40 protein-coding genes and 3 pseudogenes are annotated in these 47,340 nt (G+C 73.2%); 15 read left to right on the top strand and 28 right to left on the bottom strand.

What is annotated here, in order from left to right; all coding sequences use genetic code 11:
• The 3 genes and pseudogenes from ABZZ74_RS40930 to ABZZ74_RS40920 all read right to left on the bottom strand — a co-directional run.
• Positions 1-95: pseudogene (locus ABZZ74_RS40930) on the bottom strand (4Fe-4S ferredoxin); the annotation flags it as partial.
• On the bottom strand, positions 68-1,672 hold the full coding sequence (locus ABZZ74_RS40925; protein WP_356949225.1) for an AMP-binding protein: 1,605 nt from the start codon (positions 1,670-1,672) through the stop codon (positions 68-70). The pseudogene ABZZ74_RS40930 and the gene ABZZ74_RS40925, both read right to left, overlap by 28 nt.
• Positions 1,669-3,342, bottom strand: a complete 1,674-nt coding sequence (locus tag ABZZ74_RS40920) for an AMP-binding protein (RefSeq protein ID WP_356949224.1) — start codon at positions 3,340-3,342, stop codon at positions 1,669-1,671. Before ABZZ74_RS40920 ends, ABZZ74_RS40925 begins: the two co-directional genes overlap by 4 nt.
• A gap of 180 nt (positions 3,343-3,522) precedes the next feature.
• Between ABZZ74_RS40920 and ABZZ74_RS40915 the strand changes: the two genes are divergently transcribed.
• The 3 genes from ABZZ74_RS40915 (at position 3,523) to ABZZ74_RS40905 (ending at position 8,319) form a co-directional block, all read left to right on the top strand.
• On the top strand, positions 3,523-4,359 hold the full coding sequence (locus ABZZ74_RS40915; RefSeq protein WP_356949223.1) for a helix-turn-helix transcriptional regulator: 837 nt from the start codon (positions 3,523-3,525) through the stop codon (positions 4,357-4,359).
• A gap of 162 nt (positions 4,360-4,521) precedes the next feature.
• Positions 4,522-7,323 carry an AAA family ATPase gene (locus ABZZ74_RS40910; RefSeq protein ID WP_356949222.1) on the top strand — a complete coding sequence of 934 codons (2,802 nt, stop codon included), beginning with the start codon at positions 4,522-4,524 and terminating at the stop codon, positions 7,321-7,323.
• Between the two features lie 204 nt (positions 7,324-7,527).
• On the top strand, positions 7,528-8,319 hold the full coding sequence (locus tag ABZZ74_RS40905) for a serine protease (protein WP_208784515.1): 792 nt from the start codon (positions 7,528-7,530) through the stop codon (positions 8,317-8,319).
• A gap of 94 nt (positions 8,320-8,413) precedes the next feature.
• On the opposite strand, the gene dmpI is transcribed toward ABZZ74_RS40905, so the two are convergent.
• Together dmpI and ABZZ74_RS40895 are read right to left on the bottom strand one after the other, a co-directional pair.
• The gene (gene dmpI / locus ABZZ74_RS40900) at positions 8,414-8,644 is read right to left on the bottom strand and encodes a 4-oxalocrotonate tautomerase DmpI (protein ID WP_356949221.1); all 231 of its coding nucleotides are present in this window, start codon (positions 8,642-8,644) and stop codon (positions 8,414-8,416) included.
• Between the two features lie 45 nt (positions 8,645-8,689).
• On the bottom strand, positions 8,690-9,556 hold the full coding sequence (locus ABZZ74_RS40895) for a LysR family transcriptional regulator (RefSeq protein WP_356949220.1): 867 nt from the start codon (positions 9,554-9,556) through the stop codon (positions 8,690-8,692).
• A gap of 65 nt (positions 9,557-9,621) precedes the next feature.
• Here ABZZ74_RS40895 and ABZZ74_RS40890 point away from each other — a divergent pair, with 65 nt between their 5' ends.
• The gene (locus tag ABZZ74_RS40890; protein WP_356949219.1) at positions 9,622-10,269 is read left to right on the top strand and encodes a LysE family translocator; all 648 of its coding nucleotides are present in this window, start codon (positions 9,622-9,624) and stop codon (positions 10,267-10,269) included.
• A 3-nt stretch (positions 10,270-10,272) separates the two neighbouring features.
• On the opposite strand, the gene ABZZ74_RS40885 is transcribed toward ABZZ74_RS40890, so the two are convergent.
• On the bottom strand, positions 10,273-11,376 hold the full coding sequence (locus ABZZ74_RS40885; protein WP_356949218.1) for a winged helix DNA-binding domain-containing protein: 1,104 nt from the start codon (positions 11,374-11,376) through the stop codon (positions 10,273-10,275).
• Positions 11,377-11,520: 144 nt separating this feature from the next.
• Here ABZZ74_RS40885 and ABZZ74_RS40880 point away from each other — a divergent pair, with 144 nt between their 5' ends.
• Positions 11,521-12,690, top strand: a complete 1,170-nt coding sequence (locus ABZZ74_RS40880) for a magnesium and cobalt transport protein CorA (RefSeq protein WP_356949217.1) — start codon at positions 11,521-11,523, stop codon at positions 12,688-12,690.
• 4 nt (positions 12,691-12,694) lie between these two features.
• On the opposite strand, the gene ABZZ74_RS40875 is transcribed toward ABZZ74_RS40880, so the two are convergent.
• Complete coding sequence (locus tag ABZZ74_RS40875; protein ID WP_356949216.1) at positions 12,695-14,302, bottom strand: metallophosphoesterase family protein; 1,608 nt, start codon at positions 14,300-14,302, stop codon at positions 12,695-12,697.
• Positions 14,303-14,544: 242 nt separating this feature from the next.
• On the opposite strand from ABZZ74_RS40875, the gene ABZZ74_RS40870 reads away from it, so the two are divergent.
• A complete protein-coding gene (locus ABZZ74_RS40870) occupies positions 14,545-15,012 on the top strand; it encodes a MarR family winged helix-turn-helix transcriptional regulator (RefSeq protein ID WP_356949215.1) in 468 nt (155 codons plus the stop codon).
• Here ABZZ74_RS40870 and ABZZ74_RS40865 read toward each other — a convergent pair.
• A pseudogene (locus ABZZ74_RS40865) lies at positions 14,969-16,077 on the bottom strand (substrate-binding domain-containing protein). The gene ABZZ74_RS40870 and the pseudogene ABZZ74_RS40865 overlap by 44 nt on opposite strands.
• Before the next feature lie 169 nt (positions 16,078-16,246).
• On the opposite strand from ABZZ74_RS40865, the gene ABZZ74_RS40860 reads away from it, so the two are divergent.
• Complete coding sequence (locus tag ABZZ74_RS40860) at positions 16,247-16,555, top strand: DUF3040 domain-containing protein (RefSeq protein WP_356949214.1); 309 nt, start codon at positions 16,247-16,249, stop codon at positions 16,553-16,555.
• Between the two features lie 19 nt (positions 16,556-16,574).
• On the opposite strand, the pseudogene ABZZ74_RS40855 reads toward ABZZ74_RS40860, so the two are convergent.
• The 12 genes and pseudogenes from ABZZ74_RS40855 to ABZZ74_RS40800 all read right to left on the bottom strand — a co-directional run bounded on the left by ABZZ74_RS40855 (position 16,575) and on the right by ABZZ74_RS40800 (position 29,118).
• Positions 16,575-17,267 (bottom strand): annotated as a pseudogene (locus tag ABZZ74_RS40855) (glycosyltransferase family 2 protein).
• Positions 17,268-17,295: 28 nt separating this feature from the next.
• Positions 17,296-18,303 (bottom strand): glycosyltransferase family 9 protein, encoded by a 1,008-nt coding sequence (locus tag ABZZ74_RS40850; RefSeq protein WP_356949213.1) that lies wholly within the window; start codon positions 18,301-18,303, stop codon positions 17,296-17,298.
• On the bottom strand, positions 18,300-19,664 hold the full coding sequence (gene rfaE2, locus ABZZ74_RS40845; RefSeq protein WP_356949212.1) for a D-glycero-beta-D-manno-heptose 1-phosphate adenylyltransferase: 1,365 nt from the start codon (positions 19,662-19,664) through the stop codon (positions 18,300-18,302). The genes ABZZ74_RS40850 and rfaE2 overlap by 4 nt, the downstream gene beginning before the upstream one ends.
• The gene (locus ABZZ74_RS40840) at positions 19,661-20,242 is read right to left on the bottom strand and encodes an SIS domain-containing protein (RefSeq protein ID WP_356949211.1); all 582 of its coding nucleotides are present in this window, start codon (positions 20,240-20,242) and stop codon (positions 19,661-19,663) included. The genes rfaE2 and ABZZ74_RS40840 overlap by 4 nt, the downstream gene beginning before the upstream one ends.
• On the bottom strand, positions 20,242-21,459 hold the full coding sequence (locus ABZZ74_RS40835; RefSeq protein ID WP_356949210.1) for a glycosyltransferase: 1,218 nt from the start codon (positions 21,457-21,459) through the stop codon (positions 20,242-20,244). The genes ABZZ74_RS40840 and ABZZ74_RS40835 overlap by 1 nt, the downstream gene beginning before the upstream one ends.
• Positions 21,456-22,388, bottom strand: coding sequence for a glycosyltransferase (locus ABZZ74_RS40830; protein ID WP_356949209.1), 933 nt, complete (start codon positions 22,386-22,388; stop codon positions 21,456-21,458). Before ABZZ74_RS40830 ends, ABZZ74_RS40835 begins: the two co-directional genes overlap by 4 nt.
• Positions 22,385-23,374, bottom strand: a complete 990-nt coding sequence (locus tag ABZZ74_RS40825; protein ID WP_356949208.1) for a glycosyltransferase family 9 protein — start codon at positions 23,372-23,374, stop codon at positions 22,385-22,387. Before ABZZ74_RS40825 ends, ABZZ74_RS40830 begins: the two co-directional genes overlap by 4 nt.
• Positions 23,371-24,021 carry an HAD family hydrolase gene (locus ABZZ74_RS40820; RefSeq protein WP_356949207.1) on the bottom strand — a complete coding sequence of 217 codons (651 nt, stop codon included), beginning with the start codon at positions 24,019-24,021 and terminating at the stop codon, positions 23,371-23,373. The genes ABZZ74_RS40825 and ABZZ74_RS40820 overlap by 4 nt, the downstream gene beginning before the upstream one ends.
• Positions 24,018-25,016 (bottom strand): glycosyltransferase, encoded by a 999-nt coding sequence (locus tag ABZZ74_RS40815; RefSeq protein ID WP_356949206.1) that lies wholly within the window; start codon positions 25,014-25,016, stop codon positions 24,018-24,020. Before ABZZ74_RS40815 ends, ABZZ74_RS40820 begins: the two co-directional genes overlap by 4 nt.
• Positions 25,013-26,647 carry a carbamoyltransferase C-terminal domain-containing protein gene (locus ABZZ74_RS40810; RefSeq protein WP_356949205.1) on the bottom strand — a complete coding sequence of 545 codons (1,635 nt, stop codon included), beginning with the start codon at positions 26,645-26,647 and terminating at the stop codon, positions 25,013-25,015. Before ABZZ74_RS40810 ends, ABZZ74_RS40815 begins: the two co-directional genes overlap by 4 nt.
• Before the next feature lie 147 nt (positions 26,648-26,794).
• Positions 26,795-27,757 carry an NAD-dependent epimerase/dehydratase family protein gene (locus ABZZ74_RS40805; protein WP_356949204.1) on the bottom strand — a complete coding sequence of 321 codons (963 nt, stop codon included), beginning with the start codon at positions 27,755-27,757 and terminating at the stop codon, positions 26,795-26,797.
• Between the two features lie 146 nt (positions 27,758-27,903).
• Entirely contained in the window at positions 27,904-29,118 is a 1,215-nt protein-coding gene (locus ABZZ74_RS40800; protein WP_356949203.1) for a cytochrome P450, read from the bottom strand.
• A gap of 196 nt (positions 29,119-29,314) precedes the next feature.
• Here ABZZ74_RS40800 and ABZZ74_RS40795 point away from each other — a divergent pair, with 196 nt between their 5' ends.
• The 3 genes from ABZZ74_RS40795 to ABZZ74_RS40785 all read left to right on the top strand — a co-directional run bounded on the left by ABZZ74_RS40795 (position 29,315) and on the right by ABZZ74_RS40785 (position 32,592).
• Entirely contained in the window at positions 29,315-29,755 is a 441-nt protein-coding gene (locus ABZZ74_RS40795) for an SRPBCC family protein (RefSeq protein WP_356949202.1), read from the top strand.
• Positions 29,752-30,126 (top strand): methyltransferase domain-containing protein, encoded by a 375-nt coding sequence (locus ABZZ74_RS40790; protein WP_356949201.1) that lies wholly within the window; start codon positions 29,752-29,754, stop codon positions 30,124-30,126. The genes ABZZ74_RS40795 and ABZZ74_RS40790 overlap by 4 nt, the downstream gene beginning before the upstream one ends.
• Before the next feature lie 147 nt (positions 30,127-30,273).
• Complete coding sequence (locus tag ABZZ74_RS40785; protein ID WP_356949200.1) at positions 30,274-32,592, top strand: serine/threonine-protein kinase; 2,319 nt, start codon at positions 30,274-30,276, stop codon at positions 32,590-32,592.
• A 12-nt stretch (positions 32,593-32,604) separates the two neighbouring features.
• On the opposite strand, the gene ABZZ74_RS40780 is transcribed toward ABZZ74_RS40785, so the two are convergent.
• The 5 genes from ABZZ74_RS40780 to ABZZ74_RS40760 all read right to left on the bottom strand — a co-directional run bounded on the left by ABZZ74_RS40780 (position 32,605) and on the right by ABZZ74_RS40760 (position 39,280).
• The gene (locus ABZZ74_RS40780; protein ID WP_356949199.1) at positions 32,605-33,756 is read right to left on the bottom strand and encodes an XdhC/CoxI family protein; all 1,152 of its coding nucleotides are present in this window, start codon (positions 33,754-33,756) and stop codon (positions 32,605-32,607) included.
• A 44-nt stretch (positions 33,757-33,800) separates the two neighbouring features.
• Entirely contained in the window at positions 33,801-35,258 is a 1,458-nt protein-coding gene (locus tag ABZZ74_RS40775; RefSeq protein ID WP_356949198.1) for an NCS2 family permease, read from the bottom strand.
• Positions 35,259-35,433: 175 nt separating this feature from the next.
• A complete protein-coding gene (locus ABZZ74_RS40770; protein WP_356949197.1) occupies positions 35,434-37,818 on the bottom strand; it encodes a molybdopterin cofactor-binding domain-containing protein in 2,385 nt (794 codons plus the stop codon).
• Between the two features lie 2 nt (positions 37,819-37,820).
• Positions 37,821-38,390 (bottom strand): (2Fe-2S)-binding protein, encoded by a 570-nt coding sequence (locus ABZZ74_RS40765; RefSeq protein WP_356949196.1) that lies wholly within the window; start codon positions 38,388-38,390, stop codon positions 37,821-37,823.
• Entirely contained in the window at positions 38,390-39,280 is an 891-nt protein-coding gene (locus tag ABZZ74_RS40760) for an FAD binding domain-containing protein (RefSeq protein WP_356949195.1), read from the bottom strand. Before ABZZ74_RS40760 ends, ABZZ74_RS40765 begins: the two co-directional genes overlap by 1 nt.
• Before the next feature lie 344 nt (positions 39,281-39,624).
• Between ABZZ74_RS40760 and ABZZ74_RS40755 the strand changes: the two genes are divergently transcribed.
• The 3 genes from ABZZ74_RS40755 to ABZZ74_RS40745 all read left to right on the top strand — a co-directional run bounded on the left by ABZZ74_RS40755 (position 39,625) and on the right by ABZZ74_RS40745 (position 42,844).
• Positions 39,625-41,325 (top strand): PucR family transcriptional regulator ligand-binding domain-containing protein, encoded by a 1,701-nt coding sequence (locus ABZZ74_RS40755; protein ID WP_356949194.1) that lies wholly within the window; start codon positions 39,625-39,627, stop codon positions 41,323-41,325.
• A 152-nt stretch (positions 41,326-41,477) separates the two neighbouring features.
• Entirely contained in the window at positions 41,478-42,251 is a 774-nt protein-coding gene (locus ABZZ74_RS40750; RefSeq protein ID WP_356949193.1) for a hypothetical protein, read from the top strand.
• Between the two features lie 92 nt (positions 42,252-42,343).
• Positions 42,344-42,844, top strand: a complete 501-nt coding sequence (locus ABZZ74_RS40745; protein WP_356949192.1) for a DUF2231 domain-containing protein — start codon at positions 42,344-42,346, stop codon at positions 42,842-42,844.
• Between the two features lie 84 nt (positions 42,845-42,928).
• On the opposite strand, the gene ABZZ74_RS40740 is transcribed toward ABZZ74_RS40745, so the two are convergent.
• Complete coding sequence (locus ABZZ74_RS40740; RefSeq protein WP_356949191.1) at positions 42,929-43,120, bottom strand: hypothetical protein; 192 nt, start codon at positions 43,118-43,120, stop codon at positions 42,929-42,931.
• A gap of 7 nt (positions 43,121-43,127) precedes the next feature.
• Complete coding sequence (locus ABZZ74_RS40735) at positions 43,128-43,931, bottom strand: GntR family transcriptional regulator (protein WP_356949190.1); 804 nt, start codon at positions 43,929-43,931, stop codon at positions 43,128-43,130.
• Between the two features lie 156 nt (positions 43,932-44,087).
• Between ABZZ74_RS40735 and ABZZ74_RS40730 the strand changes: the two genes are divergently transcribed.
• On the top strand, positions 44,088-44,936 hold the full coding sequence (locus tag ABZZ74_RS40730; RefSeq protein ID WP_356949189.1) for a (2Fe-2S)-binding protein: 849 nt from the start codon (positions 44,088-44,090) through the stop codon (positions 44,934-44,936).
• A gap of 304 nt (positions 44,937-45,240) precedes the next feature.
• Positions 45,241-46,278: a DUF2637 domain-containing protein gene (locus tag ABZZ74_RS40725; protein ID WP_133041700.1), complete on the top strand. Its 1,038-nt coding sequence runs from the start codon at positions 45,241-45,243 to the stop codon at positions 46,276-46,278.
• 70 nt (positions 46,279-46,348) lie between these two features.
• Here the strand turns inward: ABZZ74_RS40725 and ABZZ74_RS40720 are convergent, their stop codons facing one another.
• Positions 46,349-46,801, bottom strand: coding sequence for an ATP-binding protein (locus ABZZ74_RS40720; protein WP_356949188.1), 453 nt, complete (start codon positions 46,799-46,801; stop codon positions 46,349-46,351).
• Between the last annotated feature and the right edge of the window lie 539 nt (positions 46,802-47,340).

Below are 47,340 nucleotides of genomic sequence, written 5' to 3'. Positions count from 1 at the left end.
TCGATGAAGGCCACGTGCCGCCAGGTGGAGGCGCCGAGCGCCTGGGTGTTGTCGTAGGACATGCCGGTCAGGGACAGGCCGTCCTCGGGGATGGCTCCCGCAGCTCCACCTTCCGCACCTTCCCCGACACCGTCATCGGGAAGGAGTCCAGGATCTGCAGCCTGCTGGGCACCTTGTAGTGCGCCAGCCGGCCCTCGCAGAAGGCGCGCACCTCCTCGAGCGTCGGCGGGTCGGCGGGGTCGCGGGGGATGACGCAGGCCAGGACCTCCTCGCCGTACGTCTCGTGCGGCACGCCGACGACCTGGACGTCCTGGATCTTCGGATGGCCGTAGAGGAACTCCTCGATCTCGCGCGGGTAGATGTTCTCGCCGCCCCGGATGACCATGTCCTTGATGCGGCCGACGATCTCGACGTAGCCGTCCTCGCGCATCGTCGCCAGGTCGCCGGTGTGCATCCAGCGGCCGGGGTCGACGGCCTCGGCGGTCTTCTCGGGCTCGTTCCAGTAGCCGAGCATCACGCTGTAGCCGCGGGTGCACAACTCGCCCGCGGTGCCCCGGGGCTGGGTCACGCCCGTCGCCGGGTCGACGATCTTCACCTCGATGTGCGGCAGGACACGGCCGACCGTGCCCGTGCGGTGTTCCAGGTCGTCGTCCATCCTGGTCTGCAGCGAGACCGGCGATGTCTCCGTCATGCCGTAGCAGATGGAGACCTGCTCCATGTGCATCTCGGCGACCACCCGCTTCATCACCTCCACCGGACAGGGCGAGCCCGCCATGATGCCGGTGCGCAGGGAGGTGAGGTCGTAGCCCGCGAAATCGGGGAGGTTCAGCTCCGCGATGAACATGGTCGGGACGCCGTAGAGGGAGGTGCAGCGCTCCTGCTGGACCGCCTCCAGGGTCGCCCTCGGGTCGAAGGACGGGGCGGGGATGACCATGCAGGCGCCGTGCGAGGTGGCGGCCAGGTTGCCCATCACCATGCCGAAGCAGTGGTAGAAGGGCACCGGGATGCAGATCCGGTCCTGTTCGGTGTAGGCGATCAACTCGCCCACGAAATAACCGTTGTTGAGGATGTTGTGGTGGGAGAGGGTGGCCCCCTTCGGGAAGCCGGTCGTGCCCGAGGTGTACTGGATGTTGATGGGGTCGTCGCAGGACAGTTCCGCGTACGCGGCCTCGCCGGTCGCCCGCCGCCGGAACGCGTCCCAGCTCGGGTCGCCGATGTAGACCGTCTCCCGCAACTGCGGGCATCTGCCCCGCACTTCCTCGACCATCGCCCGGTAGTCGCTGCTCTTGTGGCTGATCGAGGCGAACAACAGGGAGACACCTGACTGGTTGAGGACGAACTCCACCTCGTGCGTCCGGTAGGCGGGGTTGATGTTCACCATGATCGCGCCGAGGCGGGCGGTGGCGTACTGGACCAGCACCCACTCGGGGCAGTTGATCGCCCAGATGCCCACCCGGTCGCCCTTGACGACCCCGCTCGTCACCAGGGCCCGCGCCAACTCGTCCACGTCGGCAGCGAATTCGGCGTAGGTCCAGCGCCGTCCGGAGGGCACGTCGACGAGCGCCTCGCGGTCCGGCCAGCTCGCCACCGCCCGGTCCAGGTTGGCGCCGATGGTGTCGCCGAGCAGGGCGGTGGTTCCCGTCCCGTGCGTGTACGACAGGTGCGTGGTCACCGGAAGTCCTCCTCGCGGTACTCGGCGTCGGACCCGGCCGCCGTGGCCTCGCGCAGTTCGATGCGGCGGATCTTGCCGGAGACGGTCTTGGGCAGGGGCGCGAACTCCAGACGGCGGATGCGCTTGTAGGGGGCGAGGACCTCGCGGGAGTGCTCGAAGAGCACCTTCGCGGTGTCGGGGCCCGGCTGCCAGCCCTCGGCGAGCACGACATAGGCCTTGGGCACGGCCAGGCGCAGCTCGTCGGGGGCGGGCACGACGGCCGCCTCGGCCACCGCCTCGTGCTCCAGCAGCGCGCTCTCCAGCTCGAAGGGGCTGATCTTGTAGTCGGAGGCCTTGAAGACGTCGTCGCTGCGGCCGATGTAGGTGAGGTATCCGTCCTCGTCGCGCGAGGCGACGTCACCGGTCCGGTAGTAGCCGCCGGCCATCGCCTCGGCCGTGCGGTCCGGGTCGCCGTGGTAGCCGGTCATCAGGCCGACGGGCCGGGCGGACAGGTCCAGGGCGATCTCGCCCTCCGTGGCACCGGGCGCGCCGGTCACCGGGTCCAGCAGTTCGACCTTGTAGCCCGGGCTCGGCCGGCCCATCGAGCCGGTCTTCAGCCGCTGGCCGGGGCTGTTGGCGACCTGCACGGCCGTCTCGGTCTGCCCGAAGCCGTCCCGGACGGTGACGCCCCAGGAGCGCCGGACCTGCTCGATGACCTCGGGGTTCAGCGGCTCCCCCGCGGCCACGACCTCGCGCGGCCGGGTGCGCAGCTGGGTGAGGTCGGCCTGGATGAGCATGCGCCACACGGTCGGCGGGGCGCAGAAGGTGGTGACGCCCGCGCGGTCCATCTCGGCCATCAGCCGGGCCGGGTCGAAGCGCGTGTAGTTGTGGATGAAGACGGTCGCCTCCGCGTCCCACGGGGCGAACAGGTTGGACCAGGCGTGCTTGGCCCAGCCGGGCGAGGAGATGTTGAGATGCACGTCCCCGGGCCTGAGGCCGATCCAGTACATGGTGGCCAGGTGCCCGATCGGGTACGAGGTGTGGGTGTGCTCGACCAGCTTGGGGCGGGCGGTGGTGCCCGAGGTGAAGTACAGCATCAGCGGGTCGTCGGCGAGGGTGGGCCCGTCGGGCAGGAACTCGGCGGGGGCGGCGTACGCGTCCTCGTACGGCTCCCAGCCCTCCTCGGGCAGTCCGCCGACGGAGATACGGGTGTAGGCGCCGGGCACGTCGTCGAACTTGGCGGTGTCCTCCGCCCGTACGATCACGTGCTTGACCCGGCCCCGGTCCACCCGGTCGCGCAGGTCGGCGGGGCCGAGCAGCGGGGTGGCCGGGATGACCACGGCCCGCAGCTTCATAGCGGCGAGGGCCGTCTCCCACAGCTCGACCTGGTTGCCGAGCATGACGAGGACGCGGTCCTCGGCGGCGACTCCGCGGTCGCGCAGCCAGTTGGCCACCCGGTCCGAGCGGTCGGACATCTCCGCGAAGGAGAGCCGGACCTCGGTGCCGTCCTCCTCGACGATGTGCAGGGCGGGCCGGTCGTTGCCGTCGGCGATGACGTCGAACCAGTCGAGCGCCCAGTTGAAGCGCTCGGGCCGGGGCCAGCCGAACCCCTCGTATGCCTTCGCATAGTCCTCACGGTGCGCGAGCAGGAAGTCCCGCGCGCTCCGGAACTCCTCCGTGGCCGTCGTCATCGTGTTCCTCGCTTTCTCTGGTCGTTCCCCTTCGGGGCGCTCTCTGCCGATGTCGAGGCCCCTACGGCTCACTCCCTCCGACCGGGCCATTGCCGGGCGGCTCTCTGCCATCGTGTAATCCGTGATGCAGGTCTCACTACCCCCGTACGGGGGTGTGCGCCGCACAGAAAGGGCGAGCGGGTGACGGCGGACGCGGGCGGGGCGGTCGAGATACGGAACGCGCTGGTGCGGCTGCGGCGCACGACCGGGCTCCCGGTCGCCTTCGGCGGGCTGGTGGAGCCCGGGCGCCGGCACGTGCGCATCAGCGAACTCAGCGGCGCCGCCACGAGCGCGCTGAGCGGCCTGCCGGTGAGTTCCGGCAACGGCCTCGGTGGCCGGGCGGTCGCCCTCGCCCGCCCCTGCGCCGTGACGGACTACTCCTCGTCGCGGCAGATCAGCCATGAGTACGACGTCCCCGTCGCCGCCGAGGGCCTGCGCTCGGTGCTGGCGGTCCCGGTGGTGGTGCGGCGCCGGGTGCGCGGTGTGCTGTACGGCGCCCTGCGCACGGCCCAGCCGCTCGGCGACCGCACGCTGGACGCGGCGATGGGGGCGGCCCGGGACGTGGAGCAGACGCTGGTCGTGCGGGAGGAGGTGCGCGAGCTCGTCGCGGCGGCCGCCGGGGCGCCGCCCGCCGCCGACCCGCCCCCGAGTGCGGCCTGGGAGCAGGTCCGGGAGGCGCACGCGGCGCTGCGCGCCCTGGCCCCGCGGATCGCGGACCCGGTGCTGCGGGAGGAGCTGCTGGACGCGTGCGCGCTGCTGACGCCGGAGACGTCCCGGCCGGAGGTCCGGCTCGCCCCCCGTGAGCTGGACGTCCTCGCCTGTCTCGCGGCCGGGGTGACGAACGCCGTCGCGTCCGAGCGGCTGGGACTGCGGCCGGAGACGGTGAAGAGCTATCTGCGCTCGGCGATGCGCAAGCTGGGGGCACACACCCGGGGGGAGGCGGTCGCGGCGGCCCGCCGGGCGGGGCTGCTGCCGTAGCCCGCGGCAACCGTCTCGACAAGCGGCTATTCATTACGCGATGCTTTGAATTTCCGTATGCTGCACCCTTGTTATGTCCCTCACCACCAGGTCCGTCCGAATTTCAAAGAGACGTTGCCTAGAATTTGGTCCGGACACGACACCCGGAGGGGAGCGGTAACCGTGCGACGGGACTTCAAGGAGCCTGCCAGAAGCCGCCCCGACCTGGTCATCGGCAGGGAGGAGCCGTTCGGCGCGGCGCGCGAGCAGCTGGCCCGCGGCGGCAGTGTGCTGCTTCACGGCCCCGCCGGAATAGGAAAGTCGACCGTCCTGCGGGCATTGGCATCCGAATATGGGACAGCTGCCACGACCGTGTTGCGCTGCTCGGCGACCGAGTCCGAATCCCATCTCCCCTTCCTGGCCCTCGCGGACCTGCTCGGCCTGGTCCTCGACAAGGTCTCCGACGCGCTGCCGCCCGCCCAGCGCACGGCGCTGGAGTCGGCGCTCACCGGCCGTGGCGAGTCCACCCTCCAGCGCGACGGCCTCGCCCTGCGCCTGGCCGTGCTCTCCGCCCTGCGCACCCTGGCCGCCGAGGGACCCGTCCTGATCGTCGCCGACGACCTGCAGTGGCTGGACTCCGCCAGCGCCGAACTCCTCGGCTTCGCCGCCCGCCGCCTCGGCGACACCCCGGTGCGGATGCTGTGCGCGGTGCGCACCGAGGGCCAGGAGTACGACCGCTTCCTGCGCGCCTCGCCGCCGGACACCCTCGCCGTGCGGCTCGGCGCCCTCTCCCGCACCCAGGTCTCCGCCCTGCTCGACCACCGCGGCTACACCGGCCTGCCCCGCTCCACGGTCCGCGACATCCACCGCACCAGCGGTGGCAACCCGCTCTTCGCGCTCGAACTGGGCCGCGCCCTGGCGGAGAACCCGACCCCGCCCCGGCCGGGCGAGCCGCTGCCGGTGCCCACCTCGCTGCGCGCGCTGGTCCTCAGCCGTCTGGAGATGCTCTCCGACGAGGCCCGCCGCACCCTCCTGGTGGCCAGCGCCGGCGCCCGCCCCACCCTGGCCCTGCTGCACGCGGCCGGCCGGGAGAACGCCGAGGCCGAGACCGCCCAGGCGGCCGAACTGGGGCTGCTGGCGACAGAACCCGAAGGTCCCGCCGTACGGTTCGCGCACCCGCTGATCTCCGCCGCGCTGTACGCGGAGGCGCCCGCCCAGGAGCGGCGGGCCGCGCACGCCGCGCTGTCGACGGCGGCCTCGGACCCGATCGAACGGGCCCGGCATCTCGCCCTCGCGACCACCGGCGCCGACCCCGAGGCGGCGGCCCGGCTCGCCGAGGCCGCCGCACTGGCCCGGGACCGCGGCGCCCCCTCCGCGGCCGCCTCACTGGGCCTGCTGGCCGCCCGGCACACCCCGGCCGACGGCGATCCCGGCCCGGACGAGCGCAGGCTGCAGGCCGCCGAGGACGCGATCATCGCCGGCGAGGTGGATCTCGCCCGGGACATCGCGCGGGACGTGCTGACCCGGGCCACCGCGCCCGCCGACCGGGTACGGGCCTGGATGGTGGTGATCGAGTCGGCCGGGCAGGCACTGGGCGACGTCGACACCGTCTACCCGCAGGCGCTCGCCGACGCCGGCTCCGACCCCGGGCTCCTCGCCCTGGTCCACTACCAGCTGGCCTGGCGGGGGCTGGTCGTGGAGGGCGACTTCGCCACCGGCCGGGAGGAGGCGGCGCACGCGGCGCAGCTGGCCGCGCGGGCCGGGGACCGGCGCACCGAACTGCTCGCGCTCGCCTTCCAGGGCGAGACCGAGACCCTGATGGGCCATCCGGACGCGCCCGACACCATCAAGCGCGCCATGAAGGAACCCCAGGACCCACAGGTCGCCTGCCACCACAACGGCGCGGGCTCGGCCCGCTTCCGCTGGCTGGTCATGAGCGACCAGGTGCCCGAGGCCCGCTCCACCGTCACCGCGCTGCTGCGCCGGGCACGGCAGCGCGGCATGGTCGAGAGCGAAGTGCATTTCGTCCGTATGCTCGCCGAGACCGAGCTGCGCTCCGGGCACTGCGGACGCGCCCTGGACCTGGCCCGGGAGAGCATGCGGCTGGCCCGCGACTCCGGCATCGGCGAGATCCCCTCCGCGGTGCTCAACTCCCTCGCCGAGGCCTCCGGCGGCGACGCCGAGCGGGCGCTGGCCCTGGCCCGCGAGGCGCTGGAGCAGGCCGATCAGGCCGGTGACCAGATGTACGTCTCCCGGGCCCTGACCGCGCTCGGGCACGCCCAGCTGGTCGACCAGGACGCCGAGGGCGCGGTGCGTTCGCTGCGCCGGGTGCGGGAGCTGGAGCACGGGCTCGGCATCACCGACCCGGCCCGCGGCCGCTGGCACGGCGACCTCGCCGAGGCCCTGGTGCGCATCGGCGAGGTCGACGAGGCGCGCGAACTGGTCGCCGGGGCGCGCGAGCACGCGCTGCGGCTCGGCCGGGAGAGCGTCCTGGCGGTCCTGGACCGGGCCGAGGCCCTGGTGCGGGCCGCGCGCGGTGAACACGAGGCCGCGGTCGCCCAGCTGACCCAGGCTCAGGACCGGCTCGCCAAGCTGGGATACGGACTGGAGGAGGCACGGGCCGCCTTCGCGCTGGCCTCCCTGCGCACCCGCCGCGCGGGACCCACGTCGTACGACGAGGCGGCCCGGCTCTTCCGCCGGTGCCGGGCGCTGCCGTGGCTGCGGCAGGTGGAGGCCGCGGCCGCGGCGAACCCGGTGGAACCGAATCCGCCCGTCGCCGCGTCAGAGGGCCTGGAGGGCCTCGCCTCGATGGAGCGTCAGGTCGCCGCGCTCGTCATGGAAGGCGCGACCAACCGCGAGATCGCCGCGCGTCTGTTCATCAGCGTCAAGACGGTCGAGGCGACCCTCACCCGGGTCTACCGCAAGCTCGGCATCCGCTCTCGGGTGGATATCGTCCGACTGGCGGCGGGGCGCCGTACGAAGTGAGGTTTGTCCCGGTTTACTAGGGGTCGACCGAGGGTTTTCCCTGCCCAACTCCCCTAGGGGGTTCCCTCATTGGGGTGAGGGTGCGCCCGGTTCTAGCGTAAGGGCATGCCGCTCGCCCGGGCATACGGGGGTCGGTCCCGCGACCCCCGTGCACCAACCCCCACACCCGCGCGATCCCCCACCGGCAACCCCCACAGGAGACTCATGTTCGGGCTCACCCGTGCCAGAAAGACCGCCGCGGTCCTCGCGGCGGGCGCCGCGGCGGTCACCACCGCAGCTCTCGGCGCGCCTTCGGCGGCAGCCGCGCCCCAGCCGATCGTCGGGGGCACGACGACCACCACCACGGCCTACCCGTTCGTCATGCAGATCACGGACGCCTCGCAGAACCAGTTCTGCGGCGGCACCCTCGTCTCGGCCACCAAGGTCGTGACGGCCGCCCACTGCATGGTGGGCGAGACCACGAGCAGCGTCCGCGTGGTCGGCGGCCGCACCTACCTCAACGGCACCAACGGCACCGTCAGCAAGGTCAGCAAGATCTGGATCAACCCGTCCTACACCGACGCCACCAACGGCGACGACGTGGCCGTACTGACCCTGTCGACGTCGATGCCGTACACCACGGCGAAGTACGTCTCCTCCTCGGACACGGGCGTGTACGCGGCCGGCACCACCGCGCGCATCCTGGGCTGGGGTACCACCTCGGAGAACGGCAGCTCCTCCAACCAGCTGCGGACCGCGACCGTCCCGATCGTGTCCGACTCGAGCTGCCGGAGCTCCTACGGTTCGGACTACGTCCAGTCCGACATGGTTTGCGCCGGATACACCTCCGGCGGCACAGACACCTGCCAGGGCGACAGCGGCGGTCCCCTGCTCATCGGGGGCGTCCTGGCAGGGATCACTTCTTGGGGCGAGGGCTGCGCGGAAGCGGGGTACCCGGGTGTGTACACCCGGCTGACCACCTTCTCCAGCCTGGTGACCGCGCAGGTCAACTCATAGCCCCGAGAGCTTCCTGAGCACCCCTCAGGAGTAAGACCAGGGGGCGTTGCGAGCTACCACGAGCAGCTCGCAGCGCCCCCTATCCACGTGTGCGCTACTTGTCGGCGGTGAGCTTCCCGGCCGCGCCCCAGCTGTCCGCGGGGACCTCGTGGATCCACACCTGCACGGTCTCGGCCGGGATCCGGTAGGCGTCCACGAAGGCGTCGGTGACGCGCTTGACGAGGTCCCGCTTGAGCTCGGTGTCGCGCGGGCCCTGCTGGATGGTGACGATCGGCATGGCAGAACTCCCTTGTCCCTGTGTCGTTCTCGGGTGGGTCCAGTTCATCGCCTCCGGCCTGCGCGACCAAGGAGCAGACCGCGACCGCAACGATCAGTTCTCGTGATCGCCGCAGGCCAGGAGCAGGGTGTCCAGGTGCGGGGGGCCGGCGGCGGCCCGTACGGCGAGTCCCGTCGACAGGGCGAGGCCGGGCGGGCGGAACGGTACGAAGGCCACGCGCGGGCTGTGCAGCACGCGCGCGTGGGAGGCGTACACGACCGTCCACAACGGGCGGGTGCCGATGGTGGCGAGGGTGTCCTGGAGGGAGCCGCTCGCCGGCCCGGGCACCGGTGTGAAGCCGGCCTCGTGGCAGGCGCCGACGACCAGGTCGACCAGGGCGGGGTTGTTGCGCCGCTCGGTCAGGCTCAGGGGCAGCTCCGCCAGTTCCTCGACGCCGATCTCCTCGCGCCCGGCGAGCGGATGCGCGGCGGGGAGGGCGGCGACCAGGGGGTCGGGCCACAGCGGCAGCACGTGGACGCCCTGCCGGGGCTCGGCGGCCCGTACGAACGCGGCGTCCAGCCGGCCGCGCGCGACCCGCTCCAGGCGTTCGGCGGCCGGGAGCGAGAAGAGCTCGACGGGGACGTCCGGCGCCCGGCGGGCGAAGGCGGCGAGCACGCGATCGAGGTGCGCGCCCAGGCCGGTGCTGGTGCCGATCCGCAGGCCGGGCGGCGGGGCGACGGCGGCGCGGGCCCTCTCGGCGGCGGCCAGCACCGTGCGCGCCTCGGGCAGCAGCCGCTCCCCCGCCGGGGTGAGCCGCACGCGGCGCGGGGTCCGGTCGAACAGCTCGGCGCCCAGTTCCCGCTCCAGGCGCTGTATCTGCATGCTCACCGCCGACTGCACGATGTGCAGCCGCTCGGCCGCCCGCCCGAAGTGCAGCTCCTCGGCGACGGTGACGAAGTAGGTGAGCTGCCGCAGTTCCATGGATCCGACTCTAGAGCGGAGGCCGTGGGGCTTGTTTCAATGTGCGGCGGATGGGAGTGATCTGCATGGTGTCCACGGACCGTTTCCTCGCCTTCGCGGCGATGTCCCTGCTGGTGATCGTGATCCCGGGGCCCAGCGTGCTGTTCGTCATCGGGCGGGCGCTCGCCCACGGCCGCCGTACCGCCGTGGCCACCGCCATCGGCAATGTCTTCGGCTCCTACCTGCTGGTGGCGGCGGTGGCGGTCGGGATCGGCTCGCTGGTGGAGCGGTCGGTGACGATCTATCTGACGGTCAAGCTGGCGGGTGCCGCCTACCTGGTGTTCCTGGGCGTCCAGGCGTTCCGGCACCGGGGGGAGCTCAAGGCCGCGGCGATCCGGACGCGGCCCGCCGGACCCGCGCGGGGCGACCTGCGCACGGTGCTGGACGGCGCGCTGGTCGGGGTGACCAACCCGAAGGGCGTGGTCTTCTTCGCCGCCGTGCTGCCCCAGTTCGTGGACCACACCGCGGGCCGGGTTCCGCTCCAGATGCTGCTGCTCGGCCTGATCCCCATCTCCATCGGGCTGATCACGGACACCTTGTGGGGGCTGACCGCCTCGGCGGCCCGCACCTGGTTCGCGCGCTCCGACCGCCGTCTGTCACTGATCGGCGGCGCGGGCGGCTTCGCGATGATCGGCCTGGGTGTGACGGTGGCCGTGACCGGGCGGGCCGACTGAGACTCACGCGATCACGGTCCCGAACCGGATGTCGTGCGGCGTGGCCGGGGCCAGGACGCCGAGTATGCGCTCCCCCTCCGCCGTGAGCTCCGCCCGCTGCGCCCTGGTGAGGCTGCCGAAGGGTTCGATGACGAGGGCGTCCCGCTCCAGCTTCCACACGCCGGCCAGGAAGCCGTCGACGAGGAACGTGCAGTGCACCAGGTTCCCCACCCAGCTGCGGCCCCAGTACTCGGGCGGCACCACCCGGGTGCGGTCGGCGTGGGAGAGGAGCAGGTTGTCGAACTCGGGGAGGAAGCGGGGCGGGGCAGGGGTGTCCTCGTCGGGGCGCGGGGCGTCGGGGAGGTCGAAGAGTTCGACGCCGTTGGCGTCGCGGAAGGTGAGCAGCCGCGGGCGCAGCCGCTCGAAGGGCTCGCGCAGGCGGGTCAGGCCGGCCCAGGTCTGCATGTCCTTCACCGAGGCGGGACCGAAGGCGGCGAGGTAGCGCAGGACGACGTCCTCCGGCGCGGGTGCGGGTTCGGCGGCGCGGCCGAGCCAGTGCTCGGCGGTGGTGAGGGCGACCTGGCCGCTCTGTCCCCACAGTCCGCGCGGGGTGACCTGGACCAGCGGCAGCCGGCACCGGGCGGCGATGCCGAGGGCCTGCGGGTCGGCGTCCGGCCACTCGGCGTGCAGGGCCTCGCGCAGCTGCTTCATGGTGCGCGGTCCCTCCTCGACGAGCTCCCGGGCCAGGACCGCGAGGCGGTCGAGGTCGACGCCCCGCAGCCCCTTGCGGAAGGTGGTCAGCTCGCGGTCGCGGGCGGGCTGGACCAGGGGGCGCAGGGTGAGACAGTCGTCGGCGGTGTGGGTGTGGATGGTCGAACGCAGGGTGACGATGCGGACGACCTCGCGCTCCGCCATCAGCCGCGACAGCTCCTCGGGCACGAAGCCTTCCAGGCGGGCGGCGAGGGCGAGGTAGGGCGGCTTGACGTTCTGCGCCTGGAGGCCGACGAGATGCTCGACGGCGGCCCGCGCGGACAGCGGTGAGCGGCGCAGCAGGAGCTGCCGGTCGAGGGTCGCGCGGTTCAGGGCGCGGGTGCCGAGCACGGGAGCGGCGGCTGTCGTCTTCGTCATGTACGGCACGCTAACGGCGCTCGCGGACACCTTCTGTCCGCAACTCTCACCGAATCCCGGTCGCACGGGTCACCCCGGCGTCGTTTGCCCCGTATATCCTGCTCCGGATCACGCAGCCGCAGGTTCGACCCCGGAGGCAGCCGCATGTCCGAGCGACGCGCCCGTCCGGCCGCCAGGAACACCAGGAACTCCATGAGGTCCGTGTGGCGGCGCGCGCTGACGCCTCCGCAGCCGCCCGCGGCCGACACCACCGCCCCGCCGCCCGAGGAGGGGCCCGCCGAGCAGGCCGAGGTGGCCAGCGTCGTCCAGGCCGCCCTGTACCGCGACGGGGTGCGCATCTCCTCCCCCGCCACGCTCGCCGAGACCTTTCGCGAGCTGCGTGAGGAGCCGTCCGGGATGGCCTGGATCGGCCTCGCCCGCCCCACGGACGCCGAGCTGCTCTCCCTGGCCGCCGAGTTCGACCTCCACCCGCTGTCGGTGGAGGACGCGATGGAGGCCCATCAGCGGCCCAAGCTGGAGCGCTACGGCGACACGCTGTTCGTCGTGCTGCGCGCCGCCCGCTATCTGGACGCCCCGGAGGAGGTCGACTTCGGCGAGCTGCACGTCTTCGTCGGCCCCGACTTCGTCATCACCGTCCGGCACGGCGCCGCCCCCGACCTCTCGGCGGTCCGGCGTCGCATGGAGGAGACACCGGAGCTGCTGAAGCTGGGCCCGGAGGCGGTCCTGTACGCCATTCTCGACGCGGTGGTCGACGGGTACGCGCCGGTCGTCGCCGGCGTGCAGAACGACATCGACGAGATCGAGACGGAGGTCTTCCGCGGCGACCCGGAGGTCTCCCGCCGTATCTACGAACTCTCCCGGGAGATGGTCGAGTTCCAGCGCGCCACCCGCCCGCTGGTCGGCATGCTGCACGGGCTGATCGCCGGCTTCTCCAAGTACGAGACCGACGAGGAGCTCCAGCGCTACCTCCGTGACGTCGCCGACCACGTCACCCACACGAGCGAGCGGGTGGACAGCTTCCGCCAGGCCCTCACCGAGATCCTCACGGTGAACGCGACCCTGGTCACCCAGCAGCAGAACGCGGAAATGCGGGCGCTGGCGGAAGCGGGCTTCGAGCAGAACGAGGAGATCAAGAAGATCTCGTCATGGGCGGCCATTCTGTTCGCCCCGACGCTGGTCGGGACGATCTACGGGATGAACTTCACGCACATGCCGGAGCTGCGCTGGCTGCTCGGCTATCCCTTCGCGATCGGGCTGATGGGCGTGGTCTGCGTCAGCCTGTACGTGATCTTCAAGCACCGCGACTGGCTCTAGCGGGTCACTTGGGGCCGTCGGAGCGGCGGCGGTGGAGGGTGAAGGTCTCGAAGACCGACAGCTCCCCGTGCGGCTTGTTGACGTTGTAGTACGTCACGTGCATGCGCGTGGTGTCACCGGGGTGCCGGCCGGGGTCCACGGTGAACGCGGCGAAGCCGTAGGGGTGGTCGAGGTCGCGGACGCCGGTCCAGACGGCCTGCTCCTTGGTGTACGTGGCGGTGCGCTTGCCGTTGGGGCCGGGGCTCGCGGACACCGCGGTGATGACCTTGGCGGTGCCGTCCTTGAAGAAGTTCTGGTTGGTGGTGCCGGAGACGCCTCCGCCGCCCAGGATCATGTGCACGGTGCCCAGGCCCGCGTCGATGTCGTCGGTGGCCTGGGAGACCGGGTTGGGGGTGAGCGTCTCGCTGCCGGAGACGACTCCGCGCACGGCCAGGGAGCGCTCGTAGTTGTGCTCGTGGCCGCACAGCACGAGGTCCACGCCGTACTTGTCGAACAGCGGGCCGTACTTCTGCCGGAGGCCGAGGTCGGCGCCGTTGGCGTCGGAGGAGCTGATCATGACCTGGTGCATGGCGACGACGACCCAGTCGATGTCCCGGGAGGACCGGGCCGCCTTCAACTCCTTCTCCAGGAAGGCGAGCTGGCGGCCGCCGGAGTAGCCGCTGATGTAGACGTCGCCGCCGTCCTGCAGGCAGTTGTCGTCGTTCTGCAGCACGATGACCCGCACCGAGCCGGCCGTGAAGGCGTACCACAGGCCCGCGAGTTCGGGGTCGGTCTCGGTGGACGGCAGGTCGAAGTAGGTCTGGTAGGCGCCGAGTCCGATCGGGCCGTTGGCCTTCTCGATCTCGTGGTTGCCGGCCGCCGGCATCCAGGGGCGGAAGCGCGCCGAACGGGTGTTGTTGGTGAAGAAGTTGTTCCAGGTCCGCACCCGGTCGACGTCCAGGTTGGCGTAGCACAGGTCGCCGTTGAGGAGGTGGAAGAGCGGGGCGACCTGCTCGACGCCGGTGACGATGTCCTTGGTGGCGGGAGTGGAGTTGGCGTCCAGCGCCACCGTGCCGCCCGCGGCCCAGGTGACCTGCGGCGCGGACTGGTCGCCGAAACTGGTGAAGGTGAGGGGGCGGCGTCCGCCGGGGGCGGTGCGGAAGGTGCCGCTGTCGGGCGTGGTGCCCTCGTGGGTGGCGAGGTAGAGGTAGTCGGTGTCCGGGCGCAGCTCGGTCAGCGAGGCGTGGTGGACGTAGACGGTGCGGCTGGAGGTGCCGTCGACGTAGGTGACCGTGCGGGCCTTGGCCCTGGAGCCGAAGCCGTGCTCCAGCGTGCCGTAGTGGACCACGGGTCTGGTGACCGGTCTGTCGGTGATCCACGACACCGTCATCTGGGTGCGCGGGTCCGCTCCGAACGTCAGGTGCAGCCCCTGGACCGGAGGCGCCCCGGCGGAGTCGGCGGTGAGGTGGAGGGCCGGGGCGGCGAGCGGCGCGGCCTGCGCCGTACCGGCCCCCAGCAACGGGGCGGCGGCCGCTCCGGCCCCCGCCGTGCCGAGCAGGCCCAGCGCGTGACGCCGGCTGACCCCCTCGGAAGACTGCGCCGACCCGTCCGGCGTGTTGGCCTCTGTGGTCATGGTCCCCTCCCTGGCGAGCGGTTGAGCTGACAACGACCGCACCCTGGCGCGCTCCGGCGGCACTTGAGTGAACGCCGTGTGGCCAGTGGGTCGTCGTGCGCCGCGTGTCGCGCCGCGGGGCGCGTTTCTTGCCGCCGTCTTTGCCGGTGCCCGCCCCGCCGTTGACCCGCACGCCCCCGCGGTCTCTGCGAAAGCCGCCCGGTACGCCGGCGCGCGTCCCTCGCGGACCCCTGACTCGAGGAGTGCGATGGCGGTGGGCGGCCCCAGGACTGCTCCAGCTGCTGACCAGGGCCGAGCGGCTGTCCGCTCGCCGGACGCAGCGCGTGCGGGAGGAGTTCGGCTGCTCGGTGGAGGGGTGGCGGGTGCTGGCGCTGCTGTCCGACGGGCAGGGGCACAACATGACGGTCATCGCCGACTGCGCCTTCCTGCCGCCGCCGGGCCTGACCAAGCTGATGGACCAGCTCGTCGACCGCAACCTCGTCCACCGGCGCACCGACCCGGTCGACCGGCGCCGGATCCTGGCCCGGCTGACCGAGCGCGGGCAGCGGTTCTGGCAGGAGGTCGGCGAACGGGTCCGGGCGGAGTGGGCGACGCTGCCGGTTCAGGAGGACGCCGAGCAGTTGCACACGCTGCTGGCCCGGCTGTCCCAGGCGCTGGCGGACGGGGTCACGCCCGGTCGTGCGGCGCCGGGAGCCGGGCGAGGACGGTGAAGTCCAGCCCCTCGGCCTGTGCGAGGTAGACGCGCTGGCGCACGTGCCGGCCGTCGAGTCCGACCAGGCCGCGCGGGCCCTCGTAGGAGACGTTCCGGGCGGCCGCCCCGATCGCTGTGACGTCGAGGGCGCAGGCCCGTTCGACGAGGGCGGCCAGCAGCAGAACGCCCTCGTAGCAGGACTCGCCGAGGCTGCCGGGCACGGGTGCGTCGGGGCCGTGGCGGGCGGCGTGGGCGCCGTGGAAGTCCATGCTGTTGCGGTCGGCGAGCGAGGTGAAGAAGCCGGCCGTGCTGAACAGGTCGGCGGTGGCGTCGGGGCCGCTGCCCAGCAGCATGTTCTCGTCCATGAGGGTGCTGAGCCTCAGGCACCGCTGGTCCAGTCCGGCCGCGGCGAAGGCCCGGTTGAAGCGGACCGCGTCGCTGCCCACCAGCAGCATCAGCACGGCGTCGGCGTCCGCGCGCTCGATCCGCCGCAGTACGGCGGTGAAGTCGTCGGTGCCGAGCGGGAGATACGCCTCGCCGCAGACCCGGCCCCGGCACGCGCGCGCATACCGGTGGGCCGTGCGGCGCGGCCACACGTAGTCGTTGCCGACGACGAACCACCGGCGCACGCGACGGGCGTCCGCCAACAGGCGCATGGCGGGGAGCAGTTGCGAGGCCGGGGTCTCGCTGGTGAGGTAGACGCCCTCGGTGCGTTCCCCGCCCTCGTACAGGGCGGTGTAGACGTAGGGCACCCGGTGCGCGATCCGCGGCGCGAGGGCCTGCCGTACTGACGAGATGTGCCAGCCGGTGACGCCCTGCACCAGGCCGGCCGCCACCAGCGGATCCACCTGCTCGGCGACCTGCCCCGGCGGCGCGCCCCCGTCCACCTCCAGCAGCCGCAGCTCCCGGCCCAGCACCCGCCCGCCCTGTTGATCTCCTCCGCGGCGAGCCGCGCACAGGCCTCGCAGGCCGGCCCGAAGATCCCGGCGGGCCCCTGCAGCGGATACACGAGCGCGACGTTCAGCGAGGAGTCGTCGGCCGTGAACCAGTCGGGGACGCGTGGGCGGGGCGGCGGCCGATGCATGGGCCCGATGACAGGTCGGTGTGTGCGGGCCGTGGTGCCGGCGTGAGCAGGACTGTCGACGGCCGATACGGAGGCCTGTTCAGGGTGTTGGAGGGGCGCGGCGGTTAGATCTCGGAAGGCTGGGGGCACTCGACGTGCAGCCCCCGCCGCCGCCGAGGAGGGACGACCCATGTCCACCAGCCGACTCCCCGAACACGAACAGCGCGCCCTCGACGAGATGGAGCGCGCGCTCAGCCGCGACCGCCGTCTGGAGCGGCGGCTGCGCACCTTCCGTCCGAGCCGCCGCCCCGACCTCGCACGGCTCGCCGCCTACCGCCCGCGGCTGTTGACGGTCGCCTTCCTCCTGCTGGTCTCGATCGGTCTGATGGTCGCCGGGATCGTCACCTCCGAGCCTGCTGTGATCTGGGCCTTCGCCGGTGTCTGGCCGGCGGCCCTGTTCGCGTCGTTCCGGCTGCTGTGCCGGCTGACGGGAGGCTGAGCGGCGGGGGCGGGGCGGCTCAGCCGGTGGAGCGGCGCGCGGTCGAGCGGCGCTGGGCGTGTTCCAGGGCCCGCAGCCGTGACTCGACCGCCGCCGGTACCACCCGGCGTTCCCGCAGCAACCCACGGCAGCGCGGCGGCCGCCTCGGCGAAGGCGTGCAGGGACGCGGTGTTCCGCGGAACCGTACGGGCCAGGTGCAGGGTGCGGCACAGCGCGGATCCGACGGGCCGGCACAGTCGGCTGAACCGCAGCGTGTTGCGGATGCCGTGCCGCCGCCGCAGTGTGGGGTCCCGTATCAGCGACAGCTGGTGATGAACCGTCAGTTTGTCCGCGTACGTCAGCCACCAGCCGTCCGTCGCGAGGTCCACGGCCAGCAACTCCTCCTCCCCGCCGAGCCACAGCCGCGGATGGAAGCCGCCCGCCGCCCGGAAGGCGTCGGCGCGCAGGACGGTCGCGGCGGCCAGGAAGGATCCGAGCGCGGGGCCGGGCAGCCAACCAGGGCCTGGGACGCGTGCGTCCCCGCTCAGCGCGCCGGGCTCCCACCAGGAGTCGTCGTCGCTGAAGGCCACGTACGGGGTGTCGAGGGCGCGGACTGCGTGGTTGCGGGCGAGCGCTCCCCGGTTGCGCGGACGGGGGGTCGCTCGGGCAGGGCGAGGAGGTGGTGCAGGGTGCGGGCGAGGGAGGTGCAGCGGTCGCGGGTGGCGATGACGATGCCGACCGGGAGTCGGTCGTGGGTGGGGTCACTCGTGGGCCTGTTCCAACTGCCCGGCGGGCGCGGCCGGTTGCGTGGCGGGCAGGGCGTGCAGGACGTCGTCGGGGTGGACGCGCAGCAGCGACGGGTCCGGGCGCGGGCCGTGCGGGTCGCCGTCCGGGCCGGGATGCCACAGCGCGCGGTGGCACGGATCCGGGGGCGGACCCCAGCGGCTCGGCGGTACTGGGCCGAACAGGGTGACGGAGGGGGTGGCGAGGGCGACGGCGAGATGCGCGATGCCGGTGTCGCCGCTGACCACCGCACGGGCGTCGGCGACCAGCGCACACAGGCGGCCGAAGGGAAGGCCGCCGGGGAAGAGACCGGTGCCGGGAAGGCCTGCCCGGTCGGCGAGTTCGGCGACCAGGTCCTCCTCGCCGGCTCCCCCGGTGACGGCGACCCGCACGCCCTGCCGGCGCAGGGTGCGCGCGACCGTGGCGTAGCGCTCCACGGGCCAGCAGCGGGACGGGGCTCCCGCACCGGGGTGGAGGACGACGGCGCCGGGGGCCGGGGAGGCTTCCGGCGGTCGGGGCAGCCGGAGATCGGTGGGGTCGGCGTCGATGCCGTAGGACTGGAGCAGCCTGCACCAGCGGGCCCGTTCGTGTTCCTCCGCGGACCAGACCGGCCCGGGGATCTCGGGCGTCCCTGGGTGGGCGAAGGCCAGCAGCCTGAGGGGGCGCAACTGTTGCAGGAGACGGTGGCTGGGCGGACCGTTGCCGTGCAGGTCGACGGCGATCTCCGGGGACGGGCCGGTCCAGTCCAGGGCGCGGGGTACGGCGCGGCCGGGGGCAGAGGCGGGCAGCAGCCGGTCGACGGCGCCCGTCGCGGCCGCGACCGGCGCCAGCTCGGCGGGCGCGGCCAGCACCAGTTCGTGCGCCGGGAACGCCCGGCGCAGCGCGCGCAGCGCGGGGACACCGGCGAGCAGATCCCCGAGGCCCAGGGCACGCAGGACGAGGAGGCGGGGCGGCGCGGTCATGAGGTGCCTGGCAGGCGTCGTCATACGGCACCTGCCGCGCGGGTCATCAGCCGGGTCGAGGAGCGGCCGTCCAGGTACGGCAGGAGGACCGCCTGACCGCCCCACTCCTGAAGCAGCGCGGCCTCGGGGAGGTCGGCGCCGCTGTAGTCGCCGCCCTTGACCCAGATGTCGGGCCGCAGTTCGGCGAGCAGACGTTCGGGGGTGTCCTCGTCGAAGACGGCGACGGCGTCCACGCAGCCCAGGGCGAGCAGGACCCGTACCCGGTCGTCCAGCGGGGTGACCGGCCGTCCGGCACCCTTGCGGCGCCGCACGGACGCGTCCGAGTTCACGCACACGAGGAGGCAGTCGCCGAGCCGCCGGGCCGCCTCCAGGAGGCCCACGTGCCCGGCGTGCAGCAGATCGAAGCAGCCACCGGCGGCCACGACGGTGCCGTGCGCGGCGCGGACACGGGCGAGGACGGCCCGTACGTCGTCCCCTGGTTCCGCGGCCTCGGTGGAATCGTCCGAAAGCCCCATGAGTGCTCCCGCCCCGCCCTCGCCGACGAACGCCGTCGCCGCCGTGACGGCGCCCTCGACGGCCTCGCCGACCAGCGCGCCGTCGGCGAGCAGCCCGGCCGCGGTGGCGGCGAACCGGTCGCCCGCCCCGCACGGGTCCGCGCCGTGGACCTCGGGTGCGGGACACAGCAGCGGCTGATCGCCGTACGACAGCAGGGCGCCCCGGGCGCCGAGCGTGACCGCGACGGCACCGGCCCGCCAGTGAGCCACCAGCGCGGCCGCGGCGCGCGCGGCGGTACGCAACTCCCGTACGGCGGCGGGGCCCTGGCCCGCGAAGCGGTGGGCCTCCTGCTCCGCCGGCGTGACCAGGCGCGTCCCCGGCACCGGCGGTCCGCCGCGCGGGTGCGGGTCCCAGACGAGAGGCGGGTGGTCGGAGAGGACGTCGCGGAGGGCGTCGGCGGTGCCGCGGCCGTAGTCGGAGACCAGGACGGCCTGCGCGGAGCGGATCGCCGCGCGGGCGGCGTCCGTCGCCTCGCCGGTGGTGCCGCTGCCGCGGTCCAGGCGGGTCACGGGACGGCCCTGCGCCAGCACCCGGGTCTTCTCCGAGAGCGGGCCGGTCAGCGGGAGCGGGATCAGCTTCAACCAGGGTTCGAGAAGTCGCGTCAGCTCGCGGCTCGCGGGGTCGTCGCCGACGCCCGCCACCAGCGTCACCTCCCGGCCGTCCCGCGCCGCGAGGTAGGCGGCGAGAGCCGCGCCGCCCGGGCGGAGGCGTTCCGCGCAGTCGGCGACCACGGGGACGGGCGCGTCGGGCGCGAGCCGGTCGGCGTGGCCGTCGAGATCGCGGTCGAGCAGGGCGTCGCCGACGACGAGCAGCGGGGCTCGGCCCGTCATGCCGCCCTCCTCTCCACTTCCACGTCGAAGGCCGCGCAGACCATGTGCACGGCCACCAGGTGCAGTTCCTGCACGGTGGCGGCCGAGGTCGCCTCGACGCACAGCGCCTCGTCGCTGCCCGCGGTCAGCGGGTTGGGGGCCGGGCCGGTCAGCGCCCACACGCGCAGGCCGCTCGCGCGGGCCGCGTCGGCGGCGGACAGCAGGTTGGCGCTGGCGCCGCTGGTGGACAGCAGCATCAGGACGTCGCCGGGGCGGCCGTGCGCGCGGACCTGGCGGGCGAACACCTCGTCGACGCCGTAGTCGTTGGCGATGGCGGTGGTGGAGGAGGTGTCGGCGTGCAGGGCGATCGCGGAGAAGGGCGGCCGGTCGTCGCGGTAGCGTCCGACGAGCTCGGCGGTCAGATGCTGGGCCTGGGCCGCGCTGCCGCCGTTGCCCGCGGCCAGCAGCCGTCCGCCGGCCGAGAGCACGTCGGCCAGCCGGCTCCCCCACCGTTCGGTGATGTGCGCGGAGGCGCGGAACTGGCCCAGCGCGTCCAGGAGTTCGTCGCAGTGCCCGACGGCGGGCGGGTGGACCGTCATCACGCCACCTCCTCGGACACCCGATGTCCGGTCAGAACCTGCTGGTAGACCTGTTCGACACCGTCGGCGACGCGCTGCCAGGTGTAACGGGCTAGGGCGCGCTCCCGGCCGGCCGCGCCCATGCGGCGGCGCAGCGGCTCGTCGGCGAGGAGTTCGCGCACGGCCGCGGCGATCGCCCACGGATCGCCGGCCGGCACCCGGCGTCCGGTGTGCCCGTCCGCGACGGTGTCGCGGTGGCCGCCGACGTCGGTGGCGACGACGGGCACACCGCAGGCCATCGCCTCCAGCGGCACGATGCCGAACGGCTCGTAGACGGGGGTGCACAGGACGAGATCGCAGCCGCGCATCAGCCCCGGCATGTGGTCCGGGTCGACGGCACCGAGCAGCCGTACCCGGTCCCCGAGTCCCGCGCGCTCGGCGAGCCGGCGCAGTCGTGCCGCCTCGGGGTCGGCGTCCAGCTGCCCGGGTTCGGGGCCGCCGGCGATGAGAAGTTCGGTGTCGGGGACGCGGGTCAGGGCGCGGATCGCCTTGTCGTAGCCCTTGCGCGGGACGAGCCGACCGCAGGCGAGCAGGCGGTGGCGCTCCCGGCGTTCGGGGACGCCGGCGCTGTGCGCGCCGGGGTGGAAACGTTCGGCGTCCACCCCGCACGGCACCACCGACACCCGCCCCGGCGGCACGCCCATCTCGGCGAGTTCGTGGACCTCATCGCCGCAGGTGGCCAGGACGCGGGCGCAGCTGCGCCCGATCTGCCGCTCGATGCCGACGCGGTCGTGCGGGCTGGTGTCCCGGCGGCCCTGGTGGCGGCGCTTGACGGTGCCGAGCGCGTGGAAGGTCTGCACGACCGGGACGCCTTGTTCGTGTGCGCCGATCTGCGCGGCCATGCCGGACATCCAGAAGTGCGCGTGGACGACGTCGGGCCGCTCCCGTTCCCAGGCGCGCGCGAGGACGGTGCCGAAGCCGGGCATGTAGGGGAGCAGTTCGTCCTTGGGCACGGGCTTCGCCGGTCCGGCCGAGACGTGTTCGACGACGCCGCCGCCCTGCAGCGGCACCCGGTCGGGCAGCCGGGCGGAGTCCCGGCGGGTGTACACGGTCACGTCGTGGCCGCGACGCGCCAGTTCCTCGGTGAGGCGGGCGACGTACACGTTCTGCCCGCCGGCGTCCGGTCCCCCGAGAGCGGCGAGCGGGCTCGCGTGCTCGGACACCATGGCGATCCTCATCGGGTGACCTCCTTCAGCAGCCGCTCCCAGTCGTCCAGGAAACGGGACAGCCCGTAGCGGGCGAGAGCCGCCGCGCGGGCCCCCTCGCCGATCAGCCGCGCGTGCACCGGATCGGCGACGAAGTCCCGTACGGCGTCGGTCAGTACGTCGATCCGGTTGGAGATCACTCCGGCGCCCGGCGGCACGGCCTCGGTGACCTCGGTGGTGGCGAGGGCGACCACGGGCATGCCCAGGTGCATCGCCTCCAGCAGGGACAGCCCGAGGGAGGTCCAGCGGATCGGGTGGACGTAGACGCGCCGCCTGGCCATCGCCGCGTGCAGATCACGCTGGGCGAGGTCGAAGGTGCGCGTGTTCGGCACCCGGAGCCGGTCGGTGGCCATGCCGAAGACGTCCAGCGGGGCGGCCTCGGCGAAGACGGGCAGCAGGTCGGTGCCGGTGGTACGGCCGCGCCGTACGGGCTCGTTGACGACGACGGCGGCCCGGTCCAGTTCGCCGGTCCACCGCTGGCCCGGGTCGACGACGCCGTGTTCGATCACGGCGGTCGGGGCGCGTCCGCAGTCCCACATCAGGCGGTTGAAGTGCGTGACGTGGACGAGGGTGATGTCCGGCTGGTCGGCGACGGGGTGCCGGGTGTCCGGGACGTCGCCGTGCGGGGCGTTGTGCTCGACGTACACCAGCGGCGGACGGCGGCCCAGGCAGGCGTCGACGAGGGCGAGTTCGTGCGGGCGCTGCAGCACGACGACGTCGATCTCCTCGTCGCGCAGCCGCTCCAGCGGTACCTCGATCACCGAGTCCGGCCAGTCCCAGGTCTGCGCGCGGCCCCGTCCGTCGGGGCCCCGGTCGGGCGTGACGGGGACGACGTAGGTGTGCGGGCCCTGCACGAAGGCGGTGGTCCACGACCCGTGCACATGCCAGAGCAGGATCCTCATGTCTCCCCCAGGAGTTTCTCCACGGCGGCGGCCACGTCGTGGGCGGTGACGGTGTCCAGGCAGGGATGGCCTGGGACGGGGCACTGCCGGGCCCGGGTGCCGGCGCAGGGCGCCTGCTGGTCGCCGAGCAGCACGTACGGGACGCCGTACGGCCGCCAGCGCTCGGCCGGGACGACCGGTGCGAACAGGGAGACGACCGGGGTGCCGACGGCGGCGGCGAGATGGGCGGGGCCGGTGTTGCCGGTGACGACGGCGTCGGCGCGGGCCAGGACGCCGGCGAGTTCGGGGGCGCCGGTCCGGCCGGCGAGGTCGAGGGCGTACTCCCCGGCGACGTACGCGGTCAGCTCGCGTTCGCCGCTGCCGCCGGTGGCGATCACCCGGTGCCCGGCCTCGGCCAGTTCGCGCACCGCCTCGGCGGCCCGCTCGGGGCTCCAGGTCCGGGCGGGGACGGCGGCTCCCGGGTGCATGACGACGTACGGGCCCGGACCGGTCAGCGCGGTCGTGGCGGGCGGCTCCAGCACGCGCAGCCGGCCGTCGTCGGGGCAGGGGAAGCCGGCCGCCTCGGCGAGGTCGAGCATGGCCTCGGCCTCGTGGGCGTGCGGGGCGCGCCGGTGGCGTACGTCGAGCAGCGAGCAGGGGTAGTCCTCGCTGTCCGCGGCGATGTGGCCGACGCCGGCCAGGCGCAGCAACAGGGCGGCGGGGAGCGGGGACTGGTGGAAGGAGGTCAGGATCAGCGCCGTGTCGGCGTCGACGGTGTGGATGAGCTGGTCGACCTCGCCGCGCCCCACCGGCGGGGGGTCGAAGCCGACCCAGGGCGCGTCCCAGACCAGCACCTCGTCCACGCCGGGCAGCAGGGGGGCGGCGGGCGCGCCGCGCGGTCCGCACAGCAGGGTGACGTGGTCGGCGCCGGCGGCGACGGCCCGGATCGCGGGTCCGGCGAGCAGCACGTCCCCGAAGCTGTCGAGACGCACGACGAGGGCCTTCATCGGCGCCACCGGCGGGTGTCGTGGGCGGAGTCGGCGCCCGGGCTTCGGTGGCGGCCGGAGTCGGTGGTCCCGTCGGTGTCGTAGGCCGCCTCGATGGGGCGCTCGTCGACCAGGACCCGGCCCCGTGGGGGTCCCGTCAGCAGCGCGCGCACCGCTGTCAGCAGGTCCGGTGCCACGTGGTCGGCGTGGGCCGTCTCCTCGGGGCGGGTCCGCTGGTTGGGGACGAGGATGCCGTGGGCGCCGGCCCGGCGGGCGGCCTCGACGTCCGCGCCGATGTCGCCGATCACCACGCAGCGCTCGGGCGCCGCGCACAGGCGTCCGGCGGCCCACAGGACCAGGCCGGGTTCGGGTTTGCGGCAGCGGCAGCCGTCGTGGGGGCCGTGCGGGCAGACGCCGAACACGTCGAAGGGGCCGAGGAGTTCGTCGACACGCTGGTTGACGTGGCGGACCTCGGTGTCGGTGAGCAGGCCGCGAGCGATGCCGGACTGGTTGGTGACGACACCGGTGCGCACACCGTGGGCGCGCAGCAGGGCGACGGCCTCACGGGCCCCGTCGACCGGGCGGACCTTGTCGGGGTCGCCGTTGTAGGGGACGTCGTGGACGAGGGTGCCGTCGCGGTCGAACAGCACCGCCTTGACCCGGGTCACGAGGCGACCTCCTGCCAGGCGGGGGCGTCGCGGTACCGCCACAGCCCGGACAGCCAGTGCCAGGTGGCGGCGGGCGGGATCAGCACACTCGTGGCGAGCATGGTGGTCACCTCGTCCCGGGTGCGCGGCCCGGGCGCGATCCGGGCCCAGGCGAACTCGCCGGTGCCGAGCGCCCATCCGGCGCCGACGGCCGCGGCGGCCCGGGGCCGTCCGGCGGCGGCGAGGGCGAGCGCGGCGGCGCCGGACGCGGTGATCGCGAGGTGGGAGCGGAGCCGGCCGCGCGGGGCGACCGCCTTCTCCCGCCAGTCGGGTCCGTGCAGCCGCCGCATCAGCGCGTCGTCGGCGTTGCCGCGCTGGGCGCGCAGCGACACCCAGCGGGAGGCGGGGCGCACGGGGTGGCGGGTGGTGCGGCGGCCCTGGTGGATGCGCCAGCCCGCGTCGAGGACGCGCAGGGCGAGGTCGGCGTCCTCGCGGAAGGCGCGCCGGAAGCGTTCGTCGAAGCCGCCGACCTGCTTGAGGACGTCGGTGCGGTAGGCCATGTCGGCGGTGATCCAGCGGGCGCGGGCCAGCCCCGCCGTGCCGCGTTCCCAGTCGGTCGGCCGCCGCTCGCCGGGCAGCGGTACGGCGATGACGCCCTGGACGCCCGCCGTGTCCGGGGGCGCGTCGGCGAGGTCCTGGGCGAGCTGCTCGCACCAGTGCGGGCCGACCTGGACGTCGTCGTCGAGGAAGGCGATCCACGGTGAGGCGACCGCGCGCAGTCCGGTGTTGCGGGCGGCGGCGGGCCCCCGGCCCCGGCTGCGCAGCACGGTCGTACGGCCGCGCAGGTCGCCCAGGACGGCGAGCGGGTGTTCCAGGGGTTCGGAGGTGGCGTCGGGGCGGTCGTCGACCAGGACGATCTCGGCGGGGCGCGGGCCGGTGGCGGCGGCGAGGGCCGCGAGGCAGTCGGCGAGGGTGTCCCGCACGAGGGTGGGGATCACGACGGCATACTCGGTCATCCGAAGGCCCTCCCGCGGCGGATCGCGAACGGCCCGAGCGCCAGCAGGTCCACGGGCGCCGAGCCGAAGCACTCCAGCGCGTCGCGCGGGTCGTCGACCATGGGCCGGCCGGCGGTGTTGAGGCTGGTGTTGACGACGACGGGCAGCCCGGTGCGCCGTTCGAAGGCGGCCAGCATCCGCGCGACGAGGGGGTCGTCGCGCTCGTCGACGGTCTGGATGCGCGCGGTGCCGTCGACGTGCACGACGGCCGGGATCCGCTCGCGCCACTCGGCCGCGACCTCGTGGACGAAGAGCATGTACGGGCTCGGCAGCGGCCCGGCGAACAGCTCGTGGGCGCGGTCGGCGGCGACCATGGGGGCGACCGGGCGGAACTCCTCGCGGCCCTTGACGTGGTTGAGGCGCTCGAGGTTCTCGGCGCGGCCCGGGTGGGCCAGCAGGGAGCGGTGTCCGAGGGCGCGCGGCCCGTACTCGCTGCGGCCCTGGAACCAGGCGACGACGCCGTCCCGGGCGAGTTCCCCGGCGACCGCCTCGGCGATGTCATCGGGTCGCTCGTGGGGTACGGCGGCCTGCTCCAGCCAGGCGCACAGTTCCTCGTCGCTCCAGCCGCGGCCGAGGGCGGGGCCGGGCATGGGCTGCGGGGCGCCCTCGTTCGCCGCGAGGTGCAGGGCGCCGCCGAGGGCGGTCCCGGCGTCGCCGGCGGCGGGCTGCACCCAGACGTTCCGGTACGGGCCGCGCGCGGCGATCTTGGAGTTGGCGACGCAGTTCAGGGCGACCCCGCCCGCCATGGTGAGCGTCTCGCCGCCGGCCTCGCCGTGCAGCCAGTGCACGAGTTCCAGCAGGACCTCCTCCAGCACCGCCTGCGCGCTGGCGGCGAGGTCGGCGTGGTCGCGGGTCCAGGGCTCGTCCTTGGCGCGGGGCGGGGCGAGCGAGCCCCAGTCGACGCCGTGGGCGCGGAAGCCGCCGTGGCCGGTGGGGTGGACAGACTGCCTGAGCTGGGGCAGGAAGCGTGGGGTGCCGTAGGAGGCGAGGGCCATCACCTTGTACTCGTCGCTGCTGCGCAGGAAGCCGAGGTGTGCGGTGAGTTCCTCGTAGACCAGGCCGAGGGAGTCGGGCAGGACCTGGGTGGCGAGGGTGTCGAGCTTGCCGTCGCGGTAGCGGCCGGCCAGGTGGGAGGCGCACTCGCCGCGGCCGTCGAGGACCAGCACGTCGTTGTCCGGGTGCGGGGAGGCGGGCCCGGCGGAGGCGGCGTGCGCGACGTGGTGAGGGACGAAGACGACCCGGTCGGGATCGAGTCCGGGCAGGGCCTCGGCGAGGAAACCGGGGGCGCGGCGGGCGTACTCCAGCCGGAGCGGGTCCCAGGGGTCGTCGAGGCCCATCTGAGCGGCGGGGCGCGCCAGTTTCGGGTCGAAGGAGTAGGCGACGGCGTCGAGGTCCTCGGGCCCGAGGCCCGCCTGCTCCAGGCACCAGCGGGCGGACTGCTCGGGCAGTTCCCACGCGGAGAAGGGCAGTGGCCGCTTGCCGTGCTTGCGGCGGCTGAATCGCTCCTCCTCGGCGGCGGCGACCGTGCGGCCGTCGACGACGAGGGCTGCTGCCGGGTCGTGGAACAAAGCGTTGATGCCGAGGATGCGCATGGGGAGTGCTCCGTCACGGGGGCCGGGTGGCGTCAGAGGGAGCGGGTGCCGTAGGACAGTTGACTCAAACACTTGGAGCCAACTTGTCCTGCAAAAGGCGGATTTTTCACTATTAGTACGAGGGCGGTTGACGCTCCGTCGCCCCGGTCAGGCCGCCACGGCCCGGGTGAACCAGCCGATGGTGCGCTCCAGCCCCTCGGCCCAACCGACCCTCGGCTGCCAGCCGAGGCGTTCCCGGGCCAGCCGGGTGTCGGGGTGGCGCCGGGCGGGGTCGTCGGCGGGGCGCTCGACGAACCGGACGCGGGAGGCGGAACGGGTGAGGTCGATGATCCGGCGGGCGAGGTCGAGCATGGTGATCTCCTCGCCGCCGCCGATGTTGACGGGCCCCCGCTCACCGGAGGCGGCCAGCGCGAGCACGCCGTCGACCGTGTCGTCGACGTAGCACAGGGAGCGGGTCTGGCTGCCGTCCCCGGCGACGGTGAGCGGAGCTCCGTCCAGCGCCTGGGAGACGAAGGCCGGGACGGCGCGGCCGTCGCCGGTGCGCATCCGGGGGCCGTAGGTGTTGAAGATCCGCACGATGGCGGTGTCGGTGCCGTGCACCTTGCGGTGGGCGGTGACCAGGGCCTCGGCGAACCGCTTGGACTCGTCGTAGACGCTGCGCGGGCCGACGGGGTTGACGTTGCCCCAGTACCCCTCGTGCTGCGGATGCTCCAGCGGGTCGCCGTACACCTCGGAGGTGGAGGCGAGGACGAACCGGGCCCCGTCGGCGCGGGCGCGCTCCAGTGCGTTGCGGGTGCCGCCGCTGCCGACGTCGAGGGTCTCCAGCGGCAGCCGCAGGTAGTCGGCCGGCGAGGCGGGGCAGGCGAAGTGCAGGACGAGGTCGAAGCGGCCGGGCAGGGCGCGTACGGCGGCGGGGTCGGTGGCGTCGGCGCGCACGAAGCGGAAGCCGGGCCGCTGTTCGAGTTCGGCCACGTTGGAGCGTGATCCGGTGCAGAGGTTGTCCAGGCACACGACGTCGCCGCCGGCCTCCACCAGCCTGCCGCACAGGTGGGAGCCGACGAACCCGGCTCCACCGGTGACCAGGGCCCGGCGCCACGGGTTTCCGCTCATGGGTCGCTCCTCACTCGCGCAGCCACTTGCGTGTCGGCGCGAGTAACCCTGTGGCGGGCTCGCATACCTGGATCCGGCTTACGATCACCCACTATGCACGACGTCTATACGCGCCGTGTAGAGCCCCGGCGGCGGCGCTCCCCCGCTCACCAGGTCAGGTGCAGGGCCTGGGGTGAGCGGTGGATCATCGTGGGCCGCATGACGACCGGACGGTCCCGCGCGAGCCGCAGGCCCGGCAGCCGGCGGGTCAACTCCTCCAGGGTGAGCCTGAGTTGCTCGCGGGCCAACTGGGCGCCGGGGCAGCCGTGCACGCCGAGCCCGAAGGCGAGGTGGCGCACCGGAGGGCGGGTGATGTCGAACGTGTCCGGGTCCGGATGGCGGGCGGCGTCCCGGTTGGCGGCGCCGAAGGCGACGAACAGGGCGGCCCCGGCCGGGAGTTCGGTGCCGGCGAGGGTGAGCGGGCGGGTGGTGATCCGGCGGAAGCCCTGCAGGGCGCTGTCGTGGCGGGCGGCCTCCTCGACGGCGGCGGGGATCCTCTCGGGCTCGGCGCACAGCAGTTCCCACTGACCCGGGTGGCGGAGCAGGTGGAGGACGGTCGTGCCGATGAGCGCGGTCGTGGTCAGATGACCGGCGAGCAGCAGGTTCTGCAGATGGGCGACGAGTTCGTGCCGGTGCTCCAGGGTCGGTTCGCCTTCCGGGACGACGGACCTGACGAGTTCTGTGCACAGGTCGTCGCGGGGCTCGGTGTGCCGGGCCCGGACGTACCGCTCCAGGGTGCGCTGCATCGCGACCACGTCCTCGGCGGCCGCGATCTGCTCGTCCTCGGCCAGCGGGCGGAACAGCAGTTCCTCGGCGCGGTGTCCGCCGTGCACGACGCCGGGGACGTCGGCGGGGTCGAGACCGACGACCCGGCCGATGACCTCGCCGGGAAGCCTCTGCGCGTACGCCGACATCAGCTCGACGTGCCCGTCCTTCACGAACCCGTCGACCAGGGCGGCGGCGCGCTCGGCGGCGTACGGCAGGACGGCGGCCACCCGGGCCGGCGACAGGCCGCGCACGATCGGGGCACGCAGATCCTGGTGCCGGGGGCCGTCGGTGCCGACGACCACGGGCCGGCCGCCGAAGCCGCCGGCGAGGACGGCGAACGCGGCGGGCGAGGGCATCACGTCGGGGGTGAGGGCGTTGGCCGAGGAGAAGTCCTCCGGTCTGCGCAGGACTTCGCGGACGTCGGCGTCCCGGGCGACCAGCCAGGCGTCGAGTTCGGCGAGGTGGGTCAGGCCGTCGGCGCGCCGGGCCCGCTCGTAGTGCGGATATGGATCGCGTTGCAACTCGTCTAGTCCTGGGCGTAGTTGACGGTCCATGAGGCGCCTTCCGGGCGGCGGCGGGACTGCTCTCAGGGTGCCGTACGGGTGTGCGGATGCGGTAGGGGTCGTCCTGCCGGCGCCGCCGGCGGTGTCCCGCGCTCCAGCCACGTGGTGCCGCTCCTTCACTGCGCCATGTGTGTGACGCGCCACGGAAGAGCCCGCTGAGCAGCCCGGATTCCCTACGATGCGTCACGTGGTCAACATCCTCCTCGAACGCACCGCGCCGCTCCCCCTCCCCGAGGCCTGGCGCCGCCTCACGGAGTGGCCCCGGCACGGCGAGGTGGTCCCCCTGACCCGCGTCATCGTGCTCACCGCGCCGCCGACCCGTGAGGGCACGGTGATCGTCGCCCGTACCGGCCTCGGTCCCCTCGCCTTCGAGGACCGCATGGAGGTCACGGTCTGGCAGCCGCCGACGGACGAGGAACCCGGCCTGGTCCGCCTGGAGAAACGCGGCCGGGTGGTGAAGGGCTGGGCGGAGATCGAGGTGCGCCCGGGCCCGGGCGGCCGCAGCCACGTCATCTGGCGCGAGGAACTCACGGTCCCCCTGCTCCCCGGCCCCGTGGACCCCCTCCTCCACCGCGCGTCCCACACCATGTTCGGCCGCGCGGCCAACCGCCTCCTGCGCATGCCGTGATCTCACCGCAACAGCCCGACCGGGAACGCCACTTCGCCCCCGGCAACGGCTTCCACCGCGAAACCGCCCATGAGCTAGACCTCTTGGTCAGAGCAGCGCTCCCGCACGCCGGTTCAAGTGCCCTGGACATCGGCTGCGGCCGCGGCACCTACGCGGCCACCTTGGCCCGCCTCGGCCACGACACCCTCGCCGTCGACCGGGCCGACTCGGCCGTGGCGGCGACACGGGACCGGCACACGGACCTGGTGCCGGATCCGAGAGCGATGAGGCTCGACTTCGAGCGCGCGGCGGCGCCTCGGGCTGAGCCAGGAGGATGTCGCGCGGCTCATCGGCGGGTGGGGACACGGCGGTTGGTACGACCTGGAGCCTGAGGGTCTGCGGTGTTCTGTGATGCGAAACGGGGTTGCCGGGGCTGTCGAGGGTGGTTTCGCGGGGAGTGGTTGGTGGGGCGGAAGGACCGCCTAGGGTGAGGGGGTGGTCGGGTCGGACGGGTTCGGGGATGGGGAGGTGGCCGGGGCATGCCGTTGGGTTCCGGGGAAGCCGCGTCCATAGGTGGCTACACACTGGTCGACCGGCTCGGCAGTGGTGGGATGGGCGTCGTGCATCTGGGGCTGTCCGCCTCCGGACGGCAGGTCGCGATCAAGGTCGTGCACGCCCAGTACGCGCTGGACGAGGAGTTCCGCGCCCGCTTCCGGCAGGAGGTCGCCGCGGCGCGGCGGGTGAGCGGGGCGTTCACGGCGCCCGTGGTGGACGCCGACCCCGAGGCCGAACAGCCGTGGATGGCGACGCTCTACGTGCCCGGCCGCACACTCTCCGACATCGTTGCCGAGGAAGGGCCCCTCACCGGACGCAGGTTGCGCACCCTGGCCCTGGGCCTGGTGGAGGCGCTGCGGGACATCCACCGCGCCGGTGTCGTGCACCGCGACCTCAAGCCGAGCAACGTCCTGATGGCCGAGGACGGCCCCCGGGTCATCGACTTCGGCATCTCCCGCGCCGCCGACAACGAGGACCTGACCGTCACCGGCCGCCTCATCGGCACCCCGCCCTTCATGTCCCCGGAGCAGTTCTCCTCGCCGAAGGACGTCACCCCCGCCTCGGACGTGTTCTCGCTCGGTTCCCTGCTGGCGTACGCGGCCACCGGCAACCGCCCCTTCGACGGCGGCAGCCCGTACCTGACGGGCTATCAGGTGATGTACGAGGCCCCGCACCTGGACGGCGTCCCGGAACCGCTGCGCGGCATCGCGGCCCGCTGCCTGGACAAGGACCCACTGGCCCGCCCTCAACTGGCCGAGCTGCACAGTCTGTTGCTGGACCTGCCCACCGAGGCTCCGCCGCCCTTCCCCGACCTCACGGGCGTCCCGGCCCCGCGCTCCGCGCCCGGCGCGGACACCACCGCCGCGCCGCACGGCCGCCACAGCCGCACCGCCCGGCCGAACCGGCCCGACGGCACGACCGTCGCCCCGTCGGCGTCCGGCGGGGGCCGACGTGTACGGCGTGTCCTCATCGGGATCGGCACGGCGATGGCCGTCGCCGTGGTCGGTCTCACGGCGGCCCACATGGCGGCGAGCGGCGGGCCGGCCGCTGATCCGTCCGCAGCCGCCGGCGGCGGCTCGGCGAGCGCGGCCGGTGATCCCGTGGCGGGTCTGCCCACGGGCTGGAGGCCGTGGCGGGCGAGCCTGCTCACCGCCAAGCAGGGCGACCCGATCGACTTCAGCGAGTCGGGCTGCGTGGCGGGCGGTTCGACGGCCGTGTACTGCGCCGGCACCGGCTTCACCGTCACCCGCCTCGACGCCGCCTCCGGCCGGGTCGACTGGCGCCGGGGCACCGACCCGGAGACCTCGCGCCCGGTCGGCGTACGCGACGGACGCGTCTACACCTACCGCAAGCCCGACCCGACCGGCACCTACCGCACCCGTCGGCTCGCCGTCCTGGACGCGAGGACCGGGGCGGAGCTGTGGGCCCGCCCCGTCGCCGACGAGGAACCGGCCGTCCTGTTCGACCGGGGCGTCCTCGCGATGGACGGGAACAGGACCACGTTCGTCGCCTACGACGCGACGGGCCGGCAGCTGTGGACGGCACCGGCGAAGTCGTCGAGCGGGAACGCCTGCACGCCGACCGTCCTCGACGGCGCCCCCTACGGCGTGTGCACTCCGGTGGACGATCCCGGCACGGACGAGGTAGCGCTGCTGCGGCTCGACCCGGACGACGGCACCGCCGCCGAGATCGCCACCCTGCCCACGGGCGCCCGGCCGATGGGCACCGTGGACGGCCAACTGCTGTTCCTGCTCCCGAAGCTGGCGGACCAGCAGTTCGCCGCCGCCGGCGACGACCAGCCGTACTCCGCCCTGCTACGGGTGAACCCGCGCACCGGCGCCGTCACACGCGCCCCGCTGCCGGGCACCCCGCGCGGCACCGCCACCCTGCTCAAGGGCGTCGTCTGGTTCGTGCGGCCGGACGGCACGGTCACCGCCGTGCGCGGCTCCGACGGCAAGCGGCTGTGGCAGGCGACGACGGACGTGGAGAACCTGTCGGCCCCGGTGGTGTCCACGAAGTTCACCACCCTGTACCTCGTCAACGAGTACGGCCGTGTGCTGGCCCTGAACAGCGCGACGGGCGCGGTGCGCTGGCGCACCTCCGCGCTCGCCGATCCCGGCGAGTCGGCCGGTGAGACCACCCCGTACGTGCTCCTCGTCAAGGACGCCCTGGTGGCCGTCGCGGGCGACACGGCCTTCTCGGTGCGGCCGGACCGGCCCACCCGGCTGCCGTCCAAGAACCCCGCCCCGTCGGCCCCCGGCACGGTGGCCCCGACACCCGCCCCGACCAAGGCCTCGGACTGACGCCCCCGCCGCTCAGGCCACCGACCCGATCCGCCGCGCCGACAGGGACGCCGGGTCGTGGTGGATCGGCGTGTGCGCGCCGGTGAGGGAGACGCCGCTGCCGCCGCGCCGGTCGGCGACGATCTCGGAGGCGATGGACAGGGCCGTCTCCTCGGGGGTGCGGGCGCCGAGGTCCAGCCCGATGGGCGAGCGCAGCCGCGCCAACTCCACTTCGCTCACGCCCACTTCGCGCAGCCGGCGGTTGCGGTCCAGATGGGTGCGGCGCGAGCCCATGGCGCCGACGTACGCCACCGGCAGCCGCAGCGCGAGTCGGAGCAGCGGTACGTCGAACTTGGCGTCGTGGGTGAGGACGCACAACACGGTACGGCCGTCCACGGCCGTCCGCTCCAGGTAGACGTGGGGCCACTCGACGACGATCTCGTCGGCCTCGGGGAAACGGGTGCGGGTGGCGAACACCGGGCGGGCGTCGCACACCGTCACGTGGTAGCCGAGGAACTTGCCGATCCGGACCAGCGCCGACGCGAAGTCGATCGCGCCGAAGACGATCATCCGGGGTGGGGGGACGGAGGACTCGATGAGAACCGTGAGCGGTGCTCCGCAACGAGAGCCCTGCTCCCCGATCTCCAGGGTGCCGGTGCGGCCCGCGTCCAGGAAGGCCGACGCCTCGGCGACGACGGTCCGGTCCAGCTCGGGATGGGCGCCGAACCCGCCCTCGTGGGGGCCGTCGGAGCGGACGAGGAGCGCGCGGCCCAGGAGTTCGGCCGGGCCGGACACGATCCGTGCCAGCGCCGCCGCCTCTCCCCGGGCGGCGGCGGCCAGCGCGGACGCCACCACCGGACGGGCCGGGTCGTCGGCCCGTACCGGGGTGACCAGGATGTCGATGACGCTGCCGCAGGTCAGGCCGACGGCGAAGGCGTCGTCGTCGCTGTATCCGAAGCGCTCCAGGACGGTTTCGCCGTCCCGCAGCGCCTGCTCGCACAGCTCGTACACGGCGCCCTCCACGCAGCCGCCGGAGACCGACCCGATCGCCGTGCCGTCGGCGTCCACCGCGAGGGCGGCGCCCGGCAGGCGGGGTGCGCTGCCGCCGACGGCCACCACGGTGGCCACGGCGAGGTCACGTCCCTGCTCGACCCACCGGTTGAGCTCCTCGGCGATGTCCAGCATCTGTCGGTCTCCTAACGGGGTTGGTGGGAAGGGCCGGCGGGCGGCTAGTGCACGCCCAGCCAGCTCTCGACGGGGTTGAGGGCGAAGTAGACCAGGAAGATCACCGCGAGGCCCCACATGAAGGCGCCGATCTCGCGCGCCTTGCCCTGGGCGGCCTTGATGGCGACGTAGGAGATGACGCCGGCGGAGACACCCGCGGTGATGCTGTAGGTGAACGGCATCACGACGACGGTGAGGAAGACCGGGATCGCCGTGGCGCGGTCGCCCCAGTCCACGTGCCGGGCGTTCATCAGCATCATCGAGCCGATGACGACCAGGGCTGCGGACGCCACCTCCTGCGGCACGATCGCGGTGAGCGGGGTGAAGAACAGACAGGCCGCGAAGAACAGTCCGGTGACGACCGAGGCGAATCCGGTACGGGCGCCCTCGCCGACGCCGGTGGCCGACTCGATGAACACCGTCTGCCCGCTGCCGCCCGCGACACCGCCGATCGCACCGCCCGCACCGTCGATGAACAGCGCCTTGGACAGACCCGGCATCCGGCCCTTGGCGTCGGCCAGTCCGGCCTCGGTGCCGACTCCGATGATGGTGGCCATGGCGTCGAAGAACCCGGCCAGCACAAGGGTGAAGACGATCATGCCGACCGTCATCGCGCCGACCTTGCCCCAGCCGCCGAACTCGACGTGTCCGAAGAGCGAGAAGTCGGGCATGGAGACCGCGCTGCCGTGCAGTTCGGGGGCGCCGTTCGCCCACTGCCGGGGGTCGATCACACCGGCGGCGTTGAGGACAGCGGCGACGATCGTGCCGCTGACGATGCCGATGAGGATGGCGCCGGGGATGTTGCGGGCCTGCAGCATGAAGATCAGCAGCAGGGTGCCGGCGAACAACAGCACCGGCCAGCCCGCGAGTTCGCCCGCGGGGCCGAGGGTGACCGGGGTGGCCCTGCCCTGGTGGACGAAGCCGGACTTGTAGAAGCCGATGAGGGCGATGAACAGGCCGATGCCCATGGTGATGCCGTGCTTGAGCGCGAGCGGGATCGCGTTCATGATCATCTCGCGCAGCCCGGTGACGACCAGCAGCATGATGACGACGCCGTACAGCACGCACATGCCCATCGCCTGCGGCCAGGTCATCTGCGGGGCGACCTGCGAGGACAGCACGCCGGAGACGGACAGGCCGGCGGCGAGCGCGAGCGGGACCTTGCCGACGAAGCCCATCAGCAGCGTGGTGAAGGCCGCGGCGAACGCGGTCGCCGTGATTAGGGCCTTCTGGCCGAGGGTGTCCCCGGCCGCGTCCTTGCCGGACAGGATCAGGGGGTTGAGCAGCAGGATGTACGCCATCGCCATGAAGGTGGTGACGCCTCCGCGGACCTCACGGGCGACGCTGGATCCCCGCCGGGATATGTGGAAGTACCGGTCGAGCCACGACCGTCCGGCGGGGACGCGGGTTCCCGCGCCCGCCTCCTCGGGGACGGTCTGCGGCTGAAGGGACTGCTGGGTCATGTGGGCCTACTCCCAAGGTTCAAAGGGGCACCCGTGTGAACCGACCCTGCGGCTCACGGGATTTGGGATGGTGCTTCGGCCGCACGACCCGGGGGACGGCCCGAGACGAACGAACTGGCTGCTCCGGACGGCACGTCGAAGTGTGACGCTCCCCGTGCCGCCCGGAGGGACGTGGTTACACCTGGCACGTGAGGTGTTCGGGCCGTACCGGCGTCCTGTTCAGCTCCCGGCCGGTCGCGGCGCGGATCGCCGCGAGGACGGCCGGGGTCGAGGACAGGGTGGGTGCCTCGCCGGCGCCCCGCAGCCCGTACGGGGCGTGGTCGTCGGCGAGTTCGAGGACGTCGACCGGCATGATCGGCGTGTCCAGGATGGTCGGCAGCAGGTAGTCCGTGAAGGAGGGGTTCCTGACCTTCGCGGTCTTGGGATCGACCATGATCTCCTCCATCACCGCGATGCCCATGCCCTGGAGCGTGCCGCCCTGGATCTGGCCGACCACGGAGAGGGGGTTGAGCGCCTTGCCGACGTCCTGGGCGCAGGCCAGCTCGATCACCTTGACCAGGCCGAGCTCGGTGTCGACCTCGACGACGGCCCGGTGGGCGGCGAAGGAGTACTGGACATGGCCGTTGCCCTGGCCGGTGCGCAGGTCGAAGGGGACGGTGGGGCGGTGCCGCCACTCGGCCTCGACCTCGACGGCCTCGTCCTCGAGCACGTCCACCAGGTCGGCGAGAACCTCGCCGCCGTCGGTGACGACCTTGCCGCCCTCCAGCAGCAGCTCCGCCGTCGCCCAGGCGGGGTGGTACGTGCCGAACTTGCGGCGGCCGATGTCCAGGACCCTCTCCCGGACCAGCTCGCAGGAGTTCCGGACGGCGCCGCCGGTGACGTACGTCTGCCGGGAGGCCGAGGTCGAACCGGCCGAGCCCACCTCCGTGTTGGCCGGGTGGATCGTCACCTGCGCGACGCCCAGCTCGGTGCGGGCGATCTGCGCGTGGACGGTGACGCCGCCCTGGCCGACCTCCGCCATCGCGGTGTGCACGGTGGCGACGGGCTCGCCGCCCACGACCTCCATGCGCACCTTGGCGGTGGAGTAGTCGTCGAAGCCCTCGGAGAAGCCGACGTTCTTGATGCCGACCGCGTACCCGATGCCGCGCACGACTCCCTCGCCGTGCGTGGTGTTGGACAGGCCGCCCGGCAGTTGCCGTACGTCCGCGCCCTCGCTGGACTCCCACTGACGCTCGGGGGGCAGCGGCATCGCCTTGACGCGGCGCAGGAGTTCGGCCACCGGGGCGGGCGAGTCGACGGGCTGGCCCGTCGGCATGAGCGTGCCCTGCTCCATGGCGTTGAGCTGCCGGAACTCCACCGGGTCCATGCCGAGTTCCTTCGCGACCTTGTCCATCTGCGCCTCGTAGGCGAAGCACGCCTGGACCGCGCCGAAGCCCCGCATGGCCCCGCAGGGCGGGTTGTTGGTGTAGAGGGCGATGGCCTCGATCTCGACGTCGTCCACCTTGTAGGGGCCGATGCCGAGCGAGGAGGCGTTGCCGACGACCGCGGGAGAGGCGGAGGCGTACGCGCCGCCGTCCAGGACGATCCGGCACTTGACGTGGGTCAGCCTGCCGTCGCGGGTGGCCCCGTGCTCGTAGAAGAGGCGGGCCGGGTGGCGGTGGACGTGGCCGAAGAAGGACTCGAAGCGGTTGTAGACGATCTTGACGGGTTTGCCCGTGCGCAGGGCGAGCAGACAGGCGTGGATCTGCATCGACAGATCCTCCCGGCCGCCGAACGCGCCGCCGACGCCGGCCAGCGTCATCCGCACCTTCTCCTCGGGCAGGCCGAGGACGGGCGCGATCTGGCGCAGGTCGCTGTGCAGCCACTGGGTGGCGATGTAGAGATGGACGCCGCCGTCCTCCTCGGGCACCGCGAGTCCGGACTCGGGGCCGAGGAAGGCCTGGTCCTGCATGCCGAAGTAGTACTCGCCCTTGACGATGACATCGGCCCTTTTCGCGGCCTCGGTGGCGTCGCCGCGGATGATCGGCTGGCGGTGGACGATGTTGGGGTGCGGGACATGGCCGATGTGGTGGTCGGTGCGGCCCTCGTGGACCAGGATCGCGTCGGGCGCGGTCGCGGAGGCCTCGTCGGTGATGACGGGCAGCTCGCGGTACTCGACCCTGATCTTGGCGGCGGCCCGGCGGGCCGTCTCGGGGTGGTCGGCGGCGACGATGGCGACCGGTTCGCCGTGGTGGCGGACCTTTCCGTGCGCGAGGACCGGGGTGTCCTGGATCTCCAGGCCGTAGTTCTTCACGTCGGTCGGCAGGTCGTCGTACGTCATGACGGCGTAGACGCCGGGGGTCTTCAGTGCCTCGCTCGTGTCGATCGAGACGATCTCCGCGTGGGCGACGGTCGAGCGGAGGATCTGGCCCCAGAGCATGTCCTCGTGCCACATGTCGGACGAGTACGCGAACTCGCCGGTGACCTTGAGGGTGCCGTCCGGGCGGAGCGTGGACTCGCCGATGCCGCCCTTGGTCCGGGATCCCTGAGTGATCTTGGTGGGAGCGCCGTTGGTCGGCATCGTCAGACCGCCTCTTGCTGCCGGGCGGCCGCCAGACGGACCGCGTCCATGATCGTCTCGTAGCCCGTGCAGCGGCACAGGTTGCCCGACAGCGCCTCGCGGATGTCCGCGTCGGTCGGGTTGGGGTTGCGCTCCAGCATCTCGTCGGCGGCGACCAGCAGGCCGGGCGTGCAGAAGCCGCACTGGACGGCGCCCGCGTCGATGAAGGCCTGCTGGATGGGGGCCAGTTCGGTGCCCTCGCCGGTGTGCGAGTCGCTGCCCGTCGCCTGCCAGCGCTTGGCCTCGTCCAGGGTGGTGCCGCACGCGTCGCCGCGGGAGCGCTGCCTGGCGTGGTCCGCGAGCCCCTCGACGGTCACCACGTCACGGCCCTCGACCTGTCCGGCCGCGACCAGGCAGGAACACACCGGCACGCCGTCGAGGCGCACCGTGCAGGACCCGCACTCGCCCTGCTCGCAGGCGTTCTTGGAGCCCGGCAGGCCCAGCCGCTCCCGCAGCACGTACAGCAGGGACTCGCCCTCCCACACGTCGTCGGCCTCCTGTGGACGTCCGTTGACAGTGAAGTTGACGCGCATCAGGCGACTCCCTCCGAGCGGGCGGCGGTGCCGCGGTAGGACTCCCAGGCCCAGGTCAGCGTGCGGCGGGCCATGACGCCCACCGCGTGCCGGCGGTAGCTCGCCGTGCCCCGGACGTCGTCGATCGGGTTGCAGGCGCCGGAGCACAGGTCGGCGAACTGCTTGGCGACCGACGGGGTGATGATCTTTCCGTTGTCCCAGAAGCCGCCCTCCTCGAGGGCCGCGTTCAGGAATTCCTCCGCGGCCTTCGCCCTGACGGGTGTCGGGGCGGCCGATCCGATGCCGGTGCGGACGGTGCGCGTCGAGGGGTGCAGCGCGAGCCCGAAGGCGCACACGGCGATGACCATGGCGTTGCGGGTACCGACCTTGGAGAACTGCTGGGGGCCGTCGGCCTTGTCGATGTGCACGTACTTGATGAGCTCGTCGGCGGCGAGCGCGTTGCGCTTGACGCCCGTGTAGAAGGCGTCGATCGGGATACGGCGGCTGCCGCGCACCGACTCCACCTCGACCTCGGCGCCCGCCGCGAGCAGGGCGGGGTGGGCGTCGCCGGCCGGGGAGGCGGTGCCGAGGTTGCCGCCGACGCCGCCGCGGTTGCGGATCTGCGGGGAGGCGACCGTGTGCGAGGCGAGGGCGAGGCCCGGCAGCTCGACGCGCAGCCGCTCCATGATCGTGGTGTAGGGGACCGAGGCGCCGAGCCGCACGCTGTCCTCGCCGACCTCCCACTCGTAGAGGTCGCCGACGCGGTTGAGGTCGAGCAGGTACTCGGGCCGCCGGTGGTCGAAGTTGATCTCGACCATCACGTCGGTGCCGCCCGCAATGGGCACAGCGGTGGGGTGCTCGGCCTTCGCGGCGAGCGCCTCCTCCCAGCTGGCGGGGCGAAGGAAGTCCATGACCGGCTCTCTTCTTCGTCTCGGGGGTGGTACGGATCGAGCCAGATCCGGTGCGGCGGGCTCGGCTCGTTCATGTGCTGTTCACGCGGAGTGGAGTCAGTACACAGCGCCGTGCTCCAGCCGGGTCAGTCACGGAAACCATGAAGGAGTTGGCTGGCCAGGCCGGGCATCTTGTAGATTCGTATGAACGGAGGTCATCGGTCACCTCCCTGTTTTCCTGTAGAAACGCAGGAAACAGCCAGGCAGTCGAAGCGTGCGGCTCCCGCACCGTCCGGCGGGTCCCTCTCCCCGACCACCCTCACGGTTCATCGTAGATTTCGAGACAAAGAACGGCGGCGACGAGAATGCGGCTGCGCGCACTGCTGGACACCGACGCGCTGGGCCTCAGGCTACTCGGCGGCGAGGACGAGCTGGACCGGACCGTCCGCGGCGTGATGACCACCGACCTGCGCGATCCCAGCCGCTACCTCTCGGGCGGTGAGCTGGTGCTCACCGGCCTGGCCTGGCGCCGGGACGGGGACGACTCGGAGCCGTTCGTACGGATCCTGGTGCAGGCCGGGGTGGCCGCGCTGGCGGCCGGCGAGGCGGAGCTCGGGGACGTCCCCGAGGACCTGGTGGTGGCCTGCGCCCGGCACCGGCTGCCGTTGTTCGCGGTGCACGAGTCGGTGGCGTTCGCGACGATCACCGAGCATGTCGTCCGGCAGGTCTCCGGCGAGCGCGCGGGTGATCTGGCAGCCGTGGTGGACCGGCACCGGCGGATGATGACCTCGGGCCCGGCGGGCGGCGGCCCGGACGTGGTGCTGGACCTGCTCGGCTCCGACCTGGACCTCAGGGCCTGGGTGCTCTCCCCCACCGGACGGCTGATCGCCGGTCCGAAGCTCGCGGGGCCGGGGCTGCCCGCCGACCTGTGCGCCAAGCTCGCCGCCGAGCATCTTGCCGCCGCCCGCACCGGACGCCGGGGGCCGCACCGGGTGACGCTGGGCCCGGCGACGTACAGCCTCTTCCCGATCCGCGCTTCGGGCCACCGCCCGGCCGTCGCCGGCCCGGGACGCTCGCCGCAGGCCTCGCGGGACGTGCGCGAGTCGGTGCTGTCGGACTGGCTGCTGGCCGTCGAGGCGGACGCGGGCGACTGGCCCGCCGAGCGGCTGGACCTGCTGCAGGGTGTCACCCAACTCATCTCGGTCGAGCGGGACCGCCGGGACGCGGTGCGCACGGTACGGCGCCGGCTCGCCCAGGAGGTGCTGGAGCTGGTGCAGACGGGGGCCGCGCCGGCGGAGATCGCCGCCCGACTGCGGGTGGCCGCTCCGGTGCTGCTGCCCGGCCTGGGGGCCGCCCCGCACTGGCAGGTGGTCGTGGCCCGCGTCGACTGGGCCGGCGCGGGCATCGAGGCGGGTCCGGTCGCGCAGTCGCTGCTGGAGGAGATCCTGGTCGACCCGCTGGCCACCGGGCCCGAGCCCTCGGACCGGATCGCCGTCGCGCACACCGGGGACGAGGCCGTCGCCCTCGTCCCGCTCCCGGCGGTCTCCGCCGAGCACGACGGTTCGGAGTCCGGGATCCTCGCCGAGGCGCTGCTGGAGTCCGTGCGCGACCCGCTGTCGGCCGGTCTCGACGACGACGGCCAGGTCACCCTCGGTGTCAGCGCGGCCGTGCACTCGGCGGAGGGGCTGCGCGGCGCCCTGGAGGAGGCCCGGCACGCCCGCCGGGTGGCGGCCGCCCGCCCGGGCCGCGTCTGCGCGGCCGGCCACCAGGAACTCGCCTCCCACGTCCTGCTGCTCCCCTTCGTCCCGGACGACGTCCGCCGCGCCTTCACCGCGCGGCTGCTGGACCCGCTGCGCGACTACGACCGCCGCCACCGCGCCGAGCTGATCCCGACCCTTGAGGCCTTCCTGGACTGCGACGGTTCGTGGACGCGCTGCGCGACCCGGCTGCACCTGCACGTCAACACACTGCGCTATCGCGTGGGCCGAATCGAGCAGTTGACGGGCCGGGACCTGTCCCGGCTGGATGACAAGCTCGATTTCTTCCTGGCGTTGCGGATGAGCTGAGCCCGCCGGTCGGCGGGCCGGCGTGGCACCAAGTGCCGCCGGAGTCCCACGACTTTGTGAAATCCTTCACCCGCCCCCTTGGCCCCGCCACGGAATCCGTGCTGAGATGCGGCCACCACTCAAAGCTCGATGGCGTGCTCGGGGAGGGCAACGTGGCGCATACCGCCATGTCTGGTACCGGAACTTCCGCAGGGGACGATCCCGTCCAGACCGCGGTGTGGCGGCTGCGCTCACGGGCCTGCTGGACCGACGCGGCGGCGCTGCTGGACCCGGTCACCGCCGCCTCGGCGCTGCAGCGGACCGCGCTGCTCGTGGAGAAGTGCCTGTACACGGAGCAGGGGTGGGACGAGGCCGAGGACGCGCTGCGGACGGCGGAGGCGCTGGCCCACACCGACGAGGAGCGCGGCGCGGCCGCTTGTGAACGCGGGTACTTGGCGTACGCGGCGACCCTGCACTCAGTGCGCGACCGGGCCGACGAGGCACGGGCCGCGCTGGGACGGGCGGCGGCGCTGATCCCCCCGGGGGCCGTGGGGCGGGCGCTGCTGGACTTCCGGCGGGGGCTGCTCGCCGAGAACCTCACCCGCTCCCCCCAGGCAGCGCGGGCCGCCTACCGTCGCGCCCATGCCGCCGCCACCGCCCATTCCGACCCGCTGCTGCTGTCCTCCACCTGGCGCCATCTCGCCGGTCTCGCCCTGCGGGAGGGCGAGGTGGCCGAGGCACGGCACGGGTTCGCGGAATCCCTGCGGATCCGCGAGGAGTTGGGCTACCTGGTCGGTACGGCCCCGGCGCTGGCGTCGCTGGCCGACGCGGAGGCGGAACCGGAGGCCTCCCGGCTGCGCGAGGAGGCGCGGCGGCTGTTCCGGCTGCTGGGCGGGGTGCCTACCTGGCTGGCGCGGCAGTTGACGCCGCCGGCGGCGACGGCCTGAGACGTCCGGGGCCGTTCAGGGAGTGCTCAGAGGAACCTGAGAGGTTGCTGTGGCAGGCTGCGGCCCCCATCCCCCTCTTCAGAGGAAACCCGATGAGCCTCGTCAACGGTCTGCCCGCGCATGTCCTGTTGGTCCATTTCGTCGTCGTACTCGTCCCGCTGACCGCGCTGGCCCTGGTGGTCTGTGCCGTGTGGCCGAAAGCCGCGCGCCGGATGGGCGTGGTCCTGCCGGTGCTGGCGTTCGTGACGCTGGTGAGCGTGCCGCTGACCACGCAGGCCGGCGAGTGGCTGGAGCGACATGTGACCAGCAGCGCGCTGATACGCCGGCACACCGAACTCGGCGACGGGCTGCTGCCCTGGGCGCTGGGTCTGTTCGTGCTGGCGGCGGCCGTGTGGTGGACGACCCGCCGGACGTCCGCCGAGCGGGCCGGCACCCGGTCCGCGTCCGTGATCCGCGTCGCGGCCGGCGTGCTGAGCGTCGTCGTCGCCGCGGGCGCCGTCGTCGACGTCTACCGCATCGGGGACTCGGGCGCGAAGGCGGCCTGGACCGGCGGCTACTCCAAGACGGAGACGGGCTCGGGCGACGGGAACTGACCCGTCCACAGGCGGGACCGTGCGAGGGCCTTGTCGGCGGGGCCCTCGCACGGACCCTGTCGGCGGGGCACTCGCACAGACCCTTCACACCAGGCCCGCGAAGTGCCGGCCCACCAGCACCCGGACGACATCGACGTCCCGCGCGATCAGCGCGTCCACCGGCACGGTGTGGTCGGCCGCGTCCGCGATCTCGACGACGGAAACGGGCTCGGGCGACGGGAACTGATCCGCCCCACGGGGAGTGCGTCCGAGGGCCTTGTCGGCGGGCCCTCGCACGGACCCTTCACACCAGGCCCGCGAAGTGCCGGCCCACCAGCACCCGGACGACATCGACGTCCCGCGCGATCAGCGCGTCCAGCAGCACGGTGTGGTCGGCCGCGTCTGCGATCAGGTCGGCGTTCCCGGCCGAGGCCCGTCCGCCCACCAGCGGCCACTGGGCCCGGCGGTGCAGGTCGTCGGCGATCTGGACGAGCTGTGCGTTGCCGCCGAGGGACAGCACCGCCCGGTGGAAGGCGCGGTCGGCCTCGGCGTAGGTGGCCCGGCAGCCCAGGGACGCGGCCCGGACCGTCGCCTCGGCGAGGGGCCGCAGGTCCGCCCAGCGTTCCACGGGGACCGTGCGGGCCAGCCGGAGCATCACCGGAACCTCGATCAGCGCGCGGATCTCGGCCAGTTCGGCGAGTTCCCGGGTGCCGCGTTCGACGACCCGGAAGCCCCGGTTGGGGACGACCTCGACGGCGCCCTCCAGGGCCAGCTGCTGCATGGCCTCCCGCACGGGCGTCGCGGAGACACCGAAGCGCTCGCCCAGCGCCGGCGCCGAGTACACCTCCCCCGGCGTGAGCTCGCCGGTGACCAGCGCGGTGCGCAGCGCGTCAAGGATCTGTCCGCGCACGGAGGCCCGCTGGACCAGCCGGGGGCGCGGGATCGGCTGCTCGCTGTGGATGTGCTCGCCGCGTGTGCCGTCGGGGGCGACGCCCCGCTCCCGGTCCACGTCCGCCGCCACAGGCTGCTGCGGCACGCGGGGCGCGGTGGCGGCCGTACGGATCTGCGGTGTTCCCGTCCCCGTGGAGCCCTGCGCGTGCTGCCTCACGGGTCCTCCTCGGGACGTGTCGGTACTTGGGGCCATTACGACGGGTTGTTACTCGTCCGTCAAGCACCATAAGCGCACAAGCCGTCAGTTCAAATCCGATCTACTCCAGGTAAGGTAAGCCTTACCTTTCAGTCGTCCCTGATCGGCGGTCTCCGCATGCCCTCTGCCCGCTCGGCCTTCCATGACGCCTACGCCCGTCTGACCAAGGCGTTCCCGGGACTGGACGTCAGGGAGCTCTCCGCCGGGGAGCCGGTGCCCAAGGGCGGCGGCTGGGTGACCACCGCCTCACTGGTGGAGGGCGGCGCCCGTCTCGACGCGTTTCTAGCCCAGGACGACGCACAGGTGCTGCGCGACCACGGACAGCGGGCGCGCCCGGACGTCGTCGCGAGTTTCGGGCTGCACCGGTACGCGTGGCCCGCCTGCCTCCTGATCACGGTGCCGTGGTTCCTGCACCGCCGGGTCCCCCGCCTCCCGGTGGAGGAGGTCGCCTACAACCGCACGGCCCCCGGTCTCTCCCTGGGCCGGCTGGCCGTGCGCCCGGCCGGCTTCGCCTGTCTGCCCGGCGATCCGGCGGCCGCGCTGCCCGGCGCCCGGGTCGTCGCCGACGAGGAGGCGCTGCGGGCGGAGGTGCGGGCCGCGGTGGCCGAGCACCTCGCGCCCGTGCTGGCCGCATTCGGGCCGCGGATGCGGCGGCGTGGACGCGCCCTGTGGGGCACGGCGACCGACGAGCTGGTGGAAGGGCTCTGGTACATCGCGCATCTGCTCGGTGAACAGGTTCGGGCCAGACGGGAGTTGGAGGCGCTGCTGCCCGGCGCGACCCTGCCGTACGTCGGCTCGGCGGCCTTCCGCGAACTGACCGGTCCGGACGGCGAGTCGCTGCCGACCAGGGACCGGGTGAGCTGCTGCATGTTCTACACCGTGCGCCCCGAGGACACCTGCGCGACCTGCCCGCGCACCCGCGACGCCGACCGCGTGACCAAGCTGCTGGCTGCCACCACCAGTTGAGCCCCCCTCAGGCACACCGGCGCGGGGCGATGTCGTAAGATCGCCCGCGAAGGGACCGCCCGCTCGGTTACAGCTGCTTCACAACTTTCTCACTTGTCGCAGGAACTTTCCGAGGAACCACCCGTACGGGTAGTCTTATTCGAACTCAACTCCCGCCCCTCAAGCGGCAGTTCGAGCAGAAAGCTGCCCTGGCACCCCCCTTGCAATTCCTTGGCGGCCTCTTGCCCCGAAACCCCCTGAGGGCCCGTGGGATTGGGCCACTATGGCGGGCGTTACGCCCTATCCCAATGCAAGGGACCCCTAGATGAGACTGACCGACATATCGCTGAACTGGCTGCTTCCGGGCGCCGTACTGCTCCTGGGCATGCTGGCGGCGGTGGCGGTGCTCGCGCGCAGCAAGCGGTCCGGCGGGGAGCACGCGAAGGACGACTCGTGGGAGCGCAGCGAGGAGCGCCGCAGGCGCAAGGAGGCCATATACGGCACCGCCTCCTATGTGCTCCTGTTCTGCTGTGCGGCGGTCGCCGCCGCGCTCTCCTTCCACGGACTGGTGGGCTTCGGCCAGCAGAACCTCGGCCTCTCGGAAGGCTGGGAGTACCTGGTGCCGTTCGGCCTGGACGGCGCGGCCATGTTCTGCTCCGTGCTCGCGGTGCGCGAGGCCTCCCACGGTGACGCCGCTCTCGGCTCCCGGATACTGGTGTGGACCTTCGCGGGCGCCTCTGCCTGGTTCAACTGGGTGCACGCGCCCCGAGGGGTCGACCACGCGGGCGCGCCGCAGTTCTTCGCCGGCATGTCGCTCTCGGCGGCGGTGCTGTTCGACCGCGCGCTGAAGCAGACCCGCCGGGCCGCCCTGCGTGAGCAGGGTCTGGTGCCGCGTCCGCTGCCGCAGATCCGTATGGTGCGCTGGCTGCGGGCTCCCCGCGAGACCTACAGGGCCTGGTCGCTGATGCTGCTGGAGAACGTGCGCAGCCTGGACGAGGCGGTCGAGGAGGTCCGTGAGGACAAGCGGCAGGAGGAGGCCAACCGGCTGCGCCGCCGTGAGGCGGACCGGCTGGAGCGCGCCCAGCTCAAGGCGATCAGCCGCGGCCACCGCGGGATCATCGGCCGCGGCGGCCGACCGGAGCCGCAGGCCCTGGAGCGGGCAGGCACCCAGACCTCCGCGGAGCCTGCCATATCGGCCCCGGAGCCGCTGCCCGTCCGCCAGCGTCCCTCGCTGCAGCCCGTCCGCAAGGGCGGTTCCGACCAGATCACGGTCGATCTCACCGCGGAGGACGACACAATGGCCCTCCCGCGCCTCGACTCCCTGGAGCGCAAGCTCAAGGACCTCGAGCAGCAGTTCGGCTGAGCCGGCCGGCGCAGGAGCCGGTATAGGGAAGGGGGCGTGGCCGGTGGCCACGCCCCCTTCCCGTTCCCGTTCAGGCCGGGCCGGCGTCGAGTTCGAACCACACCGCCTTCCCCACCCCGTGCGCCCGTACCCCCCATGCATCCGCGAGGGACTGCACCAGGACCAGGCCCCTGCCGTGGGTACCGTCGCCGGTGTTCGCCGGGCAGGGCCTGGGCCTGCGGGCCACGAAGTCCCGTACCTCCACCCGCAGTCCCCGCGGTCCCACGACGGCCGTCAGGACCGCGTCGTGGTCGGTGTGGACGAGTGCGTTGGTGACCAGTTCGCTGGTGAGCAGTTCCGCCACGTCCGAGCGTCCGGGCCTGCCCCACTGCCGTAGCAGCTCGCGCAGTGCCCTGCGCGCCTCGGGCACCGCCTTCAGATCCCCGCGCCCGAGTCTCTGCCGCAGCTGGGACGGCTGCGGCCCTTCCGTCACGTCGTCGGTCTCTTCCTCCACCGTCCGAGCCGAGGAGGCCCCGATCGCCATGGGACCGCCCCCTCGTGCCTGCCTCTTCATGACCCCCGCCCGCGTGCCGATGTCGGTTCCCCTCCTTGTCGAACACGTTCACGGGATCCATGCCCTCTGTCACCCGGCGCAGTCATGTCGAATGGTCAACCACCGGATGTTCGGCCACGGTTACGGCCCTTTCGGCCGGACCGGCGCCGACGGACCGTGCCGAACGCCATCGCGCCTAGGCGTCCGAGGGTGTCCTGACCACCCGCGATCATCGCCTCCGCCGACTCCGGTCTGCCGAGGTCGTCGTACTCGACACAGCGGTGTGGCGGTTGGTACCGGACGTCCAGGTCCTGCTCGCGGGCCCGGCGGACCGTGCCCACGGCTCGCGAAACTGGCCTGAATCCACTGGTTTTCCGGCCCGGACGGGGAACCGAAGACCGTCCGACGACCGAACGGCCGCAGCGCGGGAGCGACACGCCACTTGCGCCGGTTGCCGCCCGCGAAGGCCTTCTTGAACAGCTCGCGGGTCTGCTCCACGCCCAGGAAGTGCTCCTGGTCGGGCGCCTTCT

The sequence above is a fragment of the Streptomyces sp. NPDC006476 genome (assembly GCF_040612015.1).
Classification (GTDB): Bacteria; Actinomycetota; Actinomycetes; order Streptomycetales; family Streptomycetaceae; genus Streptomyces; species Streptomyces griseorubiginosus_B.
Note: the sequence above shows the minus strand (reverse complement) of the source record. Positions and strands in the feature narration are given on the sequence as shown.

Coding starts and splice junctions, on each gene's coding strand:
- ABZZ74_RS40800 (WP_356949203.1), bottom strand. CDS start 29,118: ATGGACCGTCAACTACGCCCAGGACTAGACGAGTTGCAACGCGATCCA.
- ABZZ74_RS40860 (WP_356949214.1), top strand. CDS start 16,247: ATGTCCACCAGCCGACTCCCCGAACACGAACAGCGCGCCCTCGACGAG.
- ABZZ74_RS40745 (WP_356949192.1), top strand. CDS start 42,344: ATGAGCCTCGTCAACGGTCTGCCCGCGCATGTCCTGTTGGTCCATTTC.
- ABZZ74_RS40880 (WP_356949217.1), top strand. CDS start 11,521: ATGTCCGAGCGACGCGCCCGTCCGGCCGCCAGGAACACCAGGAACTCC.
- ABZZ74_RS40920 (WP_356949224.1), bottom strand. CDS start 3,342: ATGACGACGGCCACGGAGGAGTTCCGGAGCGCGCGGGACTTCCTGCTC.
- ABZZ74_RS40830 (WP_356949209.1), bottom strand. CDS start 22,388: ATGAGGATCCTGCTCTGGCATGTGCACGGGTCGTGGACCACCGCCTTC.
- ABZZ74_RS40755 (WP_356949194.1), top strand. CDS start 39,625: ATGCGGCTGCGCGCACTGCTGGACACCGACGCGCTGGGCCTCAGGCTA.
- dmpI (WP_356949221.1), bottom strand. CDS start 8,644: ATGAACTGGACCCACCCGAGAACGACACAGGGACAAGGGAGTTCTGCC.
- ABZZ74_RS40805 (WP_356949204.1), bottom strand. CDS start 27,757: ATGAGCGGAAACCCGTGGCGCCGGGCCCTGGTCACCGGTGGAGCCGGG.
- ABZZ74_RS40775 (WP_356949198.1), bottom strand. CDS start 35,258: ATGACCCAGCAGTCCCTTCAGCCGCAGACCGTCCCCGAGGAGGCGGGC.
- ABZZ74_RS40815 (WP_356949206.1), bottom strand. CDS start 25,016: ATGACCGAGTATGCCGTCGTGATCCCCACCCTCGTGCGGGACACCCTC.
- ABZZ74_RS40885 (WP_356949218.1), bottom strand. CDS start 11,376: ATGACGAAGACGACAGCCGCCGCTCCCGTGCTCGGCACCCGCGCCCTG.
- ABZZ74_RS40760 (WP_356949195.1), bottom strand. CDS start 39,280: ATGGACTTCCTTCGCCCCGCCAGCTGGGAGGAGGCGCTCGCCGCGAAG.
- ABZZ74_RS40720 (WP_356949188.1), bottom strand. CDS start 46,801: ATGGCGATCGGGGCCTCCTCGGCTCGGACGGTGGAGGAAGAGACCGAC.
- ABZZ74_RS40780 (WP_356949199.1), bottom strand. CDS start 33,756: ATGCTGGACATCGCCGAGGAGCTCAACCGGTGGGTCGAGCAGGGACGT.
- ABZZ74_RS40725 (WP_133041700.1), top strand. CDS start 45,241: ATGAGACTGACCGACATATCGCTGAACTGGCTGCTTCCGGGCGCCGTA.
- ABZZ74_RS40730 (WP_356949189.1), top strand. CDS start 44,088: ATGCCCTCTGCCCGCTCGGCCTTCCATGACGCCTACGCCCGTCTGACC.
- ABZZ74_RS40785 (WP_356949200.1), top strand. CDS start 30,274: ATGCCGTTGGGTTCCGGGGAAGCCGCGTCCATAGGTGGCTACACACTG.
- ABZZ74_RS40825 (WP_356949208.1), bottom strand. CDS start 23,374: ATGAAGGCCCTCGTCGTGCGTCTCGACAGCTTCGGGGACGTGCTGCTC.
- ABZZ74_RS40840 (WP_356949211.1), bottom strand. CDS start 20,242: ATGACGGTCCACCCGCCCGCCGTCGGGCACTGCGACGAACTCCTGGAC.
- ABZZ74_RS40895 (WP_356949220.1), bottom strand. CDS start 9,556: ATGGAACTGCGGCAGCTCACCTACTTCGTCACCGTCGCCGAGGAGCTG.
- ABZZ74_RS40905 (WP_208784515.1), top strand. CDS start 7,528: ATGTTCGGGCTCACCCGTGCCAGAAAGACCGCCGCGGTCCTCGCGGCG.
- ABZZ74_RS40810 (WP_356949205.1), bottom strand. CDS start 26,647: ATGCGCATCCTCGGCATCAACGCTTTGTTCCACGACCCGGCAGCAGCC.
- ABZZ74_RS40875 (WP_356949216.1), bottom strand. CDS start 14,302: ATGACCACAGAGGCCAACACGCCGGACGGGTCGGCGCAGTCTTCCGAG.
- ABZZ74_RS40770 (WP_356949197.1), bottom strand. CDS start 37,818: ATGCCGACCAACGGCGCTCCCACCAAGATCACTCAGGGATCCCGGACC.
- ABZZ74_RS40765 (WP_356949196.1), bottom strand. CDS start 38,390: ATGCGCGTCAACTTCACTGTCAACGGACGTCCACAGGAGGCCGACGAC.
- ABZZ74_RS40835 (WP_356949210.1), bottom strand. CDS start 21,459: ATGAGGATCGCCATGGTGTCCGAGCACGCGAGCCCGCTCGCCGCTCTC.
- rfaE2 (WP_356949212.1), bottom strand. CDS start 19,664: ATGACGGGCCGAGCCCCGCTGCTCGTCGTCGGCGACGCCCTGCTCGAC.
- ABZZ74_RS40850 (WP_356949213.1), bottom strand. CDS start 18,303: ATGACGACGCCTGCCAGGCACCTCATGACCGCGCCGCCCCGCCTCCTC.
- ABZZ74_RS40890 (WP_356949219.1), top strand. CDS start 9,622: ATGGTGTCCACGGACCGTTTCCTCGCCTTCGCGGCGATGTCCCTGCTG.